Origin of the sequence: Chitinophaga terrae (ex Kim and Jung 2007), from assembly GCF_900107795.1 — a bacterium.
Classification (GTDB): domain Bacteria; phylum Bacteroidota; class Bacteroidia; order Chitinophagales; family Chitinophagaceae; genus Chitinophaga; species Chitinophaga terrae.
In genome coordinates this window covers 1-57,671 of sequence record NZ_FNRL01000009.1, presented here as the reverse complement: position 1 = coordinate 57,671, position 57,671 = coordinate 1, and the positions used below count along the sequence as shown (strand labels likewise).

Sequence of the window (57,671 nt, the reverse complement as noted above, 5' to 3'; positions counted from 1 at the left end):
AGGAAAAACAATCTTATCTGTGTGTTGGTCTGGATACCGATATGCATAAGATTCCAAAGCACCTGCTTTCACATGCCGACCCTGTATTTGCTTTTAACAAGGCAATTATTGACGCTACGAAAGATCTTTGCGTAGCTTACAAGATCAATACTGCTTTTTACGAATGCATGGGTATCCGCGGCTGGGAAAGTTTACAACGGACAGTTGAATACATCCCTTCCGGTATCTTTACTATTGCAGATGCAAAGAGGGGCGATATTGGCAATACTTCTACCCAGTATGCCAAAACGTTTTTCGAAACATATAATTTCGACTCCGTTACCGTGGCTCCTTACATGGGGAAAGACAGTGTTGAACCTTTCCTGCAGTTCCATGAAAAGTGGGCCATCATGTTAGGCCTGACTTCCAATGAAGGAAGCAAGGATTTCCAGTTGCTGGAAACAGCAAACGAATTCCTTTTTGAAAAGGTATTGAAAGCCGGCATGCAGTGGGGAACGCCCGATAATCTCATGTTTGTTGTTGGCGCTACTCAATCTTCGCAGCTGGGTCATATCCGTAAACTGGTACCGGATCATTTCTTCCTTGTTCCCGGTGTCGGAGCGCAGGGAGGCAGCCTGGAAGAGATTTCTACACAGGCAATGAATAAAGATTGCGGGCTGCTGGTAAATGCCAGCAGGGCAATTATCTACGCCGGCAATGGTGAAGATTTTGCGGCAGATGCAAGAAATGTTGCATTGGGTTACCAGCAGGAGATGGCTATCTACCTGCGTAAAATGGCTACCGCCGCTGTCTGAATATTTTTCCAACAGCCTGCCTTTTAATTGGCAGGCTGTTTTCCCCTGATGATCTGGTTAGTTAGCCAGGGCTTTATCTCGAATATCAGTTTGCCTGCCGCCACAGCAGGGTCTTTATTAACAAGTTTGTTGACTTCCGCGCTATCCTGGCAATCCATAATAAAAATCCCCCTCAGATCCCCATCGTCAGTGAATGGACCTGCTACCACCAATTTACCTGTATTGACCAGTTGTTGAATGTTATGCACATGCGCCTGCTGCAAACTGTCGTTGTTCATCGATTCCTGGTATTTAGGCCCTTTCTTTAATAGAACCATCCAGTATTGTTTTAAATCCTGGGTGACGGTTTTTGTACCTGCTAAATTTGGAGTAATTGATTTAATGGGGGTGGGGTGAAACAAGAACACTACGATTAAAACAAATCCCAATAGCAAAATTGCAGGTATTATTCTGCTTGCCATAGCTCTCGATTTTAGAACAGTGAAGTTACGAAAAGTTTATACACAACACTGTTCATCCCGTTAATTATGGGGGGTATCGGCTAATTTCTTATATTGGGTACTAAACCCGAAATTCCATGCAACAAGATCTGTTTCAGTCGCCCGACTATTACGCAGTTGACGATCTGCTGAGTGAAGAACACCTGATGATACGCGATGCAGTACGCCAGTGGGTCAAAAAAGACGTTTCTCCTATCATTGAAGAATATTGCCAGAAAGCCGAGTTTCCCCGCCAGGTAATAAAGGGGCTGGGAGAATTGGGTTGCTTTGGTCCTACCATTCCTGCCGAATACGGGGGTGGGGGCCTGGATTACATAGCTTACGGGCTGATGATGCAGGAACTGGAACGGGGCGATTCCGGCATTCGCTCCACTGCCTCGGTGCAGGGATCGCTGGTGATGTTCCCCATTTATACTTTCGGCAGCGAAGAGCAGAAACTGAAATACCTGCCCAAACTGGCTACAGGCGAAATGATGGGCTGTTTCGGGCTTACCGAACCCGATCATGGTTCTAACCCGGCTGGGATGATCACTAACTTTAAAGACGCCGGGGATCACGTGGTGCTGAACGGGGCAAAAATGTGGATCAGCAACGCACCGTTTGCCGACATTGCAGTAGTATGGGCGAAGGACGAAGAGGGCGTGGTAAGAGGGCTGATCGTAGAACGGGGTATGGAAGGTTTCAGTACTCCCGAAACAAAAGGCAAATGGAGTTTACGCGCCAGCGCTACGGGCGAACTGGTTTTCGACAATGTAAAAGTGCCGAAAGAAAATATCCTGCCGGGAGTGAAAGGTTTGAAAGGTCCTTTAACTTGTTTATCTTCCGCCCGCTATGGCATTGCCTGGGGAGTAATAGGCGCAGCAATGGATTGCTACGACACGGCATTAAGATATTCGAAAGAACGCATACAGTTCGGCAGGCCTATCGGCGGTTTCCAGCTGACGCAGAAGAAACTGGCGGAAATGATCACCGAGATCACGAAAGCGCAGTTGCTGAACTGGCGGTTGGGAGTATTGAAGAATGAAGGAAAAGCGACGCCTGCACAGATATCGATGGCTAAACGCAATTCCTGTGAAGTGGCGGCCAATATTGCCCGCAATGCAAGAACAATACTTGGCGGCATGGGCATTACGGGCGAATTCCCTGTAATGCGTCATATGATGAACCTGGAAAGCGTTATGACCTATGAGGGAACGCACGAAGTGCATTTGCTTATCACGGGTATGGATGTTACAGGACTCGACGCCTTCAAATAAGATCCTTAAATGAAAAAATTACTACTGGCAGGAATACTGCTGGCCGGCCTGGGAGCAGGCGCCCAGCAACCTGCGTCCAGGTTGATGGCGTACGAAGGAAAAGCACAGGGAACTTACTATATCGTCAAATATGTGTCTGCAGATACTACGAACCTGCAGTCGTCCATCGATTCCATTTTCCGCGTGATCGATGCCTCCTTATCACTTTATCAACCCGGATCAGCTATCAATCGTTTTAACCGCGATGGCAAAGTGCAAATGGATGAACATATGCAAAAAGTAGTTGAAAAAGCATTGTTCGCCAATCGCGCCACTAACGGCTTGTTCGACATTACTGTTCAACCCCTGGTATACCTCTGGGGCTTTGGCGTAACCAAACCTTCATTTAAGGGAGTGCCGCCGGCAGATAGTATAAAACGCGCTTTAAAGCTCGTAGGATCGCGTTATTTGAAAATGAAGGGGCAGGAGCTTACAACCACTAAAAAAGGCGTAAAAATCGACTGTAATGGCATTGCCCAGGGATATACAGTAGATGTATTGGGCCGCTTCCTGGAGCAGCGGGGAATTGAGAACTACCTCGTGGATGTAGGGGGAGAACTGTGTGCAAAGGGAAGTAACCAGCAAAATAAGACCTGGAGTGTAGGGATAGAGCGGCCATCGCCCGGCGATACAAGCTATGAACCCATCCAGGGCATTGTTCGCCTGCCTGGTAAAGGTATCGCTACCAGCGGCAACTACCGCCGTTTCTTCGACCAGGGCAAAACCAGGTACGCGCATACCATTGATCCGAAATCGGGGGTAGCATTGCATAACCATATTATCAGCGTAACGTTGATCGCACCGGATTGTTTTACAGCGGATGCATTTGATAACCCGCTTATCCTGATGGGAGTAACGAAAGGACTTCAGTTCGTGGAACAGCACCCCGAATATGGTCTTGCCGCCCTCTATATTTACCGCGACGAAGACGGGGTGATCAAAGAAGCGTTCAGCAATAATTTCAGACAATACATGGAATACTAAAAGGCAAAGGCCTGCCCCGGCTATCCGGGTGCAGGCCTTGCAGTTAATGTAGAATATGGATTACGCTTTAATTCAGGTGTAGTTTCAACCCGATATTTCCCTGTATGGTATTAAAGCTGGTGATCTCTCCCAATTTATATGGCGCGTAGTTGTACCTCGCATTTACATTAAACATAAGCGGAGAAGCTTTTCCGAATGGTATGTTGATACCAATTTCAGGACTTACCAGGAACTGCCAGCTTTTATCGGATTCCACGAATTCACCCCAGTATTTTTCGTATTTGAAATGTGCGGCGCCCACACCAACCATGGCATAAGGAAGCACAGGCTGATCCTGTTTCAGGAAGGTATAGCTTACTGTTGCCTGGATAGGAACTACCTGCAACGTACGTGTCTGAACGGCGGAAACATCGCCCTGAGTTGGGTCATGGTATACGGCTCTGGGCACCCTTTCATAAAAATCCTGGTAACCGGAACGCAAACCTACTGCCAGCTGTCCGTTGAGCATGTACTGAACGCCAGCGCCCCAGCCACGTAAACTTGTTTTATCAGCATAATCTTTCAGCGAACCGAGTGGTTGGCTGATAGACCAGTTTGCATCTATTGAAAGCGGCGGACGGTATTGCGCTGAAGCCGAACCACCTATAAGAAGCGCTGCGATTGCCAACATCCAATTTCTTATCTTTTTCATCTTTCCTGTCATTTAAAAGTTCACATTATTTTTTCAGATATGGTGACTGATCAAAAGATGTTTTCACCATATTATCGATGTTGTTGGAATTCCACACACCGGTACCACGCCATAATGCATTCCAAACAGATTTAAGTTGTTTGTTCTGCGCGTTTTTCAGGTCAAACAGGTCTATTGCTACCTGGCGTTCGTTCACCCGGTAAACGGTGTAATAAGAAGGCCAGTACCAACCGCCGCCAGGAAATCCCCAATAGCCGGGATCCCAGTAACCGCCCCACCATCCGGGGTTCCAGGAAATGGCAGAGAAAGTATTGTCGATCCTGGTGAGGTTGATCGCCAGGTCAGGCTTTGCCGCCTTGTTAACCAGGGTATAACCTCTTTGCTGCATCGCGGCAGATACAGAAGCAATAAGTTTCTGGTCGTAGTCCGTCAGTTCTTTTTTCGCACTGTCGTTGCGGTTAGAAAGTACCACCACGGAATCTACTATACTGAATGTGGTATAAGAAGAAAAATTAGCGGTGCTGTCGTGATTCGTAATATAGATCCTTGATTCCTCGTCCGACATGTCGTTTAACGGATCTTTACGGCAGCCAGTTGCAACCATCGCTACCACAAAGGCAACGGCACTGAGTAAAAACAATGTTCTTTTCATATCCTAGCGTATTTATTATTAATTATTATACCTCATATAAGAAGGTTATCATTCGCAAAAACAATTGGGTATCCTCACAAAACGTTTTGGTGTTTTTTATCTATTATTTAACGGATTAGATAGATGATTGTTACAGAAAGTTTACACCGCTAATGTTAATGAAATCATAAAGTGGCGTAGCAAAAAGAGTTCCAACAATTAACAGGCTGCGTTATATGGTTATATGTTTGAAGGGGCGAAAATATGTTAAAGCAGCCTTTGCATTAAACATAAAACGGGGCCATGATAAAGGCCCCGTTCTTTAATATCTTTCTACTAATTACCTAATCCAGGAGCTCATCCGCCGCGTCTTCCAGCAGTTGAAGATCAACAGAATCATTTCCTGCGATCCCGTCTATAGAGCCCTTAATGTGAGCGGTGTTCAACAAAACTTTCTCCAGTTGTTTTTCTCTGGCTTTCCACAATTTTTCCATTGCATCGCGTTCCCGCTGGATGGATAGTTTCATCGCCATAAACCCTTCTCTCACCGCTTTCCATTGCTCTGCAAACTCGCCGCTGGTAAGGTATTCGTACAACATGTGCATTTTATCTCCTTTGTTCTCCTGGCTGCGCAGTTTCATGGAGATCTTTATCATGCCATCTCTCAATACATATGCTAATGCTTTTACTTCCGCAAATGTGCAGATCCAGACGCCATCTTTTTCTCCAAACTGTTTCATGTCGCGGGGCATGGTTTGCGTAACAAGGATGGCTACATCCATACCCTGCGAACGCATATCTGCCTTCAGTTTTTCTACCCAGTCCTTAGTAAACTCCTTGGTGCGTTTACTCTCGTAAATGATCTTTCCACAATCCTGCCCGTACTGGTTGCGGATGTACTGTATGCAATCAGCTCCCCTGACGCCTTTTTCTACCGGCACTACTTCATCGTAAGGGAAATGGCTCCTCAACATTTCTTCCAGGGCCAGTTCCTGTATTTCGCCCTGCAGCTGCATGGAACCCTGTTCAGCTCTCCGCTTCATCTCTTCCGCCAGTTTCCGCTGATCTTCCAGTTGTTTTTCCAACTCCCGGACCCTGAGCTGGTGTTCAGTGTCCCTGATCCGGTTCTTTTCCAGTTCTTCCAGCCTGATCTTTTCTGCCAGTTCTTCCCTTGCCGCAAGTAATTGCTTTTGCAAAGCGATTTCCAGCTCCTGTTCTTTATCTTTCAACGCCTGTTCTTTACGGAGGAATTCCAGTTCCTGCGCGCGCGCCACCTTTAGTTTATTGGCCTGCTCTTCATTCGTTTCCTTCAGCATGGCTATCTGGGCGCTCATGTCTGCAGCAATAGCCTTGCGCAGCTCTTCTTCCAGCGTTGCCCGGAGCTGTTGTTTTTCTGCCTGTAAACGTTTGGCTATTTCTTCCTCCTGTTGTTGTCTTAACTGGTTGAGCTGCATCTTTTCCTGCTGTATGCGATTCTGCGCAAGCAACAGGGCATCTTTTTCTTCCTTCAACGAATCCAGCTTCTTCTTCCATTCGCCGGCCATTTTGGTCCTCATCTCTTTTTCTATATCTGCGGCAAAAGCATCTTCCATCACAAACTGGTGTTTGCAACTCGGACAGGTTATAGATGTACCTTTTGATGTACTCATAATATGACAATAAATATTTGGTAAAGATAGGGTTTTGAAGCAGGTAATAAAAAAAGGAAGCATAGGCTTCCTTTTCCATAGGTGGACCACAAACAACAGGTTAAAAAGGGATCTGCGACTGGTGCTAAATTCCTCTTATCATGTTACTCGTGTATTAATGAAAGATTAGATAATTGTTAAGGATCTCATTGATTATATTTTACTTATATATTAAGAGATGGCCTTCCCGCCGAGGTAATAAATGCTTCTTTCAGCACTTCAGAATAAGTAGGGTGCGCATAAGAGATACGGGAAAGCTCATTCACCGTGATCTCGAATTCCATTCCTCCAACGCCCTGTGCGATCATATCTGCGGCTCTTGCGCCAATGATATGTACGCCCAACACTTCTCCGTATTGCGGGTCCGACAATACTTTGGCAAATCCTTCTGTGTCCATGCCCGCCCTGGCCCTGGCATTGGCGGAGAACGGGAATTTCCCTACGTTGTACGGGATGCCCTGCTGTTTTAATTCTTCTTCTGTAGCTCCTACTCCCGCTACTTCAGGCCAGGTATAAACAACGCCGGGGATGCGGTTGTAATGGATATGAGGTTTTTGACCTTTCATTTTTTCTACCACGTACAAAGCTTCTTCCTCCGCTTTATGGGCCAGCATATTTCCTCCTACCACATCGCCGATAGCATAGATGTCCGGAACATCGGTTTGCAGGTCTGAATTGGTAACTACCGCACCTTTGGCATTTAGTTTTACGCCGGTGTTTTCCAGTCCCAGGTTGGCGGTATAAGGTTTTCTCCCCACTGCTACCAGCACATAATCTGCGTCCAGCGTTTGTTCTTTCCCCGCTTTATCCCTGAACCATACCCTGGCGCTGTTGCCCAGGTTTTCCGCTTTGTATACCGCCTGTTCCAGCTGGATGGTGATGCCTTCCTTTGCCAGTATCTTTTTCAGCGTATCGCCCAGTTCATGATCCATAGTACTGATCAGGTGAGGGGCGTATTCCAGGATGGTAACGGCCGTGCCTATCCGGTTAAAGATAGAGGCCATTTCTACGCCTATCACTCCGCCGCCAATAATGATAATATTTTTCGGTTGGCCCGTCAGCGATAATGCTTCGGTGGAAGTGATGATGCGTTTTTTGTCTATCGTTACCCCGGCTATAGTGGCTGGTTTGGAGCCCGTTGCAATGATATATTTACCGGCCTTTACAACTGTTTTCGCGCCGTTACTACCTGTAACCTGGAGGGTGGCGTTATCAACAAATGAGCCGGTTCCGGTAAGCCTGGTGATCTTGTTCTTTTTCATTAGGTAATCCAGCCCCTGGGTATTCTTCTGCACAACATCCTTTTTTCTTTTATACATCTGCTCAAAATTCAACTGAACATTGCCGGCAGTGATACCGTGGGTTTCAAATTTGTGCAGCAGGTCGTGGTAGTGGTGCGTACTGTCGAGCAGCGCTTTGGTAGGAATACAGCCAACGTTGGTGCAGGTGCCGCCCAATGTGTTGTATTTTTCTATAATTGCAGTTTTGTAGCCCAATTGCGCACCACGTATCGCGGCTATGTATCCCCCGGGGCCAGATCCGATTACCGCTAAATCATATTGTTCCATTTTTCAAGATTTTTATTGTTCAGATGTTAGTGATCGGCAGATGCGATCACCAGTTTTTTATTGCCTTTTTTTCTCAGGAAGAATAACAGCAATGGCAACGCTGCTATAAAAGCCACGCCGATGAAAAGATAGGCGTCGATATAACTCAGGAACGACGATTGCTGACCTACTACTTTTTCCATCAGCATCAGCGCTTTGTGATGGGCGTCGTCATAGCTGAAACCTTTGCTCCTGAAGAGGGAGGTGTATGCCTGGAGACGCTCCGGCGTGAGGCGGTTATCGGGCGTCACGTTGGAAACCAGGTCTACCCGGTGTTGTGCCATACGCCTGATGATGTATGTGTTGATGATAGATATCCCGAACGAACCGCCTAATTGCCTCATCATGTTATTGATAGCGGTGCCCTGGGGGATATCCTTCGCTTCTAGCCGGCTGATGGCGAGGGTTGACAGGGGTACTGTTAACAGCGCCATGCCTACCGCCCTGTAGATCAGGTTGCCCGCGATAGCGCCCATTGATACATCCAGGTTAAGCCGCGACATCGACCAGTTGAAATAGATAAAACAACAGAAACCTATCAGTACAATAAGGGCGGGCGACACGCCTTTTTGCAGGACTTTTCCGGTAACTATCAGCGCAAATACCGCGATCACGGAGCCGGGGAGCAACATCAGGCCTGCCATCGCCGGCGTAAAACCAAGGAACCGTTGCGCGAATACAGGAGTGAGATAAATGGAAGTGAACATACCCATTCCCGTGATAAAGGTAAGGGTTGCGGAGATACTGAGCGAAGGGTGTTTGAGTATCGCCAATTTCACTACAGGGTAGGGTGTTGTCAGCTCCCTGTACACAAAAAGAAGGAGGGTGAATACCGCGGTGACGGTAAGTACTACTATATACCGTGTTTCAAACCAGTCTTCCGTTTCGCCGCGTTCCAGGATGGTTTGCAGGGAGCCGATCCCGATGATCAGCAGTATAATGCCCGGCCAGTCGATCTCTTTCACTTTCTGCCGGGAAGGCGATTCGGGTAATAAGCGGTAACAGAGGATGGCTGCGGCTATTCCTATTGGGATATTGATATAAAAGATCCAGGGCCAGGAATAGTTGTCGGTGATATGTCCGCCCAGGGTAGGCCCGATAGTAGGGCCTATGAAAACGCCTATCCCGAACAGGGCGCTGGCTATATTCTGTTTCTCTTTAGGGAAACATTCGTATACAACGGTGGCGGAAACAGAAAGCAGCGCGCCGCCCCCGATGCCCTGCAGGAACCTGAATGTTACCAGTTCCCAGATGTTGTCTGAATTCCCGCACATAAAAGAGCAGAAGGTGAAAAGAATGATGGAGCCGATGTAATAGTTCCTGCGTCCGAGGTTGTTGACGAGGAAGCTGGTCATGGGAATAATGATGACGTTGGCGATGCCGTATGCGGTCACTACCCAGGAGGTGTCTTCCAGTGTAGCGCCCAGGTTGCCGCTCATGTGATTGAGAGCAACATTGACAATGGAGGTATCGATTAGCTCCATGATGGCTGCGGCTATGACGGTGATGATGAGAATGATCCTGTTCATTGTTGTTTGTTTTATACCGATCGGTATATTTTTTTACCCGGGAAGATGTGGCACATATTATCAGGTGAATAATGAAATACACCGATCGGTATATTTTCAAGTAAAAAAATTAAGCGACTATTTCATCATCAATTATTTTAATGATCCTGTCTAATGCTTTATGGAGGTGGTTTTGGCGGCTATGAGTCTTGGAAAGCAGGATGCCGCCTTCTATCAGCATGATAAAAAGGTAGGCGTAGTCTTTGGCGTTAATATCTTCATTGAATTCCCCGGATCGTATACCGGCATCAATCACTTTAACAATTTCTTTCGCCCATCGTTCGAAGGCGTTGCTGGTATATTTCTTTAGTTCCGGGAAAGTGTCGTCTGCTTCTGTGGCGGCGTTAAGCAGTGGGCAACCGCCTTTCACGAAGAACTGCGACCACCCGTTCCTGTACAGTTCTGTAACGGCAACTAACCGGTCGCGTTGTGAAGGATAATTTTTGCCCAGGGCGTGCTGCACAGCATTGTGCACAAAGTTGGCCAGGTGTTCGAAAACAGCGATGGCTACTTCTTCTTTGCTTTGGAAGTTGCCATAGATGCTGCCTTTGGTTAGCCCGGTAGCTTTGGTGATATCGGACAAAGAAGTAGCTGCATAGCCTTTTTTGTTGAAAATCTCTGCAGTTTGTTCTATGATATAGCTCCTTGTTTTTTCAGCTTTTTTCATGGTATACTGAAATCGTTGGGTGCAAAGATAGGGAAATATACCTATCGGTATATTTTTTCGCCGAAAATGACTTTAGGATTATAAAGCAGGTAAAACCGGTTACCTGCTTTATAATAAGTTATAATCATTTTACCCGCCATAAGGAGCCGTTTTTGGTGCTGGTTTCAACAAGCAGGCCTTCGGAGGTCAGTTTCTGAAGCAGGGTATTGCTTTCGGCGGCGCTGATATTCATCAGTTCAGCGAATTCCTTTTTGGTGAGGGTATTGAAATGGTTAAAAAGATGCTGCCAGTCTTTGTTATAAGCGAAAGGTTTCGCGGAAGCGGCCAACTTCTGAATTGCTGTTTCATAAACTTTATATGGCTTTACGCCGTAGACGAATTCCTGTTTGCCGGTACTGTCGGTAAAGAACATACTGGGGAAACCCCGTACGCCCATCTGCCGGGCAAGGGCCAGATCCGCTTCGAATGCTTTTTTGCCTTTATCTTCCATATCCTTTTGTAGTTGCTGTGCATCCAATCCCACAGCCGTTGCTGCATCAGCGATATGCTCCCATTTGGTGATATTCTTCTTTTCAAGGAATACCATCTCCCTGATACGTCTTAAAAACCTCAGTGCTTTCTGGTTATCCTGCAGTTGGGCGGATTTAAATGCAATAGAAGGAGGGAAGGAGGACGGCAACGGATCTTCCAGCCATACATCGCCGTCGATAGGCATATCATAATGCAGGCTAACCTCATCCCAATGGTGCGCTACATCAGAGGGCTTGCTGATACCGCCGCTGTTGTAGCTCCAGTCGGGCAGCAACCCGCCCATCCGGTATTCTATCCCGATCACCTCTCCATATTCCAGCTTCAGTTTATGCAACTGTGGTTCTATGCCCCAGCAGGAAGAGCAGATCGGATCTGTAAAGTAGATGATCTTAACAGGTTTGCCGGCGCTGGTTGAAGCCAAAGTACTGCTGTTGTTGGCGTTGCCGGGTATTTCACAAACGCCTGTTTCCGGGTCGCATAACAGCGGGTTTTTATTCTCACTCATCTGTTTATTGTTTTGTGCCTGGCAGGTGAAAAAGCCGGGCAATGTTAGTATTAATAATATCGGAATTATTTTCATGAATATAGGTTTGGAAATATCTTATTTTTGAACAAATATCAGCATCAGATAATCTTTGTACAATTAGTCAGGAAAAAGTGACTACCCATTGCGACATATCACCGGCAGACGGTTGCCCGGCCGAAAGGTTGCTTAAAGCGCTTTCGGGCAAATGGAAGGCGCAGATCTTCCGGTTGGCTGTGGATGCGCCTGTGCGTTTTAATGCTTTGTTGCGGCAGTTGAACGGCGCCAACAAGCAGTCGTTGGCTACTGCCCTAAAAGAATTGGAAGAGGAGGGGTTGCTGGAAAAAGAAATTGTACAGCAGAAACCCCTGAATATTCAATATACCTTATCTGAGAAAGCGAAATCATTGATCCCGGTTTTCCGGCAACTGGATCGTCTGGCGTGATCGTCAAAGTATTTTCTATATTTCTTCTCATGGAAAACCCTTAGAAAAAAAGCAGTGTTTCCCCCGATTGTCGTGCTGCGCACAATGACCTTATTTTGCGCTTATCCACAGTACAAGACTTTTGATAACCCAGGAAGATAGAGCCGGATATGCGGCTGTGGAGTTGCTGCGGAAACATAATACTTACAAGCTAAAAATCCTGAAAATGAAAACTGTTTATTACGTCCTGCTGTTGGTCATAGTAGCCATTGGCTGCAAAAAGGACGACAAAGATTCCGGTCCCGGACCCGGTAACGGAAATTATAATTATGGTTCTGGTACAATTTACATTAAGCAAGGCACAGAGGGTATAACCAGGTTTGAAATGAGCACGGGGGTTTTATCCGGTCTTATATCTAACTGGCAGGGATCGGGATGGGATATAAGCTGGGATGGCCTCATGGGGGTAAAACAGATCAATAAATCCACTTTTGACACCCGTTACATTATCTTTAAGACTTCAGACGCATCTACCATCCGGGAAATTGCGTACGAGCCAAACGATAACAATGGCGGCCTGCCCAGCATCTCGCCTGATGGCACGCGGCTCGCCTTATGGCCGACCTACAGGGATGGCCTGGTAATTCTTGATATGCAGGGCAGGGTGTTGAAAAATATCGGGGGCTATGGCAGTACGCACGAATTTAAAAGCTATGATCCTATTTGCTGGGAACCCGGTGGAACTATCCTTTTCAAAAAAGACGGGGGGCTATGGAGAACAACCACCGATTTTAGCCGTGCAACAAAGGTGAGAGACATCCCCTTTTCTGACTGGCGGGGATATGTTAGTGCCAGTCCGGATGGCCAGAAGATCGTTTTATCGGCCGGCGAACATATTTGGTTGATGAACGCAGACGGCAGTGATTTTCACCGGGTCACTGAAAGTATTTTTTCGGAAGTAGCCCCATGTTTTTCTCCCGATAGCAAGTATATAGCCATGAAGGCGAACCCGAGAGCGCCTGGCGATGGTGATCTGGGCGGCAATGTCTATCATCTTTGCATCATACCTGCCGATGGCAAAGTATATAATACTTACCCGGGAGAAGACAATCGCGTTATCCATCCTATGGTAAAAGGCGACATAAGGGACTCAAGAGGCCTGGGAAAGACAATAGTAGGAGATTTTGTATGGAGAAAATAACCGGTTTTTGCTTATATTTTGTTGGAATTATGGTGATATCTTGAAAACTTTCATTGCAACTTTTTTCTTATTATTTGTTATACCTGGCTATCATGCTATCGCAAGGCAGGACAGGATGACGGACAGTCTTTTAACCAGTTTTCAAACAGCGAAAGAAGACAGTGTTAAAGCCGGTATTCTTTTCCTGCTTTCTGACCACTGGGCCGATACAGACAGTGCGCGGGCTGTTGATTATGCAAAACGTTCGTTCCGCTATACCAAAGACGGATCATTTCAAAGAGGGAAGGCGTTCTTTTATCTTGCCGGCGCTTATTTTAGTTATGACAGGAAGCTATGCCAACAGGCTTACCTGGAAGCAGACAAGATCCTTTCCCATTTCACTTCCAGGGAAGCATTGCAGTACAGGTCGAGGGCCTGGCACAATTACGGCATAATGGAGCAATTGAACGACAATAACAAGGGGTTTGTTGATATACTGCTAACCAAAGCCATCCCGTTTGCAAAAGCAGCGGGCGATGAAGAAAGGGTAGCATGGAATTACATGGATGTAGGCGGGGTGTTCATGAATTATAAAAACTACAACAAAGCCGGTTGGTATTATGATAAAGCAATTGCTATCCTACTGAGCAGTAAAAATACTGACAAACCTGTGCTGGCAGAATGTTATATAAGCAAAGCCAAGATCTGGCTCTGGCAGGAATTGCCCGATTCTGCCAACCAGCCTTTAAACCAGGCTTTCGATATTTTGCAAACAGCCGGCGATTCGTCCTATCTTCCTCTTTATTACCAGGTCCGGGGTAAGTATCATACCTTGAAGGAGCAGTGGAATGCAGCGCTTGAAGCCCTGGAGAAAGGCTATGCGATAGCTGCCCTGACGCATAGGGAGTACGATGGCCTCAGCATTCAATATGAATTATATGAAGTGTATAAGCGATTGAAAAAGTTTGATAAAGCAAAGCAGTCGCTGGAACTTGTTTATAGCCAATACGACAAATACCCTATAGCCCAAAACAAGCGCATGTTCCTTTATGAACTTGCGGAAACTGAAACGGCGTTGGGCAACTACCGCGCGGGATATAAAAGAATGCAGGAATATGCACGGCTTTCAGACAGCGTTTTTACCCAGAATACCGGGAAGGAAATTGCGGACCTGGAAGCAAAATACCGGCTGGCGGAAAATGAGAAGAAGTTACTGGCGTTGCAGCATCGCAACGAGTTGCAGCAATTGCTGCTTTATTTTGGGGCGGTTGTACTGGCATTGTTGATAGCTTTTTTTATTTATGTATACCGGCAACGGAAAAAGCGGGAAGCGCAACGTTTATTTGCCATCAACCAGGAACAGGAGATAGAGATCACCCGTGCGCAGTTAGAGGGGGAAGAAAGGGAGAGAAAGCGGCTGGCAAGGGAGCTGCATGATGGGCTTGGCGGCATGCTGGCAGGAGTGAAACTCAACTTGTCTGCTGTGAGCCATGGTGCGCCTGCTACGCAACAAATAGAACTGCAGAAAGTAACAGGGTTGCTGGATGATTCCGTACAGGAACTGCGGCGCATTGCAAAGAATATGATGCCTGAGGCTTTATTGCGCTCAGGGCTTAGCCGCGCATTGGAGGGGCTATGTCATTCAATTGGCACGAGCGCCATGCGGGTAGATTACGAATTCCTGAACATACCGGAAAATATAAGACACCAGGAAAAGGTGGATATCTACAGGATTGTACAGGAGTTGCTTGCCAACGCGGTAAAACACTCCGGGGCAAGCGATATTTTCCTGCAATGCAGTGGAATGAATGACCGTTTTTACATAACGCTGGAAGATAATGGAAAAGGAATGCCAGGCCCTGAGCATATTAAAGAAGGTTTAGGATTGGCCAACATCCGTTCGCGGGTTAGTTTTATGCACGGAAAAATGGAGATCAGCAGTCAGCAGGGTGGTGGAACTGTTATTAATATAGAGATCAATGTTACAAAATCGAAAGAGTTATAATATTGTATTGGTAGAGGATCACAGCATTTTTATCGAGGGATTGTTAAGTGTTTTGAAGAAAATAGAAAATGCTAAGGTGCTCGGAGCCTTCGTTTCGGGCGAGGAGGCGCTGGCGTTTTTGCAAACGCAGAATGCAGATATAGTGTTCCTGGATATTAGTTTGCCCGGCGGTAAATCGGGCATCGAGATATGCAATGAAATATCCCGTTTGCACAGGAAAACAAAGGTAATTGCATTGAGTAACCATACAGAACGGGAAACCATCAGCGAAATGTTGAACAACGGTGCAAGCGGTTACCTGTTGAAAAACGCTTCCGTCAATGATCTTGAAAATGCGATAGAGCAGGTAATGCAGGGACAATGCGTGATGAGTGAAGAGATACGGAATATCCTGTTTTCGCCCCAGGCTCCTGCACCCCGGGCACCCCGCTTAACTGCCAGGGAAAAAGAAATTCTTTACTGGATAGGAGAAGGGCTTACTACCACAGCCATCGCCAATAAACTTTTTATCAGCGTACAAACAGTGGAGAGTCATCGTTATAATTTATTGCAAAAATTTGATGTGCCTAATGCGGTGGTATTAGTAAAAAAAGCGATTGAGTTGGGGATGATGAAAGAGGTGGGGAAAGGAAGGTAAAATCTTAAGCGGCTATCTTATAAAAAATAAGACGGCCGCTCAACACATAACCCCGGAAGCAAACTTTTTGATATTTCCTGAAGCTATGAAATAAAATAAGAGCGTAGTTCCTATTTAATAAGCACATTGCCTCCGGATGAATCCCTATTGATCTTTCTTTGCTTAATAAACTGGTAGACCGAGCCTGCGAGGAACAGTATAAAAAGTATCAGCAGCGTTTTTCCTATCAGTGGATCGGCGCTATTTTGAGCCAATGGTTTCCCCGCCGGCAAACGGGTTAGTGTTTCGTTAACTGTGGGAACCATAGATAAAAAGAAGCTCAGCGACAGGAGAAAGTTTTCGAAATAACGGGCCTGGTTATTCTGTCCCATTTTGCTATAAAGAAAATAAGCAATTAAAACCAGGACAAAAATCAATAACGAAAAAACATGTCCTGCGTTAAACCCTCCATGCTTTGAAAGGCCTAAAGCTGTTAAAGAAGCTATGATCGTTCCGTAGAAATATACTTTCCCGGATGTCTCGGCAAGGTTGATCCTGGCATGCTTTACAAAAGATATTAACCCTGCTGCAATGGCAATGATACCAACGGCGGTGTGAAAAATGCCTAAGTTTGACAGTCCCATATGATTTTTGTTTCTGCAAATTTTTGAAGAAAAAAAATGGGAAATATTCACTTAAGTTAATCCGGAGTAACTTTTTTGCACTTCACCGGAGCTCACCGCTTAATTCTCTTACGGATACGGCTTAACGAAGGGGTAGTGATACCGAGGTACGACGAAATATGGTAAGAGGCAATACGGTTCACAATATTGGGATGTTCTTCCAACAGTTTAATATAACGCTCTTCATGTGAGTAAAATAAAAAGTCTTCTGTACGCGCTTGTGAGTAGTTAAAAAACAATTCGGCCAGCAACCGCCCGAATTTGCTCCAGTTAGGGTGTGATTCATACAAATTGTTCAAATCACGGTACGTGATGTATATTATTTCTGAATCTTCCAGGGCTTCTATGAAGTAGGCGCAGGGGTAACGGGTAATGAAGCTCCGGAATGAAACAATAAACTGGTTCTCCGAAAAAAAGAAAATATTCTTTTCTTCGTCGGTCACCGGGTCATTGTAATAGATCCTGAAAATTCCTTTCACCACCAATCCGAGGTCGTTGCAAACCACGTTTTGCATATTAAAAAAGTCGCCTTTTTTAATTTTGCGGGTTTTCCAATACGGCCAGCTGTCTGTAATATCCTTGGGGGTAAGCCCTGCAAAGTTTACCAGGTGTTGTTTTAATGTATCATGGTGTTCGCTCATACGCTGTTTTTGACCTTTAACGCACCGGGCGCTACAGCATTAAAGTTAAAGAAATCGGGAAAATATCCGGATGTTCGGGGTAGCTGACATAGGTTGTCGTTATTATTGACGTTGCAAATAAAGCGGGAAACCTGGCGGAGCTGCTGGAGCAGATACCGTTGTGGTAAAATAAAAACGAGACAAGCGAGGATTTTCCTCATTTGTCTCGTTGCGTGCGAAGGAAGAGATTCGAACTCTCAAGCCCTTTCAGGCACTACCACCTCAAAGTAGCGCGTCTACCAATTTCGCCACCTTCGCATCTGGTAGAATGGGGTGCAAAAATAAGCGCTTTTTTAAAATATGCAAATTTATTTATTCATTATTTTAAAAACACCAGGTTATTTCCGCAATAAGATCCTGAAAACTGTGCCTTTATTCAGCTCCGACGACTTAACATATAACCGGCCCCGGTGATAGTCTTCGATAATCCGGCGGGCCAGCGACAGCCCCAGTCCCCATCCCCGTTTCTTGGTACTGAAGCCGGGTTTGAATACTTTTTCAAAATTCATTTTAGGGATGCCTTTTCCTGTGTCGGCTACATCGATGGTTACATACGTGGGGTGGTTCTGGATGTTAATATCTATCTTCCCTTTCCCTTCCATAGCGTCCAGCGCATTTTTTAAAAGGTTTTCCACTACCCAGTCGAACAACGGGGGAGAGATCATAACGGTAAGTTCATCTTCATCGCTATGGGTAGTTAGCTGCACCTTTTGCGGGGACCTTTTTCGGATATAGGCCACCATATTTTCTATCTGGGCTATAAGATCTGTTTCTTCCAGCTGGGGTACGCTGCCGATCTTGGAAAACCGTTCTGTTATCAGTTTCAGGCGGTCTACATCTTTGGAGAGTTCGGCAGTGATACTGGCATTGGACTCATTCTCCCTGAGTATTTCCAGCCAGGCTTCCATAGAGGAAAGAGGCGTGCCCAACTGGTGGGCCGTTTCCTTGGCCAGGCCTACCCATACCTGGTTCTGTGTGGCCCTGTTGGTACTGGAAATGGCAAATAATGCCAGCCCGATGAAAAGCGCTACCACTATCAGTTGTATATAAGGGTAGTACCTGATCTGCCGGAGGATCAGCGAATCGCCGTAATAGATATAGTTGTAGAGGTTTTTCCGGGCGTCGACCTCCATGATGAAAGGAGGGTGCTGTTTTTTGAAGGCTTTCAGTTGTTTTTGCAGGAATTGCGGCTCCCGGATGAGGGTAGTGTCGAAATTCCGGCTATCCAGGATATTCCCCGCCTCGTCTGTCAGGATAAGGGGAATGGTAGTGTTATTTGTAACAATGTCTACAGCCAGGTTCAGGTTCGTTTCAGAATCCGACTGCAACAGTTCCCGGTTGGCTTCTACCCAGGTGGCCACTTTCTTCCTTTCTTCCTCCTGTATCTTCCTGGACAGGCTGCTGACAAACCATATCGTGGCGCCTATGATCACCACGGCAATAGAGGCCAGTACAAATCTCCATCCGATATACTGCTTGAACATACCTGTAATATAAGTGATATTAACCTTATCTGAATGTGTAATAGTAGCAAAATATTAACATCCTTTGTTGCATATTTGCATCTCAAAATTAATTGTTCACGCATAAACGTAATATCAGTTGCCTGTATTGCCATCAGTTGCGGTTGTAATTTTAAATTGGAACGGGAAGTCTTTCCTGGAGAAGTTCCTGCCATCTGTATGCGGATCTACCTATCCTAATTTACAGATCGTGCTGGCAGATAATGCATCGACAGACGACAGCGTTGCGTTTGTGAAAGAACATTATCCGCAGATCGGTATCGTGCGTAACCCGCGCAACGACGGCTTCGCCGGGGGCTACAACGATGCATTGCAGCATGTGCAGGCCGATATTTACGTGTTGCTGAACCAGGATGTGGAAGTGGAACCCGGGTGGATAGAGCCGGTGGTGAACCTTATGCAGCAGGACCCAAAAATCGCTGCCTGCCAGCCTAAACTGAGAGCTTACGCACAGCGCGACGAATTTGAATACGCCGGTGCAGCGGGAGGGTGGATGGATATTCTTGGCTATACGTTTTGCAGGGGAAGGATCTTGTATACCACGGAAAAGGACAAAGGGCAGTACGACGATGTACAGGATATTTTCTGGGCAACGGGCGCCGCTTTATTTATAAGATCGCACTGCTTCCATGAGGTAGGAGGATTTGACCGCAGCTTTTTTGCGCACATGGAAGAAGTGGACATGTGCTGGCGTTTACAACGCGCCGGGTACAGGATCTGCTATTGCCCCGACTCTGTTGTTTACCATGTTGGCGGAGGAAGTTTGCCCCAGGGAAATCCACGCAAGCTATACCTTAATTTCCGGAACAATTTAATGATGCTGTGGAAAAACCTGCATAGCGAAGATCGCTGGATCGTACTGGTACAACGGTTCTTCCTGGATATCCTGGCCGCCGTAAAAAGCCTGGTTGCCGGGAAACCTAAAGATATGATGGCGGTTTACAGGGCGTACAAGGACTATTACAAATGGCGCAGGACTTATGTGAAAACTGACCAGCTGCCGGAAATGAAGCTGATGAAAATGAATGGCGTGTTTCATGGTATCATGATCTGGAGGTATTATTTCCTGAGAAGGAAATATTTTTCCACCCTGAACCATTGATTTCAAGCATGAAAAATTCTGAAATATCAAAATATTGTGTAGGTTTGCAACCGGAAATAAACTGATTATGGAACAGAATACAGTAGAAAATACCAAAGATATCACCTTAGATAAGGTTTCCCGCTCCCGCTGGCTGTTTTATGTGCAATTGTTTTGTATGTTAGCTTTCATGTTAGGCGGATGCTACAATCTTTACAAGCATAAATATGCAGGTAAACCAGATGTAAAAATCCAGGAAAGCACACTGTATAATCCTAAATACAAATAATTTACTTCAACATAATTATCCAACCTCCTCCGGTTATACCGGCAGGAGGTTTTTTATTTTCCCTATCTCGTAAAAAAAATTCCCGATCCGATTCCCTTCCCGGTTCCTTATATAAGAAATTTGCTGGCTATCAGGGCTGATATGTACAATAAGGAAGAAAAATCAAAGCAAAAGAAAGGGAAATCCCTGTTCCGCAAGGTAGTGGAATGGCTGCACCTATGGCTGGGGCTGGTTTCCGGTATCCTGGTGGTGATCATTAGCGTAACCGGTTGCCTGTTCGTATTCCAGCAGGAGGTGAATAATTGGTATTACCATAAAACTTTATATGTTACTCCCGAACAACGTCCAGTTCTCCCGTTAAGTCAACTGCTGGATAAAGCACAGGCGGCTCTGGGGCCCGGTAAACCTGCCAGTTATATTACCACCTACACGGCGCCTGATAAGGCCTGGGAATTTTCCTGTTATAGCGGCAACGATACCGCCATTACCTACTTCGGAGCTATTAAATACTACGAAGCAGTATATGTGAATCCCTATACCGGCGAGGTAACGGGGCGCATAGACTTCAAACGCAATTTCTTCTCTATAGTAAAATACATCCACTGGAGCCTGTTGCTGAACACCAAATACGGTCAGCCTATTGTAGGATGGAGTACATTCATTTTCGTTATACTCCTGGTTACAGGACTGATCATGTGGTGGCCTAAGAAATGGACCAGATCCACCAGGCAGCAAAGTTTTAAGATCAAGTGGAAAGCGAGTTTTAAGCGATTGAACTACGACCTGCACAATGTCCTGGGTTTTTATGCCCTGATCATAGCCCTGGTGATCGCCCTCACGGGTATGGTATGGTCGTTCACCTGGTTTGAGGCGGCCGTATACGTAGCCGCATCAGGGTCTACTCAACCGCCGGCCATTAAAACCGTGCAATCTGTAAAAAATAACAATGAAGTAGCTGATATAGATCCGCTGGATATCGCCTACAACAAAGCGGCTGGTATACTCAAAGGCGCCCGTCGTATAGGCGTAACCCCTGCTGCCACACCCGACGGGGTACACTATATTTCCGGCTATAAAGGCAAAGAGGTTTATTACGGAAGAGACGAGCTGCAGTTCGATCAATATTCCGGGGCTTTGCTGAACAGGCGTAATGATAACGACAAGAACCGGGGCGAACGACTGCTGGATATGAACTATGATATCCACGTAGGGGCCATCGGCGGCTTGCCGGGGAAGATCATCGCTTTTGTGATCAGTCTCATCTGTGCATCTTTACCTATAACTGGTTTTTATATCTGGTGGGGCAAGAAGAAGAAATCGAAAAAGCCTGTGAAGCAAGCAGTTAGGGTGGCTGTAAGCTCCTGATTCCATTTATTGTGGCCTGGCCTGTAACCCCCTGCTGTATTGCATTCTATGCATGCGGTATAAACATCCCGGTAAAATTCTTTCGAAAAGTTCTAAAAAGAATTTTGTGTTTTCAGTCCGTTTCCTATCTTTGCAATCCCAACGAAAACGCCAATGGGCAAGGCAATCGTAAGATTGTCAATTAGTTGGGGAAAGATCTTAAATATCAAAGTTCTTAATACCCTGCGGAAGTAGCTCATTTGGTAGAGCACGACCTTGCCAAGGTCGGGGTGGCCGGTTCGAGCCCGGTCTTCCGCTCAGTTTTTCTAAAGTTCTTAACACCCTGCGGAAGTAGCTCATTTGGTAGAGCACGACCTTGCCAAGGTCGGGGTGGCCGGTTCGAGCCCGGTCTTCCGCTCAAAAAGAAGCCTGATTGTACTCACAATCAGGCTTTGTTGTTTTAATAACTTCTTCACCGGCTTAATAGTCTCCGCTCGCGCCTCCGCCTCCTCCGCTGCCGCCGCCAAATTGCACATCACCGCCCGACGGCTGATGCGTTCCGCCGAAAGTCTGGGAAATGATCAATCCGCTGATGTTCAGTTTATCCGTTGCTGACGGATAAGCCAACGGCTCGTAGGTAAATCCGTTCTTCGGTGTTTTAAGGTAACGTATCAGCCACCAGGATAGCGCTACCAATACCAGCCCGGCAACGATCATAGCCGAGGCAAGCGGTAATACCGAATGGAAGTAGCGTACCGTCAACACCGCTGCCGCTATGTATATCAACCCGCTCCGTAAAAGGATCACGTCTTTTTTCCTTAACCCCAGGTAAATGAATACCAGCGGCGTAACCAGGGTAAGCGCCCAGAACAGCCCCGGCAAAGGAACTACGGGAGCCAGTGTTTTCACTGCATAGAAATTGCCGGCTACATAAAAGCTGCATAGCGAGAGGATAGATACAATAGTGAAAATATTACTGTAATGCCTCAACGAAAAGGACTTCAGCATTTTCCTGCAGGCAAAATAACCGGCCAGTGAAATGCCCATCAACGTGAACGGGATAGCTGCCATAGCCTCCGGCATCATCGCCAGGAAAACAGCCGCCAGGAAGGAAATGTAACATATGGAAGCCATCAGCCGGTCGGCATACCTGGCGGTAGAAAGTAAGCTCACGATGCACACTGTAGCAGCGATCATCACGCCATTCTCCCTATAAATAAAATGCAAGGCGCCTGTCAATGCAACGCAACTGCTTAAGAGCAGCGCGTCGTCGATCCCTGCCCTGAATAATTTCTTCTCCCGTATAAAAAGTTCCAGCATAAAAAAGCCGGCAATAGCAAAAAGGAAGGCGATCCCGTAGAGTATCTCTTCTTCGTTTATGCTTGTAAATAACAACAGGCCTACCAGTCCCCAGGCAAACAACACAGCTACCCAGGTCAGGATATACAATCCAACCCGCGCAAAGATGTTCGGCATATAAAAACTAACAGGATGCGCTGCTATGATCCTGTCATAGGCCGCCTGGTCGATATATTTATCGAAAAGCGCTTTGCGGGCGGTTTCTTGTATAGAGAGACTATCTAACGATTGTTTATTGTACGCGATCATGTTTAATTTTTTTACTGAGCTGTATCAGGTAATAGCAAAGGAAAATAGCAGAAACGATGACAAACATTATAGAAGGGTATATTTCATTGATCTCTGCAAAGGCCCGTATAACAATAGTGCAAAGGCCCAGGTACTCGTATAGTAGTGTGATCAGCAAAAAGTAAAATGATTTTTCTTTGTACGCAGTTATCCACATATAGGCTGCAAAGGCCGAAAGGACCAGGAACCAGGTCAATGGCAGGTTGTATCCGATAAAGAAAGCCGCCAGGCAGGATATAAAGAAGATATGCGCCCCAAAGTTCCTATAGGTAAAAGCGAAATGCGCTTTCAGGTTTTTCTTTTGCGAAATGAGGGCCAGTACAAGCAGGAAAATACCCAACCCCATTCCGGTGGCGATCAGCCGGTAGCTGCTGAAATCATTGTCCGACAATATCCGCATAGGCGTTACCGTGATACCCAGCCAGGCCGCAAGGTTGGTGATCGCCAGGGAAAGCACGCCCAGGTGATCGAAATAATAAGCGCTGAAGAACAGCACCACCAGCGGGATGGCGGTGGCAAGCCCGTATTTTGTTCCGAATACCGTGTAAGCAAATTGCAGGTAGCCGATAAACGAAATAAAGGTTAAACACCCTAACAGTAATATATAATCGAAAAACGGGTTGGGCGATTCTACCTTGTTCCATGAAAAAGGAGCCGACTGTTTGTAACAATAGAAAAAACTGCCGGCGCTGAGAATGGCAATAAAAGCCAGAACGGCCTGGTGACCGATGGTGTCTATGTTTTCGTATACCAGTATGCCAAGCCCGGTGCTGAGTAAGAGTACGCCCAGGTATAACAGAACTTTGATCTCCCAATGCAGCGAAAAGAGACGTTGACCGGAGAAAGCCTTCATTTGTGCTTCGGTAATTGCTGAGGGGGGTAGTTCCTCCTGGTGTGCAGGTGTGTTTTGGTTCATATTCAGAATAACGGATGAAGGGTGCAATATACAATATCAAAACTATCTTTGTAGGGTATGAAACAATATCGAGCAACTGTATTATCTACGTTATCGTCTGAGCTGGGAGAGGGAGCCTTTTGGTGGCAGGAGCAGCAATGCTGGTGCTGGGTGGATATCCTGGGCAAATGTATCTATACCCGGACAATGGATGGGCATCAGACCTGTTATGAGGCCGACAGGTATGTAACCATGCTGGTACCGGAAGAAGGAGGAAAGAGATTGCTGGTTGGCACGCATGACGGAATTGCTTTTTTCTCGCCTGCCGAAGGACTGGGAAAGGATATCACTGTGTTGGATACACGAAGTAATGTGCGGTGTAACGATGGAAGATGCGACCCGGCAGGAAGGTTATGGATAGGAACAATGCAGATGCCGGCCGACAAAGGCACCGGCAATCTTTATTGCATTACAGGGAAGGGGGCGCCGGTTTGCAAGCTGGCGGGAGTCACTATTTCCAATGGATTGGTGTGGATAGATGATCGAATGTATTATATAGATACGGATACCCGCCAGGTCCGGGAGTTTGAGTACAACCAGGCGACGGGTGATATCCGTTTTTCAAGGGTAGCAGTAACGATCCCCGATGGTTATGGCTGGCCGGATGGCATGGCTGCCGATGCAGAAGGCAATTTATGGATAGCTCACTGGGGCGGTTTCGGCGTTTATTGCTGGAACCCGCAGACAGGTGAATTGCTGGCAAAGATAGATGTGCCTGCACCGAACGTATCCAATTGTGCGTTTGGCGGCCCGGGTTTGGATGAGCTGCTGATCACAACAGCCCGGGAGCATTTATCGCCGGAGCAGATCGCTGCACATCCGCTCAGCGGCAGCGTTTTCACAGTCAAACTGCCTGTTAAAGGCTTATTAGCCAGCAGTTTTAAATATTGAGATTTTTAGAATCCGTACAGATCCGGGTTTTCTCCTGCTATTTTCGTATCTTTGCGTGTAGAAAAAAGCGATTGAAGGTATTTTAATACCAGTTCAGCTATCTTATTTCCCTCCCTTAAGATTTTCTACTACAACAAAAAAGAGCAGTGTAAAAATAAGATCATGAAGGATTTTGAAATTTTTGACAACAAGGAAGCCAGAAGGTTTGAGGCTACAATTGCCGGCCAGATGGCGAAAGTGATTTATGAGAGAAACGGTACCCGTATATTCCTGACTGGCGCTGAAATGTCGCCAGCCCTTGAAAAACAGGGCGTTTTACCGGCTATGCTGGAAAAAGTAATGCAGGAGATCTCTGCACAGAATATAAGAATGGTACCTACCAGTAAAAAAGTTGCAGACTATGTGCGCAGCCACCCACAGTGGAAATCATTACTGGCGCATGGATTGCATATATAATTTGTAAACATTTGACATTTAGTTATTTAATTATTTGCCGGCATAGCATTACATCAATTAGAATGGCGGAAGAATTGACCAGCACACGCCGGACAAATAACTAAATAACTAAATGGATCAAATGTACTTGTTTGAATGACGCCTATCTACTTCAGCCCCAGCTTCACTTTTACTGCCGGCATCAGATCATCGGTTTCTGCGGACACTAATACCGCATCTTTGGAGTTATCAATCACGAGCGTATAACCTTTTTCATTGGCTACCGCCTTTAATGCTTTTTTGGCTTTATCCATAATAGGCGCTAATAGTGCATGCTCTTTGTCGTTCAGCGTTTGGGCGGCTGTTTCCTTATATCTTTGAATATTAGCTTCTGCGTTGCGTATTTCGGAAGTTCTTGTTTCTATCATTACCGGGCTTAATTTACTGCCCAGGCTATCCAATTCTTTTACTTTCCGGGTATATTCCTTCACTAAATCCTGCAGATCACTGTTCAACCGGGTTTCTAATACACTCAGGGAGTCGTTGGCTACTTTTGTTTCAGGCATCATCAGGATAAGTTCCTGGAAATTGACGTAACCGGTTTTGGACTGGGCCTTCACAGCGGTAAACGACAATACAGATAACAGGCCTGACAAATAGTAGTATTTCATTGGTATCTTTTTGCTGGAACAATATTAACAGTCGAAATGTGAAATATTGCTTAACACTTATATAAGAGAATGTTAAAGTGATCAACTAGGTAATTAGAAATATTTTTGCCCGGCATAGGGGTAGATAATTCATTGCGTGTCGTAAAAGAAATTAGTTCCCTTGGCAGAAGCTATTATATTTGATGTGAGATATCAACCCCCTGGAATGGAATTTCTTAATACCAGCACCGAAGTAGTGCAGGACACAGCAACATTGACTTTTGAACAACTCTTTAAAACCCATTTTAAAGGTTTGCATGCTTACGCCTGCACATTATTGAAAGACGATATAATGGCCGAAGAGATGGTGCAGCAGGTATTTTGTAAACTATGGGAGAAAGCGGATAAGATAAAGATCCGTGAAAGCATCTCAGGTTACCTCTACAGGTCTGTTTACCACGAATGTGTGAACTACCTGAGGCATGAAAAAGTAAAACAGGCGCACCAGGAACATTCGAAACATGCGATGGCCCATCATTATTCCGCCGGCCCTGCCTCCGGTAAAGTGATGATGAGCGAATTGCAACAGCGGTTGGACATAGCGCTGCAATCTCTTCCGGAAAAATGCAGGACCGTTTTTCAATTAAGCAGATTTGAGGAGTTGCGCTACCAGGAGATAGCCGACAAACTGAAAATATCTGTAAAAACAGTGGAAAACCAGATGGGCAAGGCTTTAAAAATCCTGCGTCATCAATTGGTCGATTTTTTACCACTGCTGTTAATTTTGATCAATCTATAATTAATTAATACGTGAAACGATCTGACAATATAAACGACGACCTGTTGGTAAAGTACCTGCTCGACACTGTTACGCCGGTGGAGAAAGGAGCTGTGGAAAAATGGTTGAACGAACGCGAAGAGAATCGTCGTTACTACCAACATTTTCAGACCATCTGGCAGGAGAGCAGGCAACTGGCCGTAAAAAGCACCGTGGATGAAAACGAAGCCTGGAAAAGATTCCAGCAAAGAGTGGGAGCCGGCAATGCTGCAACGAAGGTCGTCCCTTTAGCTTCCCGTACCAATACCATTTTTCCCTTTCTTAAGATCGCTGCAGTAGTATTGGTACTGTTAGGGGCCGGAGGACTCTGGTTGCTGCTGCACAATAATAAAACGATTATAACTGCCGATACCCAGGTAGCCAGCCAGGTATTGCCCGATGGTTCTGCTATTACGCTGAACAAAGGTTCCCGCTTAACCTATGCCAACGTTAACAATACCCGTGAAGTATCCTTAAAAGGCGAAGCGTTCTTTGATGTGGCCAAAGACGAGAACAAACCCTTTGTGATTAAAGCAAATGATGTAACGATCAGGGTTTTGGGAACCTCATTCAATGTTAAAACACAAAATGGCGCCACCAGCATCATAGTGGAAAGCGGCGCTATCGAAGTAAGCAAAGGAGGTAAAGTATTGCAGTTGAAAACGAACGAAAGAACCACTATCAGGGAAGGACAATCATCATTTGAAAAACAGACCGACAATGATGAACTGTATAACTACTATCGCACGAAATCATTTGTTTGTAATAATACTCCATTATGGAAACTGGTTAGCCTGATGAATGAAGTTTATGGAGTGGATATAGTGATTGAAAACGAAGCAAAACGCAACCTCGCCATCAACACTACATTCCCGACTTCCTCACTGGACGAGAACCTGGAGATCATCAGCTTGACTTACGACATCCAGGTAACAAGATCAGGCTCCCGAATATTGTTGAAATAATTAGCATGTTTTTACTTAGGCCATTTTTTATATCCCTGTTCTGTATGTTGCTGACTTTACAGGTGAACGCTCAAAACCTGTTGAACAAAAAGGTAAGCATCAATGCCAAACGGGAACCATTGTCGAAGGTCTTGAATGATATTTCCAGGCAGGGAAATTTCTTCTTCTCTTACCTCAGCAATGTACTGCCGCCCGACAGCATTGTTGCTATTTCCGTGAAAGACAAACCGGTGAAACAAGTGCTGGAAACCTTATTGGGCAGCGACTATATTTACAAAGAATCAGGGAACTACATTATAATACTGCGAAAGTCGGCTGTGCAGAATTACTTCGTAGTGAGCGGTTTCGTGACCGACCGAACGACAGGCCGCAAACTACCTAATGCAAGCGTGTATGAACGACAGCAACTCATTTCAACACTAACAAACAACGACGGCTACTTCAGGCTGCGGTTAAAGGAAAGATCTCCTACCGCAGCCATTAGCGTTAGTAAGGACCTGTATGCAGATACTACGTTGCTCGTACCGGCAGGGCAGGACCAGGAACTAGACCTGAATATTTCTCCTGTTACCTACCAGCTGAAAGTTGTGGATGTAACGGGGAAGCATACACTCGACAGGAACTGGTTTGCAAAAGTCTTCCTCTCTTCCCGCCAGAAGCTTACCACACTGAACATTGGCGGATTCCTGGCAGATAAGCCCTACCAGTTCTCCTTAACCCCGGGCCTGGGAACACATGGCCGGATGAGCGGACAGGTAGTGAATAAGTTTTCTTTCAACATGATAGGAGGATATGCTGCAGGCGTTGATGGCGTGGAGGTTGGAACGATCTTTAACATGGTGAAGAATGACATGAAAGATGTACAGATTTCCGGCTTCCTCAATATAGTGGGAGGAAAGGCCTCAGGTGTGCAGATTGCAGGGTTTCACAATAACGTTGGCGACTCGCTGACCGGCGTCCAGATCGGGGGATTCAGCAATATCGTAGGCGGTGACATGGAAGGCGTACAAACAACCGGTGTAGCGGGTACAGTAAAAGGGAAGGTGAGAGGAGTTCAGTTGCAGGGCGCAGTGGCTATAGCCGGCGACTCTGTAAAAGGCATCCAGGTAGGCGGCGTGATCAGCAGGGCCGGCGGCGCATTGGAGGGCAACCAGACAAGCGGCGTTATCTCTTCGGCCAAAGGCGATGTAGCCGGCGTCCAGATCGCGGGCGTGGGAAACATTTCAGGCAAAACCATGAGAGGGGTACAAATAGCCGGCGTATTCAATTATGCCCGTCGTTTAAAAGGTTTGCAGGTAGGCATTGTAAACATAACTGATACAACCGATGGTTTTAGTATTGGCCTGGTGAATATAGCCCGTAAGGGATACAAAAAAGTAAGCGTGTTTGCAACAGACGAACTGCCTTATAACATCGCCTGGAAAAGCGGTAATAAAACTATCTATTCTATATTGACAGGGGGCATCAACAACGAGCCTGTGCCTACGTGGACAGCGGGTTTGGGCGTAGGTAACCTATGGACTATCAGTCCGGCGCTGTCGTTGTCTACAGAACTCTATTTTACAACTCTCGTGCGCGGCAGCAGCACTGCTCAACAGCTGGCATTACGCCCATCCCTGCAATGGAAGATCACCAATGGTATTGCGATCATGGGTGGTCCGGCATTTATGATGCATATGACGGGAGAAGGAGAAAATGTTCTTCCTTTCAAATCATCTTACCCAACAATAAAGCTGGGCGACAAAGTACACTCCTGGTTGGGATGGCAGGCAGGCATTACGCTGTTTTAATTTTTTTTATAGGGGTAGATAAATATAAGCGTGTCGTATTACTGTAAGTAAAAAGACAAGACATGAGAGTAATTTATCTGCTGTTATTAACGCTATTCGCTACAGTAAGTCAGGCATTCGCCCAGGATTCAGCATCTGCACATCCAGTCAATATAGGGTTGGTATATCCTTTAGGTGTTTTTGGTATGCAATCGGCTAACCAGGTCGACAGGGTTTCTTTCTTCGTGATCGCCGGAAAATCCAAATCCGTTACTGCTACTGCTGTAGCAGGAGTAAGCAATATTATTTCAGAACTAGGAACAGGCGTACAGGTAGCTGGCTTTTCGAATCATATCGGCACTACCTGGCATAGTACCTCTGTTGCAGGTTTTATGAACCTGGTGAAATCGCATGCCGATGGTGTGATGCTGGCGGGCTTCCTGAACAAAAGCGTCAGCTTCCGGGGAGTTCAGTTCGCAGGCTTTACAAACCTTGTAAAAAAAGAAGTGTATGGAACGCAGCTGGCAGGATTTTATAACCATGCCAGTATGAACACCGGGATACAGCTTGCAGGTTTTGCCAATACCACGGGTAAAGCGGGCGTACAGGTGGCGGGTTTCCTCAATAAAGCCACAGACGTAAAACTGCAGGTTGGCGGATTTGTGAACATTGCCAAAAAAGTAAAAGGGGTACAGGTAGCAGGTTTCATCAATATTGCTGATAGCAGCGATTGCCCTATTGGGTTAATTAACATCGTGAAGGGGGGAGAACGACAAATAGCGGTGAGCATAGATGAAACCGGTACTCTGATAGGTGCGTTCAAATCGGGCGGCCGCCGTTTATACGGCATACTTGGTGTAGGGTATAACGTGAAGGAAAGCAGGAGTTATAAGGGCGAAACTGACCACCTGTATGCTTTACAGGGCGGTATAGGAGCTAACCTCCTGGATGTAGGCGTGGCACGTTTAAAGCTGGAAGTTACCAATACTACTCTTACCGCATTTAAAGGAAGTTTCTACAATAAATCAGCGCTCTCCATACTTCCTTCGGTACGCTTCGGCAACCGTTTCGAGATCTTCGGAGGACCTACTTTCAACGCAATCTCCACCAAACACGGGCTAGGCAACGATCTGAGGAAGCATTACATCTGGTCTGATCACTACAGCCACGAACGCTTTAATGCTATCTACATTGGGGTTACCGGGGGCCTGGCTATGACCATTTAAATGGCACTGTATTTGGTATATGCTTTCAAAAGAGTCTTTATATGAAAACATGGCTTTACCTCCCCCTCCTCTTATTGGCAGTATTTGTTATGCCCGCCTGTAAGAAAACCACCAATGAAATCGTAATTCCTAATCAGACCATCCTCGTGGAAGCCTCACCAAACGACTGGATTTATGATAATACAGATCAAACCTACAATTGGTCTACATCTGTTCCGGAACTGAATGGAGTTAACCAGTTAGATGGAGTGATCGTGTCAATGGCCCGGTATGCTCCTAACTCCAGCGCCGCGCCACAGGAATTTGAAATGTTGCCACAGGTTTTTGCTAATCAGTCGTATAACGTATTGCATAACGAGAATACGGTTTTTGTACAGATCAAGGGAATAAACGGGGTTGCCTCTGCGCCGCCTCCTACCAAGGTGAGAATTAAAATTGTGCTGATCCCTTCTGAACAATAATAACCTTACCATTTCTCAATATATATTAGCCCTTCTGCTATGCAGGGGGGCTTTTTTAATGCCTTTCTTCCACCATAACAATAAAATAATGACCCGTTTATCATTTCAGGTTATGCGGGCCCATGGATTTTTACTATTTTTCCTTCCTATCGTTTAGCTTCAGAAGAGTTGAACAGTGACGTGAAAAAATCAACATCAAAATAATGGATAACAGAAGAGAGTTTCTTAAAAAAGCTGCATTATTATCCGGTGCAGCCGGAGTATTCACTGCATTGCCAGCGTCCATTCAGCGGGCAATGGCTATTGATCCCCAACCTGGAAGTACTTACCTGGATGCAGAACATGTAGTGATACTCATGCAGGAAAACAGGTCGTTCGATCACTCTTACGGCACCCTCAGGGGAATTAGAGGATATAATGATCCAAGGGCCATCCAGTTGCCTAATAAGAACAAGGTTTGGCTGCAAAGCAATGCAAAGGGAGAAACCTTTGCGCCTTTCCGCTTGAACATCAAAGATACCAAAGCCACCTGGATGAGCAGTTTGCCTCACTCCTGGTCTAACCAGGTGGATGCCCGCAATGACGGCAAATACGATAAATGGCTGCTGGTAAAACAATCTGGCAACCGGGACTGGGCGCCAATGCCGCTCACGCTGGGATACTATGATCGTCAGGATATCCCTTTCTACTACGACCTGGCAGATGCCTTCACCGTGTGCGACCAGAATTTCTGTTCTTCGCTGACAGGTACTACGCCTAACAGGCTATATCTCTGGACCGGTACTATCCATGATGGCAAGAAAGCAAACGTCTGGAACTCGGATGTGGATTACGATGCAGAAGCCAACTGGACCACCTTTCCTGAAAGGCTGGAAGACAATAACATCTCCTGGAAGATCTACCAGAACGAATTAAGCATTACGGAACTGGAAGGTGAAAAAGACGGTTGGCTGGCCAATTTCACCGACAACCCGATAGAATGGTTCAAAGCCTACAATGTAAAGTTCTCGAAGGGCTACAGGTTATTCCTTGAACGTCGTATTCCTCAGCTGCCTAAAGAGATCAGCGATGTTGAAACGCAGCTGAAATCCGCTACCGGCGAAAATGCAGCCAAACTGCAAAGGAAACTGAAAGCCTTGCAGGAGGAGCTGGAGATCTGTAAAAAAGATAAGGAACACTTTACGCCGGAGAACTTTGCGAAACTCTCGCAACGTGCACAAAATCTCCACAGTAAAGCATTTACAACAAACGAAAAAGATCCGGATTATCATGAACTGGAAACATTAACCTATAAAGACGGTGATACGGAAAGAACTATCCGGATTCCGAAAGGCGATATCTTCCACCAGTTCAGAACAGATGTGAACGAAGGTAAATTACCCACTGTTTCGTGGTTGGTAGCGCCGGCAGAATTCAGCGACCATCCCGGTTCTCCATGGTACGGCGCCTGGTATGTTTCAGAGGTGCTCGATATCCTGACGAAGAAGGAGGAAGTATGGAAGAAAACAATTTTCATTTTATGTTATGATGAGAATGACGGGTATTTTGATCACGTTCCTCCCTTTGTAGCTCCGCATCGCCCGGGTACAGGTAAAGTATCTGCCGGTATTAATACCGTGGTTGAATATGAAACAAAAGAACAGGAAGAATCCAAATCCCGTGTTCATAAAGACGATGTTCGCGAAAGCCCTATCGGCCTTGGTTACAGGGTGCCGTTGGTGATCGCGTCGCCATGGAGCCGCGGAGGGTATGTTAATTCACAGGTTTTTGATCATACGTCTATCCTCCAGTTCCTGGAAAACTGGTTGCAGCATAAAACCGGCAAGCCTGTTAAAGAAACAAATATCACTGAGTGGAGAAGAACAATATGCGGCGATCTTTCCTCTGTTTTCCGCCCTTTCAACGGCGAGAAGGTGACTTTACCTTTCCTGGAGAGGAACGAGGTAATAGAGAGCATCTACAATGCGAAATTCAAGAAGTTGCCGGATGGGTTTAAGGCATTGACTCCGCAGGAAGTGGCCGAGATCAATAACGACCCTGCAAAATCCGAATGGATGCCGAAGCAGGAACCCGGCACCAGGGTAGCTAACGCCTTGCCATACGAGTTATATGTAAACGGTAAACTGAGCGCCGACAGGAAGTCGTTTGACCTCCAGTTCACTGCCGCCAACAAGGTTTTTGGCCGGAAAGCAGCCGGTTCTCCTTTTAACGTGTATGCCCCTGGCAACTACCGGCAGGAGAACGGAGCTATGGAGCCGGTAAGAGCCTGGTCTTACGCTGTAAAGGCGGGAGATACGCTGAAAGACGCCTGGCCGCTGCAGCAATTCGGCGATGGGCATTATCACCTGAGGGTTTATGGACCGAACGGTTTTTACAGGGAGTTCATTGGCGATGCAAACGATCCGCAGATCAGCGTTCAATGCGGGTACCAGCCATCGCTGACCAGCAGCAAAAAGCTGACAGGGAACCTGGAACTCCGGATCAGCAACCAATCTAAAAAACAGGTTACCGTTAAGGTACAGGATAAAAGCTATAAGAACGGGACAGTTGCCAAAGTGCTGGCTGCAGGCGCTGCTGCTTCGATGGTTTTGGATTGGAGCGCCAAACATGGCGGCTGGTATGATGTGGAAGTGACGGTGGAAGGCAATTCCCTTTACAGCCAACGGTTTGCAGGAAGAGTAGAAACAGGAAAGGAGTCGATCAGCGATCCTTTAATGGCCTAGAAATATTTTTTTCGGAAAAAAGCTATTGTTGCCGGCTTAGCTTGCAACAATAGCTTTTTTATTTTTGTTAATATTTGATATTTTGTATATTGATATAAATGTAGAAGTGATCCCAGACTCGTTTTCCTGAAAATCTATTATATAACTTCCAAAATCTGTCTTGTATGAAAGTCATCTCCCGCCACCTTCCCTTATTCATCATCTTTTCCGTTTTACTTGCTGTAGTATCCTGCTCCAAAGATGGAAGCCAGGGTCCTGCCGGCCCTGCTGGTCCCGCTGGTCCTGCCGGCCCCGCTGGTCCGAAAGGCGATACCGGTCCAAAAGGCGATACCGGGGTTGCTAATGTTATTTATTCAGCCTGGCTGAACGTAGCCTTCGATTCCATCAGGGATAACGACAATAAACCAACAGGAGAAGGGTTTATAGGAGGGATTGAAATACCGAAATTGACTAAAGAATTCCTGGCTACAGGAAGCGTACATGTTTATCTGAACTTGTCTACCGCTACACAGGCCGTGGTAACTCCTTTACCTTACATAGAGCCGGGTAATACAGAAGGGTCTTTAGGCGCCTATATTACTTTCAGGGCTATAGAAGGCGGGGTGATCATTCTGTCGAACGTTAATCCCGGTACCGGAACAGATGATCAAAACAACGTGGTATTCCAATACCGGTATGTATTGGTGCCCGGTGGCGTTGCTGCCCGCAGTGCGCTTAACTGGAAAAACTACCAGGACGTAGCTAAATTCCTTGGCTGGAAAGATTAGTCTTTACCGTAATGGTAATAAAAGTACGAGGTTGTCTCTACCCCGGTGGAGGCAACCTTTTTTTGTGGTGTTTTTACCGGTTATAACATCCTACTGTTGCATTCGTTGCCCGGAATGTTACGGCGAGGCAACATTACCGCCTCGTCCGGCAGGCCGGTGATACGGTTTTGCCTGCCGGCTTTTAATTTGATATAGAAGAAGGCATGAGGAGATTATTACTGTTTGCATTCGCAGCCTTTTTCGCCTGCGATGCCCCAACCAGGAACGGATCGGCCCCCGGCGATGAGGAAGAAGTGGAGATTACTCCAAGGAATACCAGCATCACACCGGAGAATGCCTATAACAAGTTATTCCTGGATAGTTCGCAGATCGCAAACTTTATCAGGAAGAAGAATTTAAGCCAGTCGATGGGCGACAGGATGTGGAGTTTTTATAATTCCAGGAATTACCAGTTCGCATGGCTGGATACATCCGGCGCTGTTGAACAGATGGCAGCTTTCAGAAGTCTTTACACTTACAGTAAAGACAGCAGTGGCAACAAGTCGTTAGACCGGCAGATAGATGCGCTGGTAGACGATGACGAACTGCATGTCAGCAACACCAATCCGGCTATCGTAAACACAGAGCTGGAACTGACCCTGCGGTTGATCAATTATTTCAAAGAGAAGAAAGGGAGCATGTCGCAACTCGAACACATGATCCCCGCTAAAAAGTACCCCATCACCGAGCTGGCGGATTCCATGCTCCGGACCAGCGACGATGTTTTCCCTGCCGTAGCCCCGATGAAAGGCGCGCTTAAATCGTATATCCGGTACGTTAAGGACGGCGGATGGGATACCATCGCTTCTGTTAAATCATTGAAGAAAGGACAGTCATCTCCCCAGATCCCGGCAATAAAACGACGGCTGCAGATCACCGGCGAGCTGAAAGATGCAGATAGTTCCACAGTATTCGACGATGCCCTGGAAACCGCGGTGAATACTTTCAGAGTTACTCACGGATTATCGGCCAACGGGGTGATCAACGATTCGGTGATCCGGCAGCTGAATGTGCCTGCCAGCGAACGCCTGGGGCAGATAGTAGCCAACATGGAACGTATGAAATGGATACCGGAAACGCCGGAAGGAAGACTGATACTTGTGAATATTCCCGCTTTTATGTTGCATGTAATGGATGGCAAAAAGAAATTGTTCGACATGCCGATCGTAGTGGGAAAAGAAGGGCATAGCACCACTATGTTCTCAGGTTTCCTGAACCAGGTTGTGTTCAGTCCGTATTGGAACATTCCACGAAGTATTGTAAGGAAGGAGATCCTGCCGGCGATGGACAGGAACCCGAATTACCTGGCCAGTAAGAATATGGAAATAACCGGGGAGTCGAACGGTTTGCCGGTGATACGGCAAAAACCTGGAGAGAAAAACGCTTTGGGACGGGTTAAATTCCTCTTTCCTAACAGTTATAATATCTACTTCCACGATACGCCGGAAAAGAGCTTATTTGAGCGCGATAACAGGGCGTATAGCCATGGATGTATCAGGTTGAAGGACCCTGTGGCGATGGCGAAGTTTGTATTGGAAGATGCGCCTGAATGGACAGATGAAAAGATAGATGAAGCTATGCAAAGCGGGAAGCAGAAGTTTGTAGCGGTGAAGCACCCGGTACCGGTGATCATCACTTATTATACGGCCTGGATGGAAGATGGAGCGCTGCATTTTGCAGATGATGTGTATGGCCATGATGCAGAACTGTTGAGAAAGTTATAGTTGGTTTGACACATAAAAAAAGTGTCTCTGAACTCCAGGGACACTTTTACTTTTAATTATGTTGCGGTTATAGTCCTGCAATCTGTGGATCAGGAGCAGCTAACTTTGACCTGGAAGCATAATGTTTATCCGGGCTGTAGAGGAATAAACAGGAGCCATCGCGGATGGTGTTGATCACTTTCCGATGGATGTTTTCAGGAATGGCGGGGCAGCCGAGGCTGCGGCCAATATATCCCTGGAGCTTCCCGAGGCTTTCGTTCACATAGCTTGCGCTGTGCATTACAATTCCTCTTGCCAGGGCGTTGTCGTTTATGCCGGGTTCTTCACCAATGAGGCGAAGGGATAAACCATGTTCCCCGTTATAAGTATCGGCGGTCGTAAAAAATCCAAGGCTGCTTTTAAAGCTGTTAAGCGCATTGGAGAAGGCATTAGCCATATCTTTTCCACTGTTCCGGCCATGAGATACAAGCGTGTTGAACAACAGCAGCCTATTCTTCATATCTATAACGAATAAACGTTTTTTAGTGCTTGGTAAGGAAAAATCCACAATAGAAAGAACATCGGGATTTTTGATCTTACCCTGGGCTTTCAGATGTTCATATCCTATCAATGCATGATCGAATGCTTCTCTTGACAATCCAGAAGAATCCAGGTGCAGGTTGTCGTACAGGCTTTCTTCAGTTTTAAGCGAGTCAACTTTCACGGCGCCCGTTGGCTGTGTAGCGGCGGTTGATTTTTCTGTGGTTGTTAACGAAGTAATCAAAAAGGCAAAAAGACAGGTTGTAAAAATTACAATTAACGGTTTTAGGATCGTCTTCTTCACTTTCATGTTCACACCGTAGTTTTTTAACTGGTTAATAAATTAAAGGCACAGGGTCCAAAGATAACCCCTTTTACGTTATAACATGGTTTAAAAAGCCTTAAAATACCTTGCCGGAGGCCGCTGTTACAGGCATTTTAACGACTTGTTCACATATGAAAATGATCTTTATATCTGTGCAATTTTCATTCAGAAACAGACAATATCTGAATAGTATTTTTTTATATAAAATATATCTTTGAACTGATGTTAGTGTGGAAGGAGACAAGTTTCGTAAAATAAAAGAAAACCATACCGTTTGCAGGTTGTTAGTAGTCTAACAACCTTTTTTATTTTATATTTATATAAAACAGACCATATATGCCTGAATTACCCGATCTGCAAGCCTTTAGCAAGAACCTCAGTAAAAAGCTGCTCCATAAAAAACTGAAGACCATCACCGTCGAGAATGCCAAAAAGATCACTACATCCCAGGCTGCTTTAAGGAAGGCGCTGGATGGCGAAAAACTGGAGTCTATCGATCGCGTGGGAAAAACCCTGCAATTCAGGTTTGCCAATGATCATGTTCTTGGTATGCACCTCATGTTGCATGGTAAATTGTATTTCTTTAAAGATAAAAATGAAGAGAAATACCCGATCGTTACCCTCTTATTCGAAGATGGTACAGGACTGGTGCTAACCGACTTCCAGGGCGCTGCCCATATAATGCTGGACCCTGAAGATAAAGGCTCTCCGGACGCTATGGATAAAGCTTTCAGCCTGAAATACCTGGAAGATCTGCTTTCAAAGAAACGGGTCACGATCAAGCAGTTCCTTTTAGACCAGCATAATGTACAGGGTATCGGCAACGCCTATGCCGACGATATACTTTGGGAGGCCAGGATAAGCCCGTTCTCTGTTTGCAATAAAATACCGGCTGCAGCAGTAAAGAAACTGCATAAAGCGATTCATGATGTTTTAACCCGGGCAGAAAAGAATATCCTTAAAAGCGACCCTGATATTATCAATGGAGAAATAAGGGATTTCATGCTGGTGCATAGTAAGAAACTGAAAGAAAGCCCAACAGGAAAACCTATTGAAACCAGTGCCGTTGGGGGCAGAACAACCTACTATACAGAAGAGCAGGAGCTATTTAAGTAGATCCGTTAACGCGAGCGCGTTTTTAATGGCATAGCCATGTCCGTCGTTATTGAAGAAAGCCCAGATGCGATGCCGTTGCTGCTGCCAGTCGCTGATCTTTTTTGCGTAACCTTCAATTTGCTTATTGGTATAACTGGTAGCGAAGTGCCCGTCAGGGCCATGAAACCGCAGGTATATATCTTTAGCGGTTACTTCTTCTGCTGCAGGCCAGCGCTTGCCGGAATAGGCAATAACCCAGGCGATCCTGTATTTTTTCAGCAGCTCCATCGGTTCGTCGGCCAGCCAGCTTTCGTGCCTGGCTTCCAATGCAAACGTATAGTCCTTATAGTTATCTTTCAGTATTTGGAAGAAATGAGCCGCTCTTTCCTGTTCAAACTGCAGGGTGGGAGGGAGCTGGATCAGTACCGGTCCAAGCCTTTTGTGAATGTGATCGAATACATCAAAAAACTTGGGCAATGTTTCTTCAGGTTCCAGCAGCCGTTTTACATGGGTGATGTAGCGGCTGATCTTTGGACAGAATTTGAAACGCGCAGGTACTTCACCAGCCCATTTTTCCACAGTGCTCACCAATGGAAGGTGATAAAAGCTGGTGTTGATCTCTGTAACCTTGAATGTTTTCGCATACCAGGGCAGCAACTCGTTGCCCGCTAAATGTTCGGGATAGAATATATCACGCCAATGCGCATAACTCCATCCCGATGTTCCGATATGTATACCCGTTAGCATCCTCTTTTTTAGGATGGTAAAGCAAATGTTGTTCCCGTAGGTTCTTTGGGTTCATAAATTCCTGCAGCAATTTTTTCTACAAATACTTTAGGGAAGAATTTCGGCAGCCAGGCATTTAGTTTATTAACAGCCCCCGGAAGGATCTCCGCTTTGCCGCTGAATAAGCCGTTGACGGCGATTTTAGCAACCTGTTCTGCGGTCATGTTAAACCGGTCGGCGATCCGCCTTGTATGCTGCCCCATCCGGGCCCTGTTTACAAAATCAGTATCTGTGCTGCCAGGGCTCAGGGCGCTGACCGAAATGCCGGAGTTCCTCAACTCGTATCTTAACCCCCGGGTGAACGACAGCGCAAACGCTTTGGTAGCAGCATAGATGTTCAGGTAGGGCACCGTTTGGTAAGCCGTGGTGCTGGCCAGGTTCAACAGGTAGGCTTTAGGAAATTGACGTAGTATAGGGATATAGGTGTAAGACAGTTTTACCTGTGCTTTTACATTGACGTCGATGATGTTTAACTGCTCGTCCAGCGACAATTGCTCAAACGCGCCGTTGATGCCATACCCCGCATTATTCACCACCACGCTTAACTGGTCGTGGTACGGAGTAGTGAATGTAAAGATGTTTTGCAGGGCATCAGGAGCCGAAACATCCTGGTGCAGTGTATGTACATGCACCTGGTATTTGGCAGAAAGCTCTTCTGCCGTTTTATCCAATGAATTTTCATCCAGGTCTATCAGCAACAATTTATAATTCCTTTCTGCTAACTCTGCAGCTATTGCTTTGCCTATTCCCTTGGCGGCGCCGGTAACTAAAGCATATGACATGATCAGGTGATTTTAAGAGAGTGAACTACTTTTTACAACAGTGGCTTTTGCACTGGCCCACTGTGGTTTACCTCCATACAGGTATTGTTTTACACTGGCCAGTTTATGGTAGAAGGGAGTAGGACTTTCCGCTGTTTTGGGCTGGTAAGCTCCCGTGATAATAGGAATATACATCACCCTGCGCCTGCTTTTTTCGCCCACGTTAGGCGATTGCTGCACCCGGTGCCATAACCTGCCATCGTGCACGGTAAGGTCGCCCGCCTCAATATCAAAACCTGTTTCGTTTTCATCAGGCGTGTTGTCAATAAAATACTTCTTCCTGAAAAACAGTTTTAATAACCCCTGCGTATGAGTACCTGGCAACACTCTCAGGCCCCCGTTCCCGGCAGGGCAGTCGTCGAGGTGAATGCCTACATTCAGCATAGGAAGGATGCGCGAACCAAGGAACAGGTCCCTGGGACTATCGGTATGCCATCCCAATTGTTTAAACTGGCTGTCGGCGCTGTTTACATAGTGATTGACCACCAGCCCGTCTTTCTCATTTTCGCCAATGCGGCCTGTATAAGGCCCCAGCAGCGATAATAAGCTTTGCAGACGCCTGTCTTTTAATAACTCACTGAAAGTTTTACTATAGTGAGAGGCAAAAGCGATACGTTGGATAAGGGGGCTGCCATCTACATCCGTACCGAATTTCAATGGGATCCCGTTTATCTTTTGAACATTGTCTCTAAGCAAGGTATCCTGTACCTGCTGCACTTCATTTATTACGTGTTGCAATTCATTCTTCTTCAAAAATCCTTTAAACTGGATAACACCATGTTGCTGGAACCAGGACAAATGTGCGGCAGTAATTCCATCTTCGAGATGGAAAACGGGTTGGTTGATCGTTTTCATGACGACAAATTTTTTAAGGTTGGAGTATGTGATTTATTAAACTAAATATGCAGCAAAATTGGTGGGAGTTGGCTGCAGAGGGGGACAGGATCAACAACAACAGCAGGCATCCATTACCTTGTTGGAATGAATGACCAAATAAATCTGGTTGGTTTCTGATGTATGTTGATGGTTGTTCATGGTATAAAAACTTATTAGTCTACCAAACTTGTAGACAAATATAGATGATCCATTTTTATTTCCAAAAAAATTTTTTTTATCTGGCGGTTAACTGTTCATAATCAGCAGAAGTATCTATGTCTATTTGTCCCTGGGGGAAATGCAGGGTAGCGGTATTATCTATATGCCGGCGAATGATCCTGCGGGCGCCTTCCTGGCCGTGCAGGGCGAGCAATTCAGGGAAGAACGGTTTATCAAAGATGGCGGGCGTTCCGTAAGTATCGCCGTAGGAGCAGGCGGCCAGCGGTTTACCAGTGCCGGTCTTTAACTGGTGAAGTTCCTGTAGCAGTGAGGAAGTGATATGTGGTTGATCGCATACCAGCAGCATTACGCTGTTTACATCCGGTGCGATTTTCAATAGATGCTGCATGCCTGTTTGTATAGAACTGCCCATACCGGCCGGCCATTGTTCGTTGACCACCGTATGCACCTCTTCTGTGGCTAATGCCTGTTTTATCTGGGTGGCGTATGCACCCAGCACCACTACTACCGGCGATGCGCCGGTATTGCATGCAGTATGTACCGCATTTAACAGGAGGCTTTTGTTCTGGTATTGCAACTGTTGTTTTGGGGTGCCAAGGCGTTTGGATGCGCCGGCGGCTAAAATGATGATGCCTGTAGTTTTCATTTTACATTAATTAAAGAATGATCTGCCTTTCCCTGGCATGAATAGTTGTGCTCTTGGTCCTTAGAGGAGCGGCATTGGTTGCAGCAATAGCGGCTTTGACCTCGCTGATCACAGATAGTGCGATCTCTTCTGAAGTTTCGGCGCCCAGGTCTAATCCTGCGGGTCCATATATTTTCTCGCGTTGGATAAATGACAGCGTTGTACCGCTATCTTCCAGTTCCGTTATCATCCTTTGCAGTTTCTTTGCCGGGCCCAATACGCCGATATACGGAACTGTTGTTTGAATGAAGTGTTGCAGCAATACAAGATCATACCGGTAGTTATGTGTCATCAGCACAACTGCTGTAAAAGCATCCGGTTTCCATTTGTTCAAAATATCACTGGCTTTGGCTGTGACAGCGCTATCGGCGGATGGAAACCTTTCCGGCGTGGCGTATCCCGGCCTGCCATCTGCTACGTGCGTGCTCCATCCCAGTATCGCCGCGATGTTTGCCAGTGGAAGCACATCATTGCCTGCACCTGCAACCAGCAATTGGATAGGAGGAGGGTAGTAGGCAATAAGACCTGTTATTTCATCTCTCGAAAAAATAACCGACTGCTTTTTGAAGAATGCCTGTGCGGTATTGTTCAGCCATGCCGGGTCGCCGCTGTTGTTGTAAATAGTTTTGCCGGCTACCTGTACCAGGCAGGTGCCTGGCTGAACAGCTCTCCTGTTTTGCAGGTTGAAGAGAGTTACCACTACCCCTGGTTGCCGTTGTTCCAGCAATTGGGCGAGCAACATAACAGGATTGAAAGGATCTTCTGCATTCACCGGTTCCAGGAGAATGTGAATAATTCCATTGCAGCCAAGTCCTATTCCCAGGGTATTATCTTCTTCATCGTTGGTGTCGTATGTCAGCAGCTGTGATCTTTGTTGCTGGATCACCAGCAACGCTTTGCGCAGTGCGTCGCCTTCCAGGCAACCGCCGCTGATAGCGCCTGTCAGCTCTCCACGTTCTGTAATGAGCATGCGCGCTCCGGGCTGCCGGTACGCGGAGCCTTCTACATGTACAACTGTTGCCAGCACTGTTTGCAATTGCTGGCGGTTGGCGCGTTGGTATGCTTTTACGATATCTGTTATTTCTTTCATGCTAATAATATTTTATCCGGCGTAATCGGCAACTCCCGTATCCGTTTGCCGGTGGCATGGTATACGGCATTAGACACTGCCGCTGCAAAACCGATCAGGGCTATTTCTCCCATTCCTTTTGCTCCCATCGGGTTGATGACAGGATCGGGTTTATCCACGAAATATACATCAATAGGCGGCGTATCTGCGTTTACAGGTACATGGTAGTCTGCATAGTTGTTGTTTACATACCTGCCAAACCGGTGATCTATAAGTCCTTCTTCCATTAGCGCCATTCCGATACCGCCCGTAACCCCGCCGATCATCTGGCTCCTGGCTGTTTTCATACTTACAATTGTACCTGCATCCGCAACGCTGACTACCTGCTTTATACGTACTACGCCGGTGAGCGGATGTACGTGGATCTTTGCAAAATGAACAGAGAAGGCGTACATAGAGTATTTCTTTGCATTTTCTCCTGCCTGGGAAGTAGTTGTTACGCTTACTTCCGGCAGGTTAAGATCTTTGAGGAGCTGCGCATATGTTACGGCGCTTCCTGCTTTGTTAGCAACAGAAAGTTGTCCGTTCCCGTGTTGCAATTCTTCTATTGTTGCCTGTTTAAAAGATGGATGATCTTTGATAGCCATCTTCCCCAGTTCATTCATTAATGCTTTGCAGGCGTCGCTAACGGCGCTGCCCACTGTTGAAACGGTAGCGGAGCCTCCCTGCTGAGGTGCATTAGGGTAAGCCGATTCGCCCAGCATAAATTTAATTCTCCCTGTTGGCAACCCGGTTGCATTGGCTGCGATCTGCACCATCGCGGTACCGGTACCCGGACCTATATCGCTGGCCGCGCTCTTCAGTACCAATCCTTCCGGCGTTAGTGTAGCCATTACCGTGGCGCCTGACCTGTATGCGCCAAATGTTCCGCTGCTTACGCCGTATCCTACCAGCATACCGTCTTCCGTCATACTTTTCGGGGCAGGGTTCCGCTGGTACCAGCCGATCTTTTCTGCGCCTGTCTGGTAGGCTTCCTTCAGGTATTTGCTGGAAAAAGGCCTGTTATGTTCAGGGTCAATATCGGCATGGTTGCGGATACGCAGCTCCAGGGGGTCGAGTTTCAGTTTGTAGGCCAGTTCGTCGATAGCCGATTCCAGTGCAAACGATCCTGTAGCTTCGCCGGGACCGCGCATCCATATAGGTGTGCCTATATTCAGCGGAACAACCTGGTATTGGGTATTTACATTGGGGCAGGCATACATGAACTTTGTCATGGCTACAATGCCTTCGGTGAACGTTTCGTAAGCCGAGGTATTGGCAGTGGCCTTGTGTGTAATACCTACCAGTTTGCCATCTTCAGTGGCGCCTATATTAAGTTCCTGGATGGAGTAAGGGCGGTAGCCTGCCATGGTGAACATCTGGTTGCGTGAAATAACCAGCTTAACAGGTTTCTGCACTTTTCTGGCGGCCAGGATCGCAGCTATTTCCAATGGCCATACCCGTAGACCCATTCCAAACGCCCCGCCTACAAACTGCGAATGAACGGTGAAGTTGTTAGGCGGTAACTGGAAGACTTTAGAGAGGGTGCCCTGTACATTTTTTACACCCTGGGTTTTCGCGTATAAAGTAAGGGTATCTGCCGAGGTCCAATGCGCAATGATACCTGCCAGTTCCATTGGATTATGTACTTCCAGCGGGATGGTGTAGGTTGCCGAAATATTGACTGCAGCGTTTTTCCAGGCGTCTGCTTCGCCCCGCAGGTAGCCTTTGTCGTTGTTTGGCGGGTAGGCTTTCCCGATGTTCTTGCTGATATCTGTCTGATGCGTTTCCTGGTTGTAGGTAACGCTAACAAGGCTGGCGCCATACGTGGCCCTTTCCAGTGTATCGGCAACTACAATGGCAATGGGTTGGCCGTTGGCATATATCCTGTCGTCGTTGAATATTTTCAGTCCTCTGTAGTCCTGTTTAAAGCCAGGAACGGGAGGTGTGTTCAGGTGAGAAACAACGGCAGTTACGCCGGGCGCTTTCAGCGCCTTTACGGCATCAATGCTCTTAATGGTACCGCTGCTGATGGTGCTGCAAACCAGCACGCCATATTGCATACCAGGTACCTGGTGATCTGCAAAGTATTTGGCTGCTCCTGTCACTTTCAGCGCTCCGTCAACCCGGTTAAGCGAATTTCCTTTTGCGGCTTGTTTCATATGGCAACAGATTTGAGCAAGGCCGTTTGTATGCTGTTTACGACCATCGCGGGTTTAAAGGCATTATACGTACGTGTTACGGCGCCTTCAATACTTTTTTCGGCGGCTTTGCGGAAGTTGTCGGCCGTTGGAGTCTGGCCTTTCAGCAGTTGTTCTGTTTGGAGTAGCCGCCAGGGTTTAGACGCTACTCCGCCCAGGGCAATACGGGCATCTTTGATCCGGTTGTTTTCTACCTGCAACGCTACGGCAACCGATACCAGTGCAAAGGCGTACGATGCGCGGTCGCGCACTTTCAGGTAATGCCAGTTGGTGAAGTTAGCCGCAGGTATTTCCACTGCAGTGATCAATTCTGTTTTGCCCAGTGTATTATCGAGCTGCGGGGTGTTTCCCGGCAGCCGGTGAAAGTCTTTCATGGCAATGGTTCTTTGCCCTTTAGGACCGGCCACAAGGATATTGGCATCCAGCGCTGCCAGCGCTACGCACATATCGCTTGGGTGTACGGCAATACATTGGTCGCTGACGCCGAATATGGCATGCATGCGGTTTATGCCATCCATCGCGCCGCAGCCACTTCCGGGAGTTCGTTTATTGCACGGCATGGTAGTATCGTAGAAATAGGTGCAACGGGTTCTTTGCAGGAGGTTCCCGCCTACGGTGGCCATGTTCCTGAGCTGAGGCGAAGCCCCTGCCAGCAAGGCTTCCGATAGCAAAGGATATTGCTTCTTCACAATATCATCTTCGGCCAGGCTGCTGTTAAGTACCAGGGCGCCGATGTGCAAACGGTTTTGTTCCTGCCTGATCTCGCGCAGCGGAAGTTTATTGATATCTACCAACGTTTCTGCAGTGAGTACGCCGCTTTTCATAAGATCCAGCAGGTTGGTGCCACCGGCTATAAAGCGGGTATTACCTGATCTGCTGGCTGCATCGATCGCTGCTTTTACAGTTGATGCCCGGTAGTAAGAGAACTGGTTCATACTTTTTCCCCTCCGTCTTTTACTGCTGTAACAGCGTGAACGATATTGTCGTAAGCCCCGCACCGGCAGATATTGCCGCTCATAAACTCCCTGATCTGTTCCGGGCTGCCTGCATGTCCTTCCCTGACGCAAGCCACTGCCGACATGATCTGCCCCGGTGTACAGTAACCGCACTGGAAAGCGTCGTGCTCTATAAATGCCGCCTGCATTGGATGAAGCGTTTCGCCCTGTGCCAGTCCTTCTATGGTAGTGATCTCGTTACCCTCCTGCATTACAGCCAGGGTCAGGCAGGAGTTGATGCGCCTGCCGTTCACGTGCACTGTACAGGCTCCGCACTGGCCATGATCGCAGCCCTTCTTAGTACCGGTAAGCGCCAGCTGTTCCCGCAGGAAATCCAGCAGCGTCACCCTAGGCTCAACGCTTTGCTGCACCTTCTGGCCATTAATGGTCATGCTTACAGGTACTTTTTCGAACAGGCCGGCAATCTTTTCGTCATTGGCAGCCGCTTTAAGTACAAGCGGAGGAGTAATGGCCAACGCCATCAACGCAGACGATTGCTTGAGGAAATCGCGGCGGTTTTCATTACGAGGATCTTTTTCTGGCAACATGGTTCAGGCATTTTGCTTCAGTAAAAGATACAAAAAATCGTGGAGTTTCACGCAGAGGTTTCACGCAGAGGGGCATAAGAAGCAAAGAAGCAAAGGATTTTGGATCGAAGCGGATTTTTAAGAGGCAAAGAGAGGATGTTATGTGCTGAATAACACATAACACAATCTCCTCTCCTCTGCTTCCTTATTTCCCCTTAAAAAAAACTTTGCTTCTTTGCTTCTTATGCCCCTCTGCGTGAAACCTCCGCGTGAAACTACCCACGGAGGGTGGAGAGCCACTGTGCCGCGAATTCGTTGCCGGGGTCCAGTTCCAGCACTTTTTCGAAGGAGCTGATCGCTTTGTCGGTCCAGTCGATCTGGTAGAAGAGGATGGCGCGGTTCAGATGTACGTTGGGATTATCGGGTGCGAGTTCCAATGCAACGTTATAAGCTGCGAGGGCCTTATCGAACTGTGATAACAGCATGTGTACTGAACCTTTGTTCATCATCAGGTTAGGTTCGTTGGGCGATAGTTCCAGGCCTTTATCGGCATATTGCAGGGCGAGCAGGAGTTGTTGATAGATCTGTTGATTGGCTTCTTCGCTGCCCCCGTTTTCCAGGTTGGCGATAGCATCGTTGGCGGTGTGCAGCAGTTGAACTACCTGTTGTTCGTACCACGCGGCGCTTTTTTCTACCTGTTCGGTGAAGGGAATGGATTCCAGGTCTATTTCTTCAGGCGTTTCTTCCGCTGCCTGCTTCATCTTATCGGCAGCGGGCGCATACCACCATTGGCAGAATTTACCGAGTTCGCCGCCCACGGGAATATCGTCTGTTGACGGAAGTGTGGCGGCGTCTATTGCCTCATTGGCCACTACAATATCCAGGATGGCCTCAAGGGCTTTATAGTTGATAGGATTGCCTTCCTGTTCTTCCATCATTACAATGTAAGGAAGCAGTTGATACCAGATGCCCAGCAGGGTAGTGTTCTTTTGTTCGCCTGCCAGTTCCGCTATTTCATGCGCTACTGAAAATATATTGATGGTTTCCGGCGCAATAGCGTCGTTTCCTGTCAGCAAACCCTTTTCAACCATGGCTGCCCAAAGCAGGGAGCCTGCATCGCAGTATAGCGTATAGGTTTGGGTGTTATGGTCGAAGTTGGCATAACCGGCTGCGGGATTGCTTTCCGGGTCGTATGCTTCCGTAGGTTGGCGGAAAATGAAACTGAATTTTTTTGAAGCGGCCAGGTTATCAAACCAGTCTTTATATGTTGTGTATTCCGGATGTGCGGTGATGGGAAAAGTATAGACGTAATGGTATTTGATGAGCAACTCCATTACCCTGAAATGGGTAAAACCTGTATCGAATTGCTGTTGGAGCTTATACAGATTATAAATAAGACTCCGGCGATCCAGTTGTTCATCGTTACTGTTATCAAGGGTATAAACGGAAAGTTCTACCAATGATTCCACTTCGTGCATTGACATGACTAAAAAAATTTGCACAAAGCTACGCAGGAAACCTGGAATTTCCCGCCGGCGGCAGCACTGCAGCCGGCGGGAAAGGAATTTATTTTAACAACACATTCTTAACGTATTGGTAGCTTTTAGTGATGCTGACGTAAGGATTGATAGTTATTTTGTCCTGCTCCACGAACAGGTGTTTAACGCCTGCCAGTTTTGCCTGGTCAAATATCTTCCGGAAGTTGATGCTGCCGGTGCCTACTTCAGCAAAGCTGACGCCTGAAAGCAGTTGCATGGATGTTTTGTTTTCGGTACCGGCGCCGGTCAGGCTGCCGGTGTTCTTTTTATCCATGTCTTTCACGTGCCAGGACACAAAGCGTCCGGGCGCTTCTTTGAAAATGCTGACAGGATCTTTACCTGACTTAACTGCCCAGAAAAGATCCAGTTCAAATGAAACGAGGTTAGGATCTGTTTCTTTCAATAGTATATCATACCCGGTTTGTTTAGTGTCGGCCAGTTGTTTAAACTCCCAGTAATGGTTATGATAACCGATACGTAGATTGGCTTTTTTGCACGCTTCTCCGGCTTTGTTCAGTTGAGAGGCCATGAACCCGTAATCGGCCGAGGTCAGTTTTTTATCCCATAGTCCCAGCGGCAGCACCGGCACTATGAAGTACTGCTGTCCCAGGGCGGTTGCCAGTTCAATTTGCGGCTGCAAAGCGTCTGCCTTGCCATTTCCCCTGGTGAGGTAGTCATTCAGCTGGTAATGGCCGCTGGGCGTCGATAGCTTGTATTGTTGCAACACGGCGTTGAGGGCTTTGGGTGTAAGGCCCCAGAATTTACCATCGCCGGCGCTGAAGTCGTAGAAGGTTTCCACTTCCTGGTAGCCTACGGCGGCTACTTTGGCTAACGTGGAAGTGGCGTCCTTGGCGAGTTGGTCGCGAAGGGTGAAAAGTTGCAATCCGATCTTTTTAGGTAAAGCCGGGTTAGCGGTCATAGCGGCCAGGCGGTCAGACAACAGGAAAGCTCCTGCCAGTAAGCCCGATTGCTTGAGGAAGCTGCGTCTGGAAGTTTGCATGCTGAAAATGATTGTAAACGTGGGTGAATTAGTAACCAACCTCAAGTTAGTAAAGGATTTTTATCCAGTGAATAGTTTTGATACTTTTTTGCTAAATGGGATAGAATAGTATAAATTATAACAGTAACGGTTATACGCCATTTACTGCGTCATGATAGCAGCTCTTTATATTAATATTAAAGTTTCTAAAAACTATTGATCCAAAACAGTTTTTACATGAGCTTATTATTCAGTGCCAAACCAGGAGTAGAAGACCATACCGAGCAAAATAAGAAGAAGAAATCCTGGGTCCGCGAATGGACGGAAGCTGTCGTCTTCGCTGTGGTAGTAGGAACGCTTATCCGGACATTTATTTTCGAGGCATTTGTAATACCGAGCGAATCGATGGAACGCACTATACTGGTGAACGATTTTGTATTTGTAAGTAAGCTTAGCTATGGCCCCCGTATTCCTATGACCCCCCTTGCCGTTCCCTTCACCAATCATACTATGCCTTTTACCAAAAGGGTGCAGCCTTTCAGTACCTCCGTACAATGGCCGTATAAGCGGCTGCCTGGATTTTCAAAGATCAGGCGGAATGATGTGATAGTATTTAATTATCCGATGGGCGATACAGTAGTGATGAACAAGCATTTCGGGGAGGAAGATTATTATTTCTGGGCGAGGGCCGACAAAGGGTATGAAGCCATGCGGGAAAATTTCCTGCCTCCCCAATACAGGCCGGTCGACAAACGGGAAACCCTGATCAAACGTTGTGTGGGGCTGCCTGGTGATACGGTTTACAGCATACAGGGCAAGTTGTTTGTTAATAATCAGCCAGCCTTTGAACCACCTGCCATGCAGGCGAAATTCACGGTACGGATGCCGGATAAAAAGCAGGTGGATTTTGCAGTGGCCAGGCGTTTGCAATTCAATCCCCAATACTATCTCGTGCTGGATTCCGTCACCTATGTATATTTCATGACCTTCCCGCAGGCCGATTCATTACGCGCCATGGGTGCAGATGTAAAGCAATGGACCTCGGACCTGAAGAACGGGAGCATCAGGATATTTCCGTTTAAACTATCAGACTATCCCTGGAGTGTGGATAACTTCGGCCCTGTTTATATTCCGAAGAAGGGCGTGACCATACCGCTCGATACCTGCAGCCTTCCTTTCTATGAAAGGATCATCTGCAACTATGAGGGCAACACCCTGGAAAAAAAGGGCGACAGGATCTATATCAACGGGCATGAAGCGAATACCTATACTTTCAAAATGAATTATTACTGGATGATGGGCGATAACCGTAACGACTCGCAGGATTCGCGGTACTGGGGATTTGTGCCGGAAGATCATATTATGGGCAAAGCATGGGTGATCTGGTTTAGTGTGGGAGAAGGAAAGATCAGGTGGAACAGGATATTTTCGCTGATCCGGTAAAACCCATATTTCGTAATTTTGCGGCATGCCAATGTTACAACATGCTGATTATGAAGCGCCGCTTTTGCTGAGGAACCGTCATCTCCTGACGGTCTACCCTACTTTATTCCGGCAAATTGAAGCTGCAAAGTACCGCAGGGAGAGGGTTACAACGCCAGACCAGGACTTTATAGATCTCGATTTCAGCGAAACAGGCAGCGATAAGGTTGTGCTCATCCTGCACGGGTTGGAAGGAGACTCAACAAGGAAATATGTACTGGGCATGGTACATATTTTCAACGAAGCGGGTTACGATACCGTTTCCCTGAATTTCAGGGGTTGCAGCGGAGAACCTAATAAGAACCTGCGATTCTATCATAGCGGGGAAACAGAGGATCTTCATTTCGCTATTAACTACCTGGCTGCTCTCAACCGCTACAGATCCATACACCTGGTTGGATTTTCGCTGGGCGGAAATGTGACGTTGAAATACCTGGGTGAAAGGAACAGCGAAGCTGCGGCACTGGTCAGATCTGCTGTTGCCGTGTCGGTACCCTGCGACCTGGCCAGTGGCGCCATTGAACTGGAGAAACCGCATAACCGTGTGTACATGAACCGTTTCATCAGGAACCTGGGCGGGAAGCTGAAACAAAAAGCTGCTGCCTTCCCGGAGATAGACCTGCGAAACTATAGCAGCATCCGGACATTCAGGCAGTTCGATGATAAATACACGGCGCCTATACATGGTTTTGAAAATGCAGACAGCTATTGGAAAATATGCAGCTCCAAAGCTTACCTGCACGATATACAAGTGCCTACTTTGCTGATCAATGCCCAGGACGACCCATTCCTGGGAGCGGATTGTTACCCTTATGAAATCGCCAGAGATCATAGTTACCTCTTTTTCCAGGCGCCTGAAAAAGGCGGGCATGTTGGCTTTGTGAACTTCGGCAATAAGTACTACTGGTCAGAGAAACGTGCATTGGCTTTCCTGCAGGAAGTTTCCTGAACGGTTCTTTGTTCCTGTCAATCCCGCCCGGCTTTGATTTATTAATTCCCTGCCTTATCTTCAGCGCAAGGCATCGTATCCTGTTGCCGCTCACGTTACCAAACCGCTCACGTCATGAAGAAAATAGTACTGTTGCTATCCTCGGCGCTCCTGGCGCTTGTAGGGGTGGGACAAACGATCAACCGGCAGATCGATTATTGGATCACCTCACCCGACCGGTCAAATACTTTAACCAGGCAGCAAACAGCGCTGACTTTTTCCAAACAGCAAACAGGCGACCCGGTGATCAGGGTAAATGAAAAAGAAACATACCAGGAAATGGATGGTTTCGGGTTTACTTTAACCGGCGGAAGCGCTACGCTGATTAACCAATTGCCGGCCAGGACAAAAGACAGCGTGTTGAAAGAACTCTTCCTGGCAAAAGATGGTATAGGTATCAGCTATCTCAGGTTGAGCATCGGCGCTTCTGACCTGAGCGATCATGTTTTCACCTACGACGATATGCCGGCAGGAGAAACGGATACGCTGCTGCAACATTTTACTATTAAGGAAGAAGAGAAAGACCTGATCCCCGTCTTAAAGAAGATACTCAAACTGAATCCCCGCATCAAAATACTTGGTTCGCCATGGACGGCTCCGGCCTGGATGAAGAGCAACCGGTCTTTTATCGGCGGCAGCCTGCTGCCACAGTACTATCCCGTTTATGCGCAATATTTCGTCAAATATATCAGGGCTATGAAGAAGGCGGGAATTACGATAGATGCTATCACTATCCAGAACGAACCACTGCACCCGGGTAATAATCCCAGTATGCTGATGCTGGCGCCCGACCAGGCCAATTTCATAAAGGGACATTTAGGCCCGGCGTTCAGTAAAGCCGGTATTAAAACTAAGATCATCTTATATGATCACAATTGCGATAAACCTGAATATCCGATCAGCATCCTGGAAGATAAAGAAGCGTATAAATATGTGGATGGTTCGGCTTTTCACCTGTATGGCGGCACTATAGATGCGCTGAGCAAGGTACACGACCGTTTCCCGGAGAAGCGTCTTTACTTTACCGAACAATGGTCGGATGGTAAAGGAAGTTTTGCCAATGAACTCACAGGAAATACGGCCAGGCTGATAGTTGGCGCATCCCGCAACTGGAGCCGCAATGTACTGCAATGGAACCTGGCGGCAGATGCGCAGTGGAAACCGCATACCGACAAAGGTGGTTGTTCCCAGTGTTTAGGCGCTATAACAATAGATAACAACACCATCACCCGCAATTCTTCTTACTACGTGATCGGCCATGCTTCCAGGTTCGTTCCGGCGGGTTCCGTGCGCCTTGGGTCTTCCTTCCCCGGCAAATTGCATAACGTGGCATTCAGAACGCCATCCGGCAAAGTAGTATTGATAGTGGTGAACAGCGGGCAGTCGGACCAGCATTTCCAGCTGGCCTATGGGGAAAACTATGCCGGCGCCAGCCTGAAACCCGGAGAGGTGGCCACTTACGTATGGTGATAAAAAGACTTGCCAGGCTTTTGCCAATAAGTTAATTTGGATCGATAAAAGGATCCATAATGCTGAAGTTATTTATGATATTATTGGGCTGCAAGCCCGAAGGCAGGCATACTGAACAACATGATATTTTTTTTGGAATAGGGGAAGAAATAAAAGACCTGGTACCGGATATGCAGGCCTTCTGGCCGGAAGCAAAGGATAAACTGCATATCGACGGTTACCGCGAGGTGAATTTCGTGGGTCATCACCAGGTGAAAGTAGTTGAGAAAACTGCTGCGCCAAAAGAAGGGCCGCAGCTTTTTTTCCTGAACCTGGGAGGGTATAAACCGGGAGAGATGGAAGAATTTCATTACAAGCTGTTAAGCGTAAACACTGATATCAGCGAGGCGATCAGGGAAGCGAAGCAAACAGCCTTTTACAGGCATACAGGTTTTGGAACGGCTGTTTCCCATGTAGATGATAAATATGGGGTAGATGTAGACGAGGTATACGTGGTAAAGGACATCTTGCCGGCTCACCTGAAAGAAAAATACCAGTTGGAAATAGTTCCTGCTGCCGTTGCCGGCAACGATGAACTAAACCTGGGATATTTTCAGTTGCACAAGCTTTAAAACCGTTTGTCAATATTTTATTTTTGTACTGGAGGCCATTTCCTACTTTCGGTGTTACCAACCAACCGTAAAAAATGAAGAAAATTACATTAAGCTGTCTTGCATTGATGGCTTTCTCAGGTGTTTTTGCACAGAAGAGTACTATTGCGGGTAAAATTCCGGCAACTTACAACGATCAGTATATCTACCTGCTTGAAAGAAGCGGCCGCACTCCTAAAGTGCTGGATTCCGCCAGGATTGCGAAAGGAACATTTGCATTGAACTATGCTGTTAAAGATACAGTAGAAGGATACCTGCAGGTTAAGTTCAGGAAAGACGACAAGATGATCGTTGGATATAACGACCTGTTCCTGACGCCTAACGATAAGATCAGGTTAACTGTAAAAGAGGGCGCACCGGATAACGTGTTGTCGAATATCGATGTAACCGGTTCCCCGCTTACCTCACAGGCGAACGAAATACGCGCGGCGCTGAAAAGCAGCGGCGAGCGGATTAACGAGATCCGGACGCAGATAGGCAAAATGATGAATGTTGAACCGGCAGATACTACCGGCTACGCGGCATTGAGAGCCCAAATGAACGTGGCAATGGAAGAACAGGAAAAAGTGATGAACGAATTTGTGGAAAAGCATCCTGATTACTTCCTGAGCCTGATCCTCTTCAGGCAGCAACTGGGCGCAAGAGTGGAAGATTCTGAAGCGGCACAGAAAGCATTCGACAAATTTTCCAAACCTGTAAAACAATCGTCGTTCGGCCTGGAAGTACAGCAATTCATCAAGGCTTCTGCCAGTCTTGGTATCAACAAAATAGCGCCTGATTTTTCTGCTGCCACACCGGAAGGTAATACGCTGAAACTTTCTGACCTGAGAGGCAAATATGTATTGCTTGATTTCTGGGCCAGCTGGTGCGGACCTTGTCGCGCCGAAAACCCGAATGTTGTAAAAGCATACCAGCGCTTTCATGATAAGAATTTCGATATCCTCGGCGTATCGCTCGATCGCCCGGGCGATACCGACAAATGGACAGAAGCTATTAAAAAGGACGGACTGACCTGGCACCACGTTAGTGACCTGAAATTCTGGAACAGCGATATTGCCAAATTGTACATGGTTAATTCCATCCCTCAGAACTTCCTGCTGGACCCTGATGGCAAGATCATTGGAATGAACCTGAGAGGCGAGGCGCTGGAAAAAGCACTGGAAAAAGTATTGCACTAAAATAATCACATACATTCCATTTCCGGCATGGTATTAGCGCCAATGACGGTACGAATATTTTATTCGGTGAAATGGATGACAAATGACAACCCGTTCCGGTTTCCCGGGACGGGTTTTTTTATGCGGTTTATTTTACTATTTTTAAAGTGTTAAACTGACAGTTAAATTCCACGTATGAAGTATATACACTTGCTACTATGGGGCGGAACGATAATAATGGCCGCCTGCCATTCAGCCAAACCAGAAGCCGAACTTCCCCCGCTGACAGAGAAAGAACAACGCCTCCCTGAAAATGCAGTAAGAGGATTGACAACCATAGATGGCCTGGAAACCACGATTTTTGCCAGCGAACCGGCCATTATGAACCCAACCAATATGGATATCGACGAAAAGGGCAGGGTATGGATCACGGAAGCGTATAACTACCGGAACGAATTGAATCCTGGCCATCCCTACAAAACGCAGGGCGACAGGATCATGATCCTGGAAGATAAGGACGGCGACGGGAAAGCGGATACAGCGAAGGTATTTTACCAGGATACCAGCATCAATGCAGCATTGGGAATTTGTGTGCTGGGTAACCGGGTGATCGTTTCGTGCAGCCCTAATGTTTTCATATTTACAGATACGGACGGAGATGATAAAGCAGATACCAAAGAGTTGCTATTCACCGGAATAGGCGGCGTGCAGCACGATCATGCCATCCATTCGTTCACTTTCGGACCTGACGGCAAATTGTATTTCAATTTCGGGAATGCAGGAGACAGCATCCTGGACAAGAACGGGAAGGGGATCAGGGACAGGGACGGAAACCTCATAGCCAATAAAGGAAAGCCATACAGGCAGGGAATGATATTCCGCTGCAACCCCGACGGCAGTGAACTGGAAGTGATGGCGCATAATTTCAGGAATAACTATGAAGTGGCGGTAGACGCCTTTGGAAATATGTGGCAGAGCGATAACGACGATGACGGCAACAGGGCTGTGAGGATCAATTACATACTGGAACACGGCAACTATGGATATACGGATGAAATGACCGGAGCAGGATGGCATAGCAGGCGTATGAATATGGAAGACTCCATTCCTTTCAGGCACTGGCACCTGAACGATCCGGGCGTGGTTCCCAATCTCCTGCAAACAGGTTCGGGATCTCCTACGGGTATGGTGATCTATGAAGGAACAATGCTGCCGGCAGCTTTCAGGGACCAGATGATACACGCAGATCCGGGGCATAATGTTGTAAGGTCTTATCCTGTAACAAAAGCCGGCGCGGGGTATACCGCCCGTATAGAAAATATTGTTACCGGTACGCGCGATCAGTGGTTCAGGCCATCGGATATTACCGTGGCGCCCGATGGTTCCCTGTTTATTGCCGATTGGTATGACCCCGGCGTAGGAGGGCACCAGGTGGGCGACCTGGATAGAGGGCGCGTATTCAGGGTAGCAACCCCCGGCAGCAAATACAAAATAAAGCCGCTGAAGTTGCAGACAGCCGCAGAGGCAGTGGAAGCCCTGAAGAATCCTAACTTAAGCACCCGCTATCTTGCCTGGATGCGGCTTAAGGAATTAGGCGCCGCTGCGGAAAAAGAGTTGCAGGAAATGTACGCCAGTGATAACAGCCGTTATCGTGCAAGGGCATTATGGTTGTTGGCGCAGCTGCCGGACGGCGACCGGTATCTCACCAACGCATTAAAAGATAAGGATGAAGACATACGTATCACTGCTATCCGTGCTGCTAAAGAGAAAGGTATGGAACCTGCGGATCTGTTGGTATCTGATCCATCAGCGGCAGTCAGGAGGCAGGCGCTTTTATCCTTATATCACAGCAACAATCCCCGGATGGCTGAAACCTGGGCCAGGCTTGCTACTCAATATGATGGCAACGATCGTTGGTATCTCGAAGCGCTTGGCATTGGGGCCGATCAGAACTGGGACACCTGTTTCAGGGCCTGGAGAAAACTCACTGCCGGCCAGCCGCTCAGCAAAGCTGCTAAAGATATAATCTGGAGAGCCAGAACTGCCGACGCGCTTCCGCTGTTGGCTGCCATCATACAGGACGGCAGTAATACGCCGTTCGAGAATAAAAGATATTTCAGGGCTTTCGATTTCTACCCATCGGCTCAAAGCACACCGGTGCTGTTATCGCTGCTCCACGGAAATCATCCTAAACAAAATGATATCAACGCTCTTGCGTTCCTCCAGCTTCCGGCCAATGCGCTGCAGCAATCGCCCGCCCTGCGGCCTTTGCTGATTAAAAGCCTGCAGTCTTTCGAGGGGAAGATGGAATTTGTGGACCTGGTAGTTAAATACCAGTTGAAAGATCAGAACAACACATTGATGAAGTATGTATTGGATACAGGCGCCAGGGAAATGAGAGGTTATGCAATGAAAGCATTGTTGCAGGCCAACGGGCAGCCGCTGGTCCTGGACGCCATTGCAAAACAGGATGCTGCTACCGTGTTGGGAATTGCCGAAGCTATAGGCAGGGTACAGGACAAGAACAGCAGGCAGTTGTTAAGCCGCCTGATGAAAGATAAAAAATCACTATTGTCCGACTAAAATAATGTTTTAGGATGAAAAAAGGCAGTTCCGAAGAACCGCCCAATTTGGTAAGTTTGAGTTACCACACTTAAAATTACCATGGGCGAAAATAAAAGTTTTTCCGGACAGCCGGTATTATCTCAAATATTAGATGTAATACCCAGTGCTATAATCAATGCGGCAAACAGAAAGCATCAATCAAACCGTTATTATAAGCGCTTACCCTTGCGGGTTCATTTGGTAAGCCTTCTGTATGGGGTGTTCAGTTACTGTAACGGGCTGCGGGAGCTATGCGAGGGGCTGTTGGCCTGTGAGGGCAAGTTGTCCCACCTGGGTTTGGATAAAGCGCC

The 57,671-nt window shown here is 46.9% G+C and carries 53 protein-coding genes and 3 tRNA genes (1 of these 56 running past the window's edge); 30 read left to right on the top strand and 26 right to left on the bottom strand.

Going from position 1 to position 57,671, the window contains the following annotated elements:
* A protein-coding gene (gene pyrF, locus BLV62_RS11575; RefSeq protein ID WP_089761773.1) for an orotidine-5'-phosphate decarboxylase crosses the window boundary here: on the top strand, window positions 1-794 show its 3' portion. Its footprint begins 31 nt before the window's first position; the window shows 794 of its 825 coding nt (coding positions 32-825); its start codon lies off the left edge, out of view; the stop codon is at window positions 792-794.
* Between the two features lie 23 nt (window positions 795-817).
* Here pyrF and BLV62_RS11570 read toward each other — a convergent pair whose 3' ends face one another.
* Complete coding sequence (locus BLV62_RS11570; RefSeq protein ID WP_168927920.1) at window positions 818-1,111, bottom strand: YciI family protein; 294 nt, start codon at window positions 1,109-1,111, stop codon at window positions 818-820.
* Window positions 1,112-1,371: 260 nt separating this feature from the next.
* Between BLV62_RS11570 and BLV62_RS11565 the strand changes: the two genes are divergently transcribed.
* Window positions 1,372-2,550 (top strand): acyl-CoA dehydrogenase family protein, encoded by a 1,179-nt coding sequence (locus BLV62_RS11565; RefSeq protein WP_089761769.1) that lies wholly within the window; start codon window positions 1,372-1,374, stop codon window positions 2,548-2,550.
* A 9-nt stretch (window positions 2,551-2,559) separates the two neighbouring features.
* Complete coding sequence (locus BLV62_RS11560) at window positions 2,560-3,573, top strand: FAD:protein FMN transferase (protein ID WP_089761767.1); 1,014 nt, start codon at window positions 2,560-2,562, stop codon at window positions 3,571-3,573.
* Between the two features lie 67 nt (window positions 3,574-3,640).
* Here the strand turns inward: BLV62_RS11560 and BLV62_RS11555 are convergent, their stop codons facing one another.
* The 7 genes from BLV62_RS11555 to BLV62_RS11525 all read right to left on the bottom strand — a co-directional run bounded on the left by BLV62_RS11555 (window position 3,641) and on the right by BLV62_RS11525 (window position 11,461).
* Window positions 3,641-4,264 carry an outer membrane beta-barrel protein gene (locus tag BLV62_RS11555; RefSeq protein ID WP_168927919.1) on the bottom strand — a complete coding sequence of 208 codons (624 nt, stop codon included), beginning with the start codon at window positions 4,262-4,264 and terminating at the stop codon, window positions 3,641-3,643.
* A gap of 25 nt (window positions 4,265-4,289) precedes the next feature.
* Window positions 4,290-4,916 carry a DUF4136 domain-containing protein gene (locus BLV62_RS11550; protein ID WP_089761764.1) on the bottom strand — a complete coding sequence of 209 codons (627 nt, stop codon included), beginning with the start codon at window positions 4,914-4,916 and terminating at the stop codon, window positions 4,290-4,292.
* Between the two features lie 323 nt (window positions 4,917-5,239).
* On the bottom strand, window positions 5,240-6,544 hold the full coding sequence (locus BLV62_RS11545; protein WP_089761763.1) for a DUF2130 domain-containing protein: 1,305 nt from the start codon (window positions 6,542-6,544) through the stop codon (window positions 5,240-5,242).
* A gap of 203 nt (window positions 6,545-6,747) precedes the next feature.
* On the bottom strand, window positions 6,748-8,151 hold the full coding sequence (gene lpdA / locus BLV62_RS11540; RefSeq protein WP_089761761.1) for a dihydrolipoyl dehydrogenase: 1,404 nt from the start codon (window positions 8,149-8,151) through the stop codon (window positions 6,748-6,750).
* Between the two features lie 26 nt (window positions 8,152-8,177).
* Window positions 8,178-9,719, bottom strand: coding sequence for an MDR family MFS transporter (locus BLV62_RS11535; RefSeq protein WP_089761759.1), 1,542 nt, complete (start codon window positions 9,717-9,719; stop codon window positions 8,178-8,180).
* Between the two features lie 109 nt (window positions 9,720-9,828).
* Entirely contained in the window at window positions 9,829-10,425 is a 597-nt protein-coding gene (locus tag BLV62_RS11530; RefSeq protein ID WP_089761757.1) for a TetR/AcrR family transcriptional regulator, read from the bottom strand.
* A gap of 124 nt (window positions 10,426-10,549) precedes the next feature.
* A complete protein-coding gene (locus BLV62_RS11525; protein ID WP_089762034.1) occupies window positions 10,550-11,461 on the bottom strand; it encodes a ClpXP adapter SpxH family protein in 912 nt (303 codons plus the stop codon).
* Between the two features lie 152 nt (window positions 11,462-11,613).
* On the opposite strand from BLV62_RS11525, the gene BLV62_RS11520 reads away from it, so the two are divergent.
* The 4 genes from BLV62_RS11520 to BLV62_RS11505 all read left to right on the top strand — a co-directional run bounded on the left by BLV62_RS11520 (window position 11,614) and on the right by BLV62_RS11505 (window position 15,726).
* Window positions 11,614-11,925 carry a winged helix-turn-helix transcriptional regulator gene (locus BLV62_RS11520; protein ID WP_089761755.1) on the top strand — a complete coding sequence of 104 codons (312 nt, stop codon included), beginning with the start codon at window positions 11,614-11,616 and terminating at the stop codon, window positions 11,923-11,925.
* Between the two features lie 205 nt (window positions 11,926-12,130).
* A complete protein-coding gene (locus tag BLV62_RS11515; RefSeq protein ID WP_139170122.1) occupies window positions 12,131-13,105 on the top strand; it encodes a TolB family protein in 975 nt (324 codons plus the stop codon).
* A 115-nt stretch (window positions 13,106-13,220) separates the two neighbouring features.
* Complete coding sequence (locus BLV62_RS11510; RefSeq protein WP_146817852.1) at window positions 13,221-15,089, top strand: tetratricopeptide repeat-containing sensor histidine kinase; 1,869 nt, start codon at window positions 13,221-13,223, stop codon at window positions 15,087-15,089.
* Window positions 15,064-15,726 (top strand): response regulator, encoded by a 663-nt coding sequence (locus tag BLV62_RS11505; RefSeq protein ID WP_089761750.1) that lies wholly within the window; start codon window positions 15,064-15,066, stop codon window positions 15,724-15,726. The genes BLV62_RS11510 and BLV62_RS11505 overlap by 26 nt, the downstream gene beginning before the upstream one ends.
* Window positions 15,727-15,836: 110 nt before the next feature.
* On the opposite strand, the gene BLV62_RS11500 is transcribed toward BLV62_RS11505, so the two are convergent.
* The 4 genes from BLV62_RS11500 to BLV62_RS11485 form a co-directional block, all read right to left on the bottom strand.
* Window positions 15,837-16,349 (bottom strand): hypothetical protein, encoded by a 513-nt coding sequence (locus BLV62_RS11500; RefSeq protein ID WP_089761748.1) that lies wholly within the window; start codon window positions 16,347-16,349, stop codon window positions 15,837-15,839.
* A gap of 92 nt (window positions 16,350-16,441) precedes the next feature.
* The gene (locus tag BLV62_RS11495; RefSeq protein WP_089761746.1) at window positions 16,442-17,029 is read right to left on the bottom strand and encodes a Crp/Fnr family transcriptional regulator; all 588 of its coding nucleotides are present in this window, start codon (window positions 17,027-17,029) and stop codon (window positions 16,442-16,444) included.
* Between the two features lie 213 nt (window positions 17,030-17,242).
* A tRNA-Leu gene (locus BLV62_RS11490) sits at window positions 17,243-17,326 on the bottom strand.
* 80 nt (window positions 17,327-17,406) lie between these two features.
* Complete coding sequence (locus tag BLV62_RS11485; protein WP_089761744.1) at window positions 17,407-18,552, bottom strand: sensor histidine kinase; 1,146 nt, start codon at window positions 18,550-18,552, stop codon at window positions 17,407-17,409.
* Between the two features lie 118 nt (window positions 18,553-18,670).
* Here BLV62_RS11485 and BLV62_RS11480 point away from each other — a divergent pair, with 118 nt between their 5' ends.
* From BLV62_RS11480 to BLV62_RS11460, 5 genes are all read left to right on the top strand, one after another.
* On the top strand, window positions 18,671-19,693 hold the full coding sequence (locus BLV62_RS11480) for a glycosyltransferase family 2 protein (protein WP_089761742.1): 1,023 nt from the start codon (window positions 18,671-18,673) through the stop codon (window positions 19,691-19,693).
* 67 nt (window positions 19,694-19,760) lie between these two features.
* Window positions 19,761-19,961, top strand: a complete 201-nt coding sequence (locus BLV62_RS11475) for a hypothetical protein (RefSeq protein WP_089761740.1) — start codon at window positions 19,761-19,763, stop codon at window positions 19,959-19,961.
* A 141-nt stretch (window positions 19,962-20,102) separates the two neighbouring features.
* A complete protein-coding gene (locus BLV62_RS11470) occupies window positions 20,103-21,326 on the top strand; it encodes a PepSY-associated TM helix domain-containing protein (RefSeq protein ID WP_089761739.1) in 1,224 nt (407 codons plus the stop codon).
* Between the two features lie 224 nt (window positions 21,327-21,550).
* A tRNA-Gly gene (locus BLV62_RS11465) sits at window positions 21,551-21,623 on the top strand.
* A gap of 27 nt (window positions 21,624-21,650) precedes the next feature.
* Window positions 21,651-21,723, top strand: a tRNA-Gly gene (locus BLV62_RS11460).
* Window positions 21,724-21,785: 62 nt separating this feature from the next.
* On the opposite strand, the gene BLV62_RS11455 is transcribed toward BLV62_RS11460, so the two are convergent.
* Window positions 21,786-22,913 carry a hypothetical protein gene (locus BLV62_RS11455; RefSeq protein WP_089761737.1) on the bottom strand — a complete coding sequence of 376 codons (1,128 nt, stop codon included), beginning with the start codon at window positions 22,911-22,913 and terminating at the stop codon, window positions 21,786-21,788.
* Window positions 22,897-23,868 (bottom strand): DUF2157 domain-containing protein, encoded by a 972-nt coding sequence (locus BLV62_RS11450; protein ID WP_089761735.1) that lies wholly within the window; start codon window positions 23,866-23,868, stop codon window positions 22,897-22,899. Before BLV62_RS11450 ends, BLV62_RS11455 begins: the two co-directional genes overlap by 17 nt.
* 57 nt (window positions 23,869-23,925) lie before the next feature.
* Between BLV62_RS11450 and BLV62_RS11445 the strand changes: the two genes are divergently transcribed.
* Window positions 23,926-24,798 carry an SMP-30/gluconolactonase/LRE family protein gene (locus BLV62_RS11445; RefSeq protein ID WP_089761733.1) on the top strand — a complete coding sequence of 291 codons (873 nt, stop codon included), beginning with the start codon at window positions 23,926-23,928 and terminating at the stop codon, window positions 24,796-24,798.
* A gap of 162 nt (window positions 24,799-24,960) precedes the next feature.
* Window positions 24,961-25,254, top strand: coding sequence for a GNAT family N-acetyltransferase (locus BLV62_RS11440; protein WP_089761731.1), 294 nt, complete (start codon window positions 24,961-24,963; stop codon window positions 25,252-25,254).
* Window positions 25,255-25,400: 146 nt separating this feature from the next.
* Here BLV62_RS11440 and BLV62_RS11435 read toward each other — a convergent pair whose 3' ends face one another.
* Window positions 25,401-25,904 (bottom strand): OmpH/Skp family outer membrane protein, encoded by a 504-nt coding sequence (locus BLV62_RS11435; RefSeq protein ID WP_089761729.1) that lies wholly within the window; start codon window positions 25,902-25,904, stop codon window positions 25,401-25,403.
* A 205-nt stretch (window positions 25,905-26,109) separates the two neighbouring features.
* Between BLV62_RS11435 and BLV62_RS11430 the strand changes: the two genes are divergently transcribed.
* From BLV62_RS11430 to BLV62_RS11395, 8 genes are all read left to right on the top strand, one after another.
* The gene (locus tag BLV62_RS11430) at window positions 26,110-26,682 is read left to right on the top strand and encodes an RNA polymerase sigma-70 factor (protein ID WP_089761728.1); all 573 of its coding nucleotides are present in this window, start codon (window positions 26,110-26,112) and stop codon (window positions 26,680-26,682) included.
* 11 nt (window positions 26,683-26,693) lie between these two features.
* Complete coding sequence (locus BLV62_RS11425) at window positions 26,694-27,665, top strand: FecR family protein (RefSeq protein WP_089761726.1); 972 nt, start codon at window positions 26,694-26,696, stop codon at window positions 27,663-27,665.
* Window positions 27,666-27,709: 44 nt separating this feature from the next.
* Entirely contained in the window at window positions 27,710-29,455 is a 1,746-nt protein-coding gene (locus tag BLV62_RS11420; protein ID WP_089761724.1) for an STN and carboxypeptidase regulatory-like domain-containing protein, read from the top strand.
* 62 nt (window positions 29,456-29,517) lie between these two features.
* Window positions 29,518-30,660, top strand: a complete 1,143-nt coding sequence (locus tag BLV62_RS11415) for a hypothetical protein (protein WP_089761722.1) — start codon at window positions 29,518-29,520, stop codon at window positions 30,658-30,660.
* A gap of 41 nt (window positions 30,661-30,701) precedes the next feature.
* On the top strand, window positions 30,702-31,121 hold the full coding sequence (locus tag BLV62_RS11410) for a hypothetical protein (protein ID WP_089761720.1): 420 nt from the start codon (window positions 30,702-30,704) through the stop codon (window positions 31,119-31,121).
* 203 nt (window positions 31,122-31,324) lie between these two features.
* Window positions 31,325-33,844, top strand: a complete 2,520-nt coding sequence (locus BLV62_RS11405; RefSeq protein WP_089761718.1) for a phosphocholine-specific phospholipase C — start codon at window positions 31,325-31,327, stop codon at window positions 33,842-33,844.
* 164 nt (window positions 33,845-34,008) lie between these two features.
* On the top strand, window positions 34,009-34,611 hold the full coding sequence (locus tag BLV62_RS28565; protein ID WP_089761716.1) for a hypothetical protein: 603 nt from the start codon (window positions 34,009-34,011) through the stop codon (window positions 34,609-34,611).
* Window positions 34,612-34,814: 203 nt separating this feature from the next.
* Window positions 34,815-36,374: a L,D-transpeptidase family protein gene (locus BLV62_RS11395; protein WP_089761714.1), complete on the top strand. Its 1,560-nt coding sequence runs from the start codon at window positions 34,815-34,817 to the stop codon at window positions 36,372-36,374.
* Between the two features lie 67 nt (window positions 36,375-36,441).
* Here BLV62_RS11395 and BLV62_RS11390 read toward each other — a convergent pair whose 3' ends face one another.
* Window positions 36,442-37,137: a murein L,D-transpeptidase catalytic domain family protein gene (locus tag BLV62_RS11390; RefSeq protein ID WP_225889639.1), complete on the bottom strand. Its 696-nt coding sequence runs from the start codon at window positions 37,135-37,137 to the stop codon at window positions 36,442-36,444.
* Between the two features lie 417 nt (window positions 37,138-37,554).
* On the opposite strand from BLV62_RS11390, the gene BLV62_RS11385 reads away from it, so the two are divergent.
* Window positions 37,555-38,334 carry an Fpg/Nei family DNA glycosylase gene (locus BLV62_RS11385; RefSeq protein WP_089761710.1) on the top strand — a complete coding sequence of 260 codons (780 nt, stop codon included), beginning with the start codon at window positions 37,555-37,557 and terminating at the stop codon, window positions 38,332-38,334.
* On the opposite strand, the gene BLV62_RS11380 is transcribed toward BLV62_RS11385, so the two are convergent.
* From BLV62_RS11380 to BLV62_RS11335, 10 genes are all read right to left on the bottom strand, one after another.
* Entirely contained in the window at window positions 38,323-39,060 is a 738-nt protein-coding gene (locus BLV62_RS11380; protein WP_089761708.1) for a DUF72 domain-containing protein, read from the bottom strand. The genes BLV62_RS11385 and BLV62_RS11380 overlap by 12 nt on opposite strands.
* A gap of 8 nt (window positions 39,061-39,068) precedes the next feature.
* Window positions 39,069-39,881, bottom strand: a complete 813-nt coding sequence (locus BLV62_RS11375) for an SDR family NAD(P)-dependent oxidoreductase (protein WP_089761707.1) — start codon at window positions 39,879-39,881, stop codon at window positions 39,069-39,071.
* Window positions 39,882-39,893: 12 nt separating this feature from the next.
* Complete coding sequence (locus tag BLV62_RS11370) at window positions 39,894-40,775, bottom strand: phytanoyl-CoA dioxygenase family protein (protein WP_089761705.1); 882 nt, start codon at window positions 40,773-40,775, stop codon at window positions 39,894-39,896.
* Between the two features lie 256 nt (window positions 40,776-41,031).
* Window positions 41,032-41,622, bottom strand: a complete 591-nt coding sequence (locus tag BLV62_RS11365) for a nucleotidyltransferase family protein (RefSeq protein ID WP_089761703.1) — start codon at window positions 41,620-41,622, stop codon at window positions 41,032-41,034.
* A gap of 10 nt (window positions 41,623-41,632) precedes the next feature.
* Window positions 41,633-42,751, bottom strand: a complete 1,119-nt coding sequence (locus BLV62_RS11360; protein ID WP_089761701.1) for an XdhC family protein — start codon at window positions 42,749-42,751, stop codon at window positions 41,633-41,635.
* Window positions 42,748-44,931 (bottom strand): xanthine dehydrogenase family protein molybdopterin-binding subunit, encoded by a 2,184-nt coding sequence (locus BLV62_RS11355; protein WP_089761699.1) that lies wholly within the window; start codon window positions 44,929-44,931, stop codon window positions 42,748-42,750. Before BLV62_RS11355 ends, BLV62_RS11360 begins: the two co-directional genes overlap by 4 nt.
* Window positions 44,928-45,905, bottom strand: coding sequence for an FAD binding domain-containing protein (locus BLV62_RS11350; RefSeq protein WP_089761697.1), 978 nt, complete (start codon window positions 45,903-45,905; stop codon window positions 44,928-44,930). Before BLV62_RS11350 ends, BLV62_RS11355 begins: the two co-directional genes overlap by 4 nt.
* Window positions 45,902-46,513: a (2Fe-2S)-binding protein gene (locus BLV62_RS11345; RefSeq protein WP_089761694.1), complete on the bottom strand. Its 612-nt coding sequence runs from the start codon at window positions 46,511-46,513 to the stop codon at window positions 45,902-45,904. The genes BLV62_RS11350 and BLV62_RS11345 overlap by 4 nt, the downstream gene beginning before the upstream one ends.
* Window positions 46,514-46,767: 254 nt before the next feature.
* The gene (locus tag BLV62_RS11340; RefSeq protein WP_089761692.1) at window positions 46,768-47,976 is read right to left on the bottom strand and encodes a tetratricopeptide repeat protein; all 1,209 of its coding nucleotides are present in this window, start codon (window positions 47,974-47,976) and stop codon (window positions 46,768-46,770) included.
* Window positions 47,977-48,058: 82 nt separating this feature from the next.
* Window positions 48,059-49,030, bottom strand: a complete 972-nt coding sequence (locus BLV62_RS11335; protein WP_089761690.1) for a sugar phosphate isomerase/epimerase family protein — start codon at window positions 49,028-49,030, stop codon at window positions 48,059-48,061.
* 216 nt (window positions 49,031-49,246) lie between these two features.
* On the opposite strand from BLV62_RS11335, the gene lepB reads away from it, so the two are divergent.
* From lepB to BLV62_RS28975, 7 genes are all read left to right on the top strand, one after another.
* Window positions 49,247-50,452, top strand: a complete 1,206-nt coding sequence (lepB, locus tag BLV62_RS11330; RefSeq protein WP_089761689.1) for a signal peptidase I — start codon at window positions 49,247-49,249, stop codon at window positions 50,450-50,452.
* Between the two features lie 25 nt (window positions 50,453-50,477).
* Window positions 50,478-51,440 carry a YheT family hydrolase gene (locus BLV62_RS11325; RefSeq protein ID WP_089761687.1) on the top strand — a complete coding sequence of 321 codons (963 nt, stop codon included), beginning with the start codon at window positions 50,478-50,480 and terminating at the stop codon, window positions 51,438-51,440.
* 114 nt (window positions 51,441-51,554) lie between these two features.
* The gene (locus BLV62_RS11320) at window positions 51,555-52,949 is read left to right on the top strand and encodes a glycoside hydrolase family 30 protein (protein WP_089761685.1); all 1,395 of its coding nucleotides are present in this window, start codon (window positions 51,555-51,557) and stop codon (window positions 52,947-52,949) included.
* Between the two features lie 59 nt (window positions 52,950-53,008).
* The gene (locus BLV62_RS11315) at window positions 53,009-53,560 is read left to right on the top strand and encodes a DUF1543 domain-containing protein (RefSeq protein ID WP_089761683.1); all 552 of its coding nucleotides are present in this window, start codon (window positions 53,009-53,011) and stop codon (window positions 53,558-53,560) included.
* A 74-nt stretch (window positions 53,561-53,634) separates the two neighbouring features.
* Complete coding sequence (locus BLV62_RS11310; RefSeq protein WP_089761681.1) at window positions 53,635-54,777, top strand: TlpA disulfide reductase family protein; 1,143 nt, start codon at window positions 53,635-53,637, stop codon at window positions 54,775-54,777.
* A 174-nt stretch (window positions 54,778-54,951) separates the two neighbouring features.
* Window positions 54,952-57,339 (top strand): PVC-type heme-binding CxxCH protein, encoded by a 2,388-nt coding sequence (locus BLV62_RS11305; RefSeq protein WP_089761680.1) that lies wholly within the window; start codon window positions 54,952-54,954, stop codon window positions 57,337-57,339.
* 81 nt (window positions 57,340-57,420) lie between these two features.
* Window positions 57,421-57,671, top strand: a 251-nt coding sequence (locus tag BLV62_RS28975) for a DUF4372 domain-containing protein (RefSeq protein WP_139170118.1), incomplete at its 3' end; no start/stop codon positions are given.

What these genes read in the sequence shown, in the direction of transcription:
- BLV62_RS11570 (WP_168927920.1), bottom strand. Translation starts at nt 1,111, where the DNA reads ATGGTTCTATTAAAGAAAGGGCCTAAATACCAGGAATCGATGAACAAC.
- BLV62_RS11565 (WP_089761769.1), top strand. Translation starts at nt 1,372, where the DNA reads ATGCAACAAGATCTGTTTCAGTCGCCCGACTATTACGCAGTTGACGAT.
- BLV62_RS11560 (WP_089761767.1), top strand. Translation starts at nt 2,560, where the DNA reads ATGAAAAAATTACTACTGGCAGGAATACTGCTGGCCGGCCTGGGAGCA.
- BLV62_RS11555 (WP_168927919.1), bottom strand. Translation starts at nt 4,264, where the DNA reads ATGAAAAAGATAAGAAATTGGATGTTGGCAATCGCAGCGCTTCTTATA.
- BLV62_RS11550 (WP_089761764.1), bottom strand. Translation starts at nt 4,916, where the DNA reads ATGAAAAGAACATTGTTTTTACTCAGTGCCGTTGCCTTTGTGGTAGCG.
- BLV62_RS11545 (WP_089761763.1), bottom strand. Translation starts at nt 6,544, where the DNA reads ATGAGTACATCAAAAGGTACATCTATAACCTGTCCGAGTTGCAAACAC.
- lpdA (WP_089761761.1), bottom strand. Translation starts at nt 8,151, where the DNA reads ATGGAACAATATGATTTAGCGGTAATCGGATCTGGCCCCGGGGGATAC.
- BLV62_RS11535 (WP_089761759.1), bottom strand. Translation starts at nt 9,719, where the DNA reads ATGAACAGGATCATTCTCATCATCACCGTCATAGCCGCAGCCATCATG.
- BLV62_RS11530 (WP_089761757.1), bottom strand. Translation starts at nt 10,425, where the DNA reads ATGAAAAAAGCTGAAAAAACAAGGAGCTATATCATAGAACAAACTGCA.
- BLV62_RS11525 (WP_089762034.1), bottom strand. Translation starts at nt 11,461, where the DNA reads ATGAGTGAGAATAAAAACCCGCTGTTATGCGACCCGGAAACAGGCGTT.
- BLV62_RS11515 (WP_139170122.1), top strand. Translation starts at nt 12,131, where the DNA reads ATGAAAACTGTTTATTACGTCCTGCTGTTGGTCATAGTAGCCATTGGC.
- BLV62_RS11510 (WP_146817852.1), top strand. Translation starts at nt 13,221, where the DNA reads ATGACGGACAGTCTTTTAACCAGTTTTCAAACAGCGAAAGAAGACAGT.
- BLV62_RS11505 (WP_089761750.1), top strand. Translation starts at nt 15,064, where the DNA reads ATGTTACAAAATCGAAAGAGTTATAATATTGTATTGGTAGAGGATCAC.
- BLV62_RS11500 (WP_089761748.1), bottom strand. Translation starts at nt 16,349, where the DNA reads ATGGGACTGTCAAACTTAGGCATTTTTCACACCGCCGTTGGTATCATT.
- BLV62_RS11495 (WP_089761746.1), bottom strand. Translation starts at nt 17,029, where the DNA reads ATGAGCGAACACCATGATACATTAAAACAACACCTGGTAAACTTTGCA.
- BLV62_RS11485 (WP_089761744.1), bottom strand. Translation starts at nt 18,552, where the DNA reads ATGTTCAAGCAGTATATCGGATGGAGATTTGTACTGGCCTCTATTGCC.
- BLV62_RS11475 (WP_089761740.1), top strand. Translation starts at nt 19,761, where the DNA reads ATGGAACAGAATACAGTAGAAAATACCAAAGATATCACCTTAGATAAG.
- BLV62_RS11470 (WP_089761739.1), top strand. Translation starts at nt 20,103, where the DNA reads ATGTACAATAAGGAAGAAAAATCAAAGCAAAAGAAAGGGAAATCCCTG.
- BLV62_RS11455 (WP_089761737.1), bottom strand. Translation starts at nt 22,913, where the DNA reads ATGATCGCGTACAATAAACAATCGTTAGATAGTCTCTCTATACAAGAA.
- BLV62_RS11450 (WP_089761735.1), bottom strand. Translation starts at nt 23,868, where the DNA reads ATGAACCAAAACACACCTGCACACCAGGAGGAACTACCCCCCTCAGCA.
- BLV62_RS11445 (WP_089761733.1), top strand. Translation starts at nt 23,926, where the DNA reads ATGAAACAATATCGAGCAACTGTATTATCTACGTTATCGTCTGAGCTG.
- BLV62_RS11440 (WP_089761731.1), top strand. Translation starts at nt 24,961, where the DNA reads ATGAAGGATTTTGAAATTTTTGACAACAAGGAAGCCAGAAGGTTTGAG.
- BLV62_RS11435 (WP_089761729.1), bottom strand. Translation starts at nt 25,904, where the DNA reads ATGAAATACTACTATTTGTCAGGCCTGTTATCTGTATTGTCGTTTACC.
- BLV62_RS11430 (WP_089761728.1), top strand. Translation starts at nt 26,110, where the DNA reads ATGGAATTTCTTAATACCAGCACCGAAGTAGTGCAGGACACAGCAACA.
- BLV62_RS11420 (WP_089761724.1), top strand. Translation starts at nt 27,710, where the DNA reads ATGTTGCTGACTTTACAGGTGAACGCTCAAAACCTGTTGAACAAAAAG.
- BLV62_RS11415 (WP_089761722.1), top strand. Translation starts at nt 29,518, where the DNA reads ATGAGAGTAATTTATCTGCTGTTATTAACGCTATTCGCTACAGTAAGT.
- BLV62_RS11410 (WP_089761720.1), top strand. Translation starts at nt 30,702, where the DNA reads ATGAAAACATGGCTTTACCTCCCCCTCCTCTTATTGGCAGTATTTGTT.
- BLV62_RS11405 (WP_089761718.1), top strand. Translation starts at nt 31,325, where the DNA reads ATGGATAACAGAAGAGAGTTTCTTAAAAAAGCTGCATTATTATCCGGT.
- BLV62_RS28565 (WP_089761716.1), top strand. Translation starts at nt 34,009, where the DNA reads ATGAAAGTCATCTCCCGCCACCTTCCCTTATTCATCATCTTTTCCGTT.
- BLV62_RS11395 (WP_089761714.1), top strand. Translation starts at nt 34,815, where the DNA reads ATGAGGAGATTATTACTGTTTGCATTCGCAGCCTTTTTCGCCTGCGAT.
- BLV62_RS11385 (WP_089761710.1), top strand. Translation starts at nt 37,555, where the DNA reads ATGCCTGAATTACCCGATCTGCAAGCCTTTAGCAAGAACCTCAGTAAA.
- BLV62_RS11380 (WP_089761708.1), bottom strand. Translation starts at nt 39,060, where the DNA reads ATGCTAACGGGTATACATATCGGAACATCGGGATGGAGTTATGCGCAT.
- BLV62_RS11375 (WP_089761707.1), bottom strand. Translation starts at nt 39,881, where the DNA reads ATGTCATATGCTTTAGTTACCGGCGCCGCCAAGGGAATAGGCAAAGCA.
- BLV62_RS11370 (WP_089761705.1), bottom strand. Translation starts at nt 40,775, where the DNA reads ATGAAAACGATCAACCAACCCGTTTTCCATCTCGAAGATGGAATTACT.
- BLV62_RS11365 (WP_089761703.1), bottom strand. Translation starts at nt 41,622, where the DNA reads ATGAAAACTACAGGCATCATCATTTTAGCCGCCGGCGCATCCAAACGC.
- BLV62_RS11360 (WP_089761701.1), bottom strand. Translation starts at nt 42,751, where the DNA reads ATGAAAGAAATAACAGATATCGTAAAAGCATACCAACGCGCCAACCGC.
- BLV62_RS11355 (WP_089761699.1), bottom strand. Translation starts at nt 44,931, where the DNA reads ATGAAACAAGCCGCAAAAGGAAATTCGCTTAACCGGGTTGACGGAGCG.
- BLV62_RS11350 (WP_089761697.1), bottom strand. Translation starts at nt 45,905, where the DNA reads ATGAACCAGTTCTCTTACTACCGGGCATCAACTGTAAAAGCAGCGATC.
- BLV62_RS11345 (WP_089761694.1), bottom strand. Translation starts at nt 46,513, where the DNA reads ATGTTGCCAGAAAAAGATCCTCGTAATGAAAACCGCCGCGATTTCCTC.
- BLV62_RS11340 (WP_089761692.1), bottom strand. Translation starts at nt 47,976, where the DNA reads ATGTCAATGCACGAAGTGGAATCATTGGTAGAACTTTCCGTTTATACC.
- BLV62_RS11335 (WP_089761690.1), bottom strand. Translation starts at nt 49,030, where the DNA reads ATGCAAACTTCCAGACGCAGCTTCCTCAAGCAATCGGGCTTACTGGCA.
- lepB (WP_089761689.1), top strand. Translation starts at nt 49,247, where the DNA reads ATGAGCTTATTATTCAGTGCCAAACCAGGAGTAGAAGACCATACCGAG.
- BLV62_RS11325 (WP_089761687.1), top strand. Translation starts at nt 50,478, where the DNA reads ATGCCAATGTTACAACATGCTGATTATGAAGCGCCGCTTTTGCTGAGG.
- BLV62_RS11320 (WP_089761685.1), top strand. Translation starts at nt 51,555, where the DNA reads ATGAAGAAAATAGTACTGTTGCTATCCTCGGCGCTCCTGGCGCTTGTA.
- BLV62_RS11315 (WP_089761683.1), top strand. Translation starts at nt 53,009, where the DNA reads ATGCTGAAGTTATTTATGATATTATTGGGCTGCAAGCCCGAAGGCAGG.
- BLV62_RS11310 (WP_089761681.1), top strand. Translation starts at nt 53,635, where the DNA reads ATGAAGAAAATTACATTAAGCTGTCTTGCATTGATGGCTTTCTCAGGT.
- BLV62_RS11305 (WP_089761680.1), top strand. Translation starts at nt 54,952, where the DNA reads ATGAAGTATATACACTTGCTACTATGGGGCGGAACGATAATAATGGCC.